We start from the raw sequence: 56,432 nt of genomic DNA, 5'->3' as shown, positions 1-56,432 counted from the left end.
CTTCCGCTCGGAGCACCTGCAGCAGTTCGACCGGCTGCCGGAGCAGATCTGGGAGGCCCACCGCCGGGTCGCGCAGGCGCTCGACGCCGCCGAGTAGGCGCCGGTCCCGTCCCCGGTCTCATCCGGAGGTGTGATGAGACCAGATCGCAACCCGAAGGTCTCGCCATCTGTTCGGAACGTCGGCGGATCGCCCGACCTGGGCAACCTCACGGTCGCGCCCGACCCGCTGCCGATCACCCAGGGTGAGGACACGTCGTACACGGCCAGCTGGACCGGCCTCGACGCCGGCTCCTACCTCGGCCTGGTCGGCTACGAGGGGTCGAGCGACCGCACCTACCTCGAGGTCGAGGTGGGGGCACCGCCCGCTCCGTAGCAACCCCCGCACCACCGGCACGGACGAACGGCACCCGGGTCCACCCGGGTGCCGTTCGTCGTCGGTGCGGCGTCCTGCTGCGGGTCAGCCCTCGAAGCAGGGCCCGTCGAAGGTGAACCCACCGGCCGTGGCGCCCTCGGTGAAGTCCTGCAGCACCGTCAGGCCGGCGTCGGCGGCCGGGTCGACCTTGCTGATCACGCTCTGGGTGAAGATGTCGTTCTCGCCCGTGCGGTCGCCGGCCTCCTCGGGGAGCATCCCCTCGTAGTCGACCGACTCGAGCTCGCCGACGGCCTCGATCAGGCCCTCGCGGGTCTTGTCGTAGTCACCGTCGATCCACGTCTCGAGCGCCGCCTTGAGCGGGTAGCTCCACGCCCAGCCGGAGGTGTAGCCGTCGTTGGGCTCGACGTCGCCGAGGGCCTCGCGCATGGCGGTGTGCCCCGGCGTGTCGGTGCCGTAGGAACCCCACGGGCCCACGTGGATGAACAGCTGCTCCAGCGCGTCGGCGGCGGGGTTGTCGGGGGAGAGCAGCGCCGGGTTCCAGGTGGGCGAGAGACCGACGAACTGACCGGTGTAGTCCTGGGCGGCGGCCTGCCCGACGATCACGGCCGTCTCGGTGGGGCCGGTCCCGAGGATGACCACGTCGGGCTGCTGCTGCACGATCGCGCTGATCGCACCGGACTGCTCCTCCGCGCCCGGCCCGGTCTCGACGAACTCGAAGTCCGCGCCCGCGGCCTCGGCGGCCGCCTCCGCGCCAGCGGCACCGTCCTCGCCGTAGTCGCCGGGGAACCCGACCGCCATCACGCTCGCGACCTCGCCCTCCCCGGCGAGGTAGTCCACGGCGTTCATCGCCTCGACGCAGTAGGACGAGCCGGACTCGAGGATGTTGTCCTCGAAGCCCCACAGCGACGTCCAGGACGCGGGGGCGCCGATCACCGACTGCTCCTTCATCCGGTCGAGGATGGCGAGCGTCGTGGGTGAACCCAGGGTCTGGGCGAGGGCGAGGACCTCGGGCTCGATCTCGCCGTACACCTCGGCATGGGTCTGCGGGCTGTAGAGGTTGTCGCGGACGTACTCGGTGACGTCGATGTCGAAGCCCCCGATGCCGCCGTCCTCGTTGACCCGCCGCCAGAACGCCTCCTGCGCCTCGGTGATCGGGACGCCGAGCGCGGCGAACGGTCCGGCGGTCAGGTCGGAGATGCTGCCGAGGTAGATGCAGCCGTTGTCCTGGTTGACGGCCTCGGGGCAGGGGTCGGACGTGACGCCGGGTGCGTTGATCTCGACGGCTTCGTCGCCGCCGCCGCTCGCGGTCCCGCCCTCGTCGTCGCGGCCGCAGGCGCTGACCGTGAGGACCAGCGCGGCGAGGACCGCGCCGGTCGCCCGTGCTCTGTGGTGGTGGGTCATGCTCTCTCCTTGGTGTGGTGCGAGGTGCTGCGGTGGGTGACGCGGCCGGCGGTCAGTAGCTGAACGGCCAGCTCTTCCAGTAGGTGCGGATCCGAACCCAGATGCCGAAGAGGCCTCGAGGCTCGAACAGCAGGAAGACGATGATGAGCAGCCCGTAGAGGATCTGCTCGACCTGGAAGACGTTGGGGCTCTCGCTGGCCCGGCTGCTGATGAAGCCGAAGTAGCCCGGCAGCTCGCGGGTCAGGATCGGCAGCATGCCGATGAACATCGCCCCGGCGATGGTGCCGCCGACCGTGCCGGCGCCGCCGATGAGCACCATCGCGATGAACTCCACCGACAGGGCCAGGTTGAACGTGGCCGGGTCGAAGTTGGCCAGGATCGTCACGAACAGGCCGCCCGCGCAGCCGGCGTAGAACGAGGACAGGGCAAAGGCCAGGGTCTTGGTGCGCGGGAGGTCGACCCCCATCATCTCCGCGGCCATGTCGCGGTCGCGGACGGCGGAGAACGCGCGGCCCACCCGCGACCGGCCGATGTTGCGAGCCGCCAGCGCGAAGACCAGCAGCAGGACCAGCATCACGAAGTAGCGCTTCTGGTCGACGGTCAGGAACGAGTCGGGGGACGACGCCGCGAGGTCCTGGCCGAAGAGGACGAGCTCGGCGCCGCTGCGGCCCAGGCCGGCGCCCCCGGTCATGCTGCTCCACTCCCGGAAGACGTGCTCGCCCAGGAAGACCAGGCCGAGGGTGACGATCGCGAGGTAGAGCCCACGCAGGCGGGTCGCGATCGGCGCCACGATCACGCCGAAGACGGCGGCCACGAGGCCCGCCGCGGGCAGCCAGATCCACATCTCCTCGATGCCGAAGCCCAGGGCGCGGCCGTCGGGGTCGCCGGAGATGACGGCCGCGGTGTAGGCCCCGATCCCGAAGAAGAAGGCGTGGCCCAGCGAGACCTGGCCGGCCAGTCCGGTGACCAGGTTGAGACCCAGGGCGCCGATGGCGAACACGAAGGCGATCGACATCGTGTAGAGGATGTCGTCGGGCTGCGAGAACGGCACGAGCGCGGCGACCACGACGACCGCGGCGACGCCGAGGCGCTTCGGCGTGGTGTTGAAGAGCGCCAGCTCCTGCTCGTAGGACTGGAAGAACGCCGGGCGCCCGCGGACCTTCTTGCTGCGGCGGATCGCCGGGGGGCCGGTCGTGGGCTTGGGGGCGGTGGTGCTCATACTCGCCTCACCTCCGGGGTGCCGAACAGGCCGTAGGGACGCACGAGCAGGACCAGCAGCATCAGGCCGTACGGCGCCACCGCCGACACGTTGTCGCCGAGCCACGGCGCGACGTCGCGGGAGTAGGCACCGACGAGCTGCTGGGTGAGGCCGACGGCCAGGCCCCCGATGACCGCGCCCGGGAGCGAGTCGAGCCCGCCGAGGATGATCGCGGGCAGGGCGATCAGCGCGATCAACCACGTGTTCTGGTCGACCCCGGCCGTGGTCGCGGCCAACGACCCGGCGACGGCGGCGAGGGCCCCGGCGATCGCCCACGAGGTCGCGAACACCGCGCCCACGCTGACCCCCTGGGTCATCGCGGCCTCCTGGTCGAACGCCGCCGCCCGCATGGCGAGGCCGAACGGCGTCCGCTGGAAGAACACCAGCAGGGCGGCCACCACCACCAGGACGGTCGCCATCATCACCGCGTGGCGGATCTGCACCGAGACCCCGGCCAGCTCGAAGGTCTCGATGCCCCACGGGAAGCCGACGCTGCGCGAGCCGCTGCCGATCTGGGAGTTCGCGACGACGCGCACCGCGACGTCGATGCCGAGGGTGATGATCGCGATGGTGAACACCGCCTTGCCGACCATCGGACGCACGGCGACCCGCTCGACCGCCAGGGCGAGGACCGCGGTGGCCAGCGCGGCCACGGTGACCGAGATCAGGAAGGACAACCCGGTGAACAGGACGAACCCGAGTGCCGGCACCAGGTAGGACGTGATGACGGCCCCGGTGACCATGAAGGCCGGCTGGGCGAAGCTGATCACGCGCGTGGCCTTGTAGATGATCACGAAGCCGAGCGCCAGCATGGCGTAGACCGACCCGATGCCGAGCCCGCGCACGACCGCCTCCAGGAACGTGGTCATGCGGCACCGTCCTTCCTGGGGGCGTACATCGACTCGACCAGGTCGTCGAACGCCGAGACGACCGCGGCCCGCTTGAGCTTCTGGGTGGCGGTCAGCTCGCCGTCCTCGTGGTCGAGCTCCTTGGGCAGGAGCCGGAACTCCTTGACCTGCTCGACCGAGGCGAAGCGGGTGTTGACGTCGTCGACGACGCCCCGGAGGAGCTCGAGCACCTCGGGCTTCTCGGTGAGGTCGCGCAGGGTGCTGTAGCCGAGCCGCTTGCGCTGCGCCCAGTCGCCGACCGTGTCGAGCTCGATGCCGATCAGCGCGGTGAGGTACTTGCGGCCGTCGCCGACGACGAGCGCCTCCTTGACGTACGGCGACGCCTTGAGCTCGTTCTCGATCTGCGACGGGGAGATGTTCTTGCCGCCGGCGGTGATGATGATGTCCTTCATCCGGTCGGTGATCTTGAGGTGCGTCCCGTCTACCCACTCGCCGACGTCGCCCGTGTGCAGCCAGCCGTCGGGCTCGAGCACCTCGGCGGTGGCGTCCGGCCGCCCCCAGTAGCCCGCGAAGACGGCCGGGTGGCGGGTCAGGATCTCGCCGGTCACGTCGTCGACGCGGACCTCGATGCCCTCGTGGGCCTCGCCGACCGTGCCGAGCCGGATCCGTCCGGGCTTGGCGGCCGTGGCCACCGCGGTGTTCTCGGTCATCCCGTAGGCCTCGTGCATCGGGACCCCGATCCCCATGAAGAACTTCAGCACCTCCGGCGCGATCGGGGCCGCGCCGGAGGTGGCGTGCCGGACCCGGCGCATGCCCAGCCGCTCGGTCAGCGCGCGGTAGCAGAACAGCCAGCCCACGGCGTACTGCAGCCGGGTGCCCGCGGTGTGCCGGCCGCCGTTGGCCGCCAGCGTCTGGGCGATCCGGCTCGCCCGGCCCAGCCAGAACCGGGCGACGTGGCGCTTGAACCAGCTCGCGCCCGAGAGCCGGGTCTCGACGCCGGCCAGCAGCTTCTCCCAGATCCGTGGGACGCCGAACAGGATGGTCGGCTGCACCTCGCGCAGGTTCTGCGGGACGGTGTCGATGGACTCGGCGAAGCTGACCTGGGTCGCGGCCGCGGCGTTGAACCAGGTGGTGAAGATGCGCTCCGCGACGTGGCTGAGCGGCAGGTAGGACAGCAGCAGGTCACCGGGTCCGGGGGGCGGGCTGGTGAACGCGCCCTCCTGGCACAGGACCTTGATGGCGAACTCGACGTTGGCGACGGTGAGCATCGCCCCCTTGGGCGGCCCGGTGGTGCCCGAGGTGTAGATCAGCGTCGCGAGGTCGTCCGGGCGGGCGTCGTCGGCCGCGCGGTCGACGGCGTCCGGGTGGGCGTCGCGGTGCCGGGCGCCCTCGGCGAGGAAGTCGTCCCACGCGACCAGGCGCGTGCGACCGTACGTCGGTGCGTAGCGTCCCCGGATGCCGCGCGGCTCGGCGTAGACGATCGTCGTCAGGTCGGGGCACTGCTCCAGCACCTCGAGAGCCTTGTCGACCTGCTCCTGGTCCTCGGCGAACAGGACGCGGGAGCCCGAGTCGGCGAGCAGGTAGCCCACCTCGGCGGCGGGGTTGGTCGGGTAGAGCCCGACCGACGCGGCCCGGACGGCGAGCGCGCCCATGTCGGCGACGAGCCACTCCGGGCGGTTCTCGGAGTGGATGGCCACGCGGTCGCCGGGGCGCACGCCGTCGGCGAGCAGGGCGTGCCCGAAGAGGGCGACCTGGTCCCAGTAGTGCGCCCAGCTCCACGGGCGCCACACGCCCAGGTGCTTGTCGCGCAGGGCGACGGCGTCGGGCCGGTGGCGCGCGTGGTCGCGGATCCGGGTGGCCGGGGTGCTCGTCGTCGTCGGCGCGGGAGCCTTCTCGTCCAGGACCGTCATCTCGTGACCTCCTCGCCCAGGTAGGCGCGCACGACCTCGGGGTGGGTCTGCACCTCGGCGGGGGTGCCGGTGGCGACCGGGGTGCCGAAGTCGACGACGAGGACCCGGTCGGCGAGGTCCATCACCAGGCCCATGTCGTGCTCGACCATGACGATCGGCACGTCGAGCTCGTCGCGGATGTCGAGCACGAAGCGGGCCATGTCCTCGGTCTCCTCCAGGTTCATGCCGGCCACCGGCTCGTCGAGCAGCAGCAGCTTGGGCTCCATGGCCAGGGCGCGGCCGAGCTCGACGCGCTTCTGGACGCCGTACGGCAGCAACCCGACGGGGAGCTGGCGCCAGGCCTCGAGCTCGAGGAAGTCGACGATCTCCTCGCAGGCGCGGCGGTGCTCGACCTCCTGGCGGCGGGCCGGTCCCCACCACGCGACGGCCGCGGCGGCGCCGTACCTGATGTGCTGGTGGCGCCCGAGCATCAGGTTGTCGATGACGGTCAGGTGCTCGAAGAGCGCGATGTTCTGGAAGGTGCGGGCCACCCCGCGCGCCGCGATCCGGGACGGCTTCGTGCCCAGGACGTCCTGGCCCAGGAAGCGCACGCTGCCCTTCTGCGGGCGGTAGACCCCGGAGATGACGTTGAACAGCGACGTCTTGCCGGCGCCGTTGGGGCCGATGATGGCGAACAGCTCGCCGGGGTCGACGTGGAGGCTGACGCCGTTGACGGCCTTGATGCCGGCAAAGGAGAGGTGGACGTCGTCCAGCTCGAGGACAGGGGATGCCGATCCGGCTGCAGCCATCATGCGGGGTCCCCGGGGCGTTGTTCGACGGAGGAGCGGAGCGGGGGAGACGAAGAACGTCCTGGGGTGTTCATGCCGACCACCTCTTCTTGCGCCGGTAGTGCTTGGTGTCCCGGAACGAGCGGCGCTCGCCGTCCTCGCCGGGGTGCAGGCCGAGGTAGAACTCGCGGACGTCGTCGTCCTTGAGGAGCGCCTCGGCCGGCTTGTCGAGCACGACCCGGCCGGTCTCGAGGACGTAGCCGTGGTGGGCGACCGAGAGCGCCATGGTGGCGTTCTGCTCGACCAGCAGGATGCCGGTGCCCGCGCCGTTGATCTCGATGATCACGTCGCGGATCGCCTCGACCATCAGGGGCGCCAGGCCCAGGCTGGGCTCGTCGAGGAGCAGGTAGCGGGGGTCGGACATCATCGCCCGGCCCATGGCCAGCATCTGCTGCTCGCCGCCGGAGAGGTAGCCGGCGGTCTTGGCCCGCCGGTCGGCGAGCACCGGGAAGAGGGAGTAGACGCGCTCGAGGTTGGTGGCGAGCGCGGCGCGGGCGGTGTGGCCGCCGACGCGGAGGTTCTCCTCCACGGTGAGCTCGACGAAGACCCGGCGGCCCTCCATCACCTGGCGGACGCCGCGCTTGACGATCTTCTCGGGTCCGACGCGGCGCAGGTCCTGGCCGTCGAGGCTGACCGAGCCCTTGGCCACCTCGCCCTCGTGGACGCCGAGCAGGCCGGTCAGCGCGCGCAGCAGGGTGGTCTTCCCGGCGCCGTTGGAGCCCAGCAGCGCGACGATGCGCGTGTCGGGGACCTCCAGGCTCACGCCTCGCAGGGCGAGCACGGTGTCGTCGTAGACGACCTCGAGGTTGCGGACGGCGAGCACGGGGACTCCGATCCCTGGGAAGGCGGTGTGACCTCCGTCTCAGCGTGGACCCGGGCGTCGCCGGTGTCTTTGGGGCCGCGTCACACAAACCGACCCCGTCGTTCGTCACGAGGTCACAACGGTCGCGCGCGGGGGGTGGTGTGACCGCGGTCACGCGGGCAGACTGCGCTGGCATGACGGCGACAGGTGCGACAGCCATGGTCGGGGACGGCGCCGCCGCGGGCGTCGACCGGCTGGTCGCCTGGGTGCGGGAGCGCTCCGCCGAGCTGGCCCACCAGTCCTCCGACAACATCTGGCGGGAGATCGAGGCCTACGCCGCCCACGACGACCTGGGTTTCCGCTCCGAGGTCGAGCTGCACTGCGCCCAGGTGCAGAAGGCGCTCACCGAGACCCTCGCCGACCGCCGCGACCCCACCCGCGCCGACTTCCCCTGGACCGCCCGCCACGCGATGCGGCGCGTCGACCTCGGGATCGCCCTCGCCGACTTCATGAAGGCCTTCCGGATCGGGCAGATCGCGCTGTGGGACGGCGTGCTCGAGGGCGTGGCCCACGACCCGTCGACCAAGGACGCGGCGCTGGTCATCGTCCGGCAGGTGATGCGCACCATCGAGGTCGGCAGCACGGCGGCGGCCGAGGCCTACCTCGAGGCCCAGCAGTTCCAGCTGGCCGACTCGGCCCGCCTGGCCCGCGACCTGCTCGAGGACCTCCTCGAGGGCAAGCCCCCGACCGTGCGACCGCGCCTGGAGATGCTCGCCGACGTGGGGGTCGGCGAGGGGTCCCCGGTGGCCGTGGTCGTCGGCTCGCTCGCCGTGCCGGCCGGCGGCAGCACCGACCGGGCCGCCCACGCGCTGCTGCGCTCCGCCCTCAACAACCCCGGGCGCGGGCTGGTCGTCGTCCGCCACGACGAGGTGGTCGCCGTCGTGCCCGTGGAGGACGGCGGCGAGGACCGGATGCTCACCCGGGTGCGGGCCGGCGTCTCCTCGCTCGCCGGGCACGGCGTCTTCCCGGTCGTCGGCGTCAGCTCGGTGCACCCCGGTTTCCTCGACATCCCCGAGGCCTACGAGGAGGCGCGGATGGCGCGCCGCTCGCTGCGTGGCCGGGCCGGCGTCCAGTCGCTGTCGCAGATGTCGACGCTCGACTACCTCGTCCAGACCCACGACCGGACCGCCCGTCGCCTGGTGCGGCCGCAGGTGCGGGCGTTCGTGCAGGAGGACCTCGCCGCCGGTGGCACGTTCGTGGAGACCCTGCGCCGCTACGTCGCCTGCGACCTCAACGCCAAGCTGGCCGCGATGGAGCTCCACGTGCACGCCAACACCGTCTACTACCGCCTCGAGCGCATCGCCGAGCGCACCGGCTGCGACGTGCGCCGCGTCGAGGAGCTGATCGACCTGCTGCTCGCGGTGAGCATCGTCTCGGGCAGCGACTAGGACGCGGCCCGGCGGTCAGCGGAGCAGGTGCCGCACGGCGGCGGCGCGCGCCTGCTCGGTGGTGCGGCCCCGGTGGTCGGGGTCGACGAACGCGGCGCCGATCCACAGCGTGAGCACGAGCAGGCAGCGGCCCTCCGCGTCGGCCGGCGGGCAGAACGCCGCGAAGAGAGGTCGGAGGTAGCCCATCCGGCGGTCGTCGACACGCCGGACCCGGGCCGCGACCCGGGCGTCGCGGCGGGCCCAGTCGCGGACCGCGAGCTCGACCTCGAACAGCGGGCCGCTGTCGGGGGCCAGGGCGAACAGGCGACGGAGCCGGGCCCGGGCGTCACCGCCGCCGCTCTCGACGGTCTCGATCGCCTGGTCGACGAGCCGTTCCTCCCAGGCGTCGAGCATCGCCTCGAGCAGGGCCTGTCGGTCGGCGAAGTGCCAGTAGAAGCCGCCCTTGGTGACCCCGAGGTCCTTGGCCAGCGCCTCGACCCGGACCGCCTCGGGGCCGCCGGCGGCGAGGAGCCCGAGCCCGCCCTCGACCCAGTGGTCGCGCGGGGTGCGTACAGGTGCGGCCACGCCGACATACGCTACCGTATAGATACGTCACCGTACGGATCGGATCGGAGAGAGCCATGACCCTTCCCCCAGGACAGTGGGTCGTCGACGGGTTCCCGCGCTTCGGCGCCGACCTCGACCGCCCGCCGCCGACCGTGCCCGAGGGCGCGGTCGTGGAGGTGGTCGGCCTCACGGGCGACCGCTGCGACCTCGCCCCCGACGACCTGGCCGCGCTCCCGCGGGTGGAGGTCGAGGCCGACTTCCACTGCGTCTCGGGCTGGACGGCGCTGGGGCTGCGCTGGGAGGGCGTGCGGCTGGCCGACGTCGTGGAGCAGGTCGTCGAGCCCCGGCTCGGGCGCACCCGGCCGGCGTACCTGGTCCTCGAGGGGCACGACGGCTACCGAGCGGTGGTGACCGTCGAGGACGCCCTGGCCGACGACGTGCTGCTCGCCGACCGGCTCGACGGCGCGCCGCTCACCCTCGAGCACGGTGCGCCGCTGCGCGTGCTCAGCCCGCAGCAGTACGGGTTCGTCAGCGTCAAGCACCTGCGCCGCATCGAGCTGCACGCCACCGAGCCACGCCTGCGCTACCACCCGGTGGCCTCGGTCGACCGCGGCCTGCGCCTCGTCAAGCCGCACCGACGGGCCCGGGTGTGGCACGAGGAGCGGCACCGCTACGTCCCGGCGTGGCTGGTGCGCCGGGTCTACCGGTGGGTGGTGCCGCGGCTCGCCCCACGGGTCCGACCGCGCCGGCCCGGCGGCGGACCCGCTGCGGGCACGCTTGGTGCGCCCCGCTAGACCAGAGGCATGAAGACACGACACATCGGCAACGAGACCGTCGGCCGGCACGAGGTCGGGGCGGTCGGGCTCGGCCTGATGACCTTCGACCAGACCGGCACGCAGCCCCGCGAGCAGCTCGTCGACACCGTGCGCACCGCCCTCGACGCCGGCGTCACCCTGCTCGACACCGCCGACGCCTACGGGCCGGGGGACGAGAAGGGCGCAGCCGCGCAGGGCGAGAACGAGCGGCTGATCGCCGGGATCCTCGACGAGCTCGGCGCGCGCGACCGGGTGCTGCTGGCCACCAAGGGCGGGCACGTGCGCACCGAGGGAGGCGGCTGGGGCACCGACAGCTCCGAAGCGCACCTCAAGGCGGCCGTCGACGCCAGCCTGGAGCGGCTCGGTGTCGAGCAGATCGCCCTGTGGCAACACCACCGGCCCGACCCGGCGGTGCCCTACGACGCCGTCGTCGGCACGCTCAAGGAGATCCACGACTCCGGCAAGGTCGCCATGGTCGGGCTCTCCAACGCCGACCCCGACCAGATCCGGCTGGCGCACTCGGTGCTCGGCGACGCGCTGGTCAGCGTGCAGAACCAGTACAGCCCGGCGTTCCGCAGCAGCGCCCCCGAGATCGACGTGTGCACCGAGCTCGGCCTGGCGTTCCTGCCGTGGAGCCCGCTCGGCGGCCTCGGCAGCGCCAAGGACCTGGCCGACGAGCACCCGGCGTTCGCGCGGGTCGCCGAGGCCCACGGCGTCAGCCCGCAGCAGGTCGCGCTGGCGTGGGAGCTCGCCCGGTCGCCCGTGGTGATCCCGATCCCGGGCGCCAAGCGCCCGCGGTCGATCCAGGACTCCGCCGCGGCCGCCGACCTCGAGCTGACCGCCGACGAGCTGGCCTCGCTCGACGCCTCCTGAGCCCGGCCGGTCCGGCTGCCGGCCTCAGGTGGGCAGCCGGTCGGCGCGGGCCTCGACCAGCGTGGCCGGGGCCGTGAGCCGCCACGCCTCGAAGGTCAGCTCGGCGAGCTCGTCGCGCTCCACGCCGTCGAGGTGCACCACCACCCAGCCGAACGCCTCGGCGGTGAACTGCACCTCGAAGACGTCCGGCCGCTCGGCGACCAGGTCCAGCTGCTCCGCGCGGGTCTGCTTGAGGCCGACCGTGCGGGTCGGCTCCCACAGGTAGCCGAACGTGCGCCCGCCGACCGCGAACCTCGTGTAGCGGTCGAGGGCGGTGCGGGTCACCTCGGGCAGCTGGTCGACCAGGTCGAGGAAGTCGGCGATCCGGGTCGGCACGTCTCATTCTCACCCGCCGTGGTCGACACTGGGACCATGGAGCTCACCGCACGACCCGTGGAGACCTGGCTGACCGACATGGACGGCGTCCTCGTCCACGAGGAGGTGCCCATCCCCGGGGCCACCGACTTCATCGAGGCGCTCAAGGCCTCCGGTCGCCGCTTCCTGGTGCTCACCAACAACTCGATCTACACCCCGCGCGACCTGCGGGCCCGGCTGCTCGGCAGCGGCATCGACGTGCCCGAGGAGGCGATCTGGACCTCGGCGCTGGCCACCGCCCAGTTCCTGGCCGACCAGCGCCCGCACGGGACGGCGTACGTCGTGGGCGAGGCGGGGCTGACCACGGCGCTGCACGACATCGGCTACGTGATGACCGACCGCGCGCCCGACTACGTGGTGCTGGGGGAGACCCGGACCTACTCCTTCGAGGCGATCACCAAGGCGATCCGGTTGATCGCCGGGGGCGCCCGCTTCCTCGCCACCAATCCCGACCCCAGCGGGCCCAGCCAGCACGGGCTGCTGCCCGCGACCGGGTCGGTGGCGGCGCTGATCAGCACCGCGACCGGGCGCACGCCGTACTTCATCGGCAAGCCCAACCCGCTGATGATGCGCAGCGCGCTCAACCGCATCGACGCCCACTCGGAGTCGACGGTGATGGTCGGCGACCGGATGGACACCGACATCATCAGCGGCCTCGAGGCCGGGCTGCGGACGGTCCTGGTCACCACCGGGTCGACGCGGCCCGAGCAGGTCGAGACGTTCCCCTACCGCCCGACGTCGGTGGTCGACTCCATCGCCGACCTGGTGCGGCACGTCCTGCCGGGGGAGTGACGTGGACGTCGCGCAGGTCCGGTCGTCGTTCCCCGCCCTCGCCGACGGCCTCGCCCGCTTCGACGGCCCGGGTGGCTCGCTGGTGCCGCTGGAGGTCGCTCGCGCGGTGGCCGCCGCGATGACCTCGGGCATGTGCCAGCGCGGCTCGGTGACCGCGCCGGAGCGGGCCACCGAGGCCACGACCGTCGGGGCGCGGGCCGCGATGGCGGGGTTCCTCGGTGCCGACGCCGGTGGTGTGGTGTTCGGCCGGTCGATGACGGCGCTCGCCTTCGACCTCGCCCGGGTGCTGGCCCGGTCGTGGGGTCCCGGCGACGAGGTGGTGGTGACCCGGCTCGACCACGACGCCAACGTGCGTCCCTGGGTATCGGCGGCGCGCGCCGCCGGCGCGACCGTGCGGTGGCTGGGCTTCGACCCCGTCACCACCGAGCTCGACGACGTCGCGACCGTGCTGTCGCCGCGCACCCGCCTCGTCGCCGTGACCGGTGCGTCCAACCTCTTCGGCACCCGCCCCGACGTGCGGGCGGTGGCCGACGCCGCGCACCAGGTCGGGGCGCTCGTGCACGTCGACGCCGTCCACCTCGCCGCGCACCTGCCGGTGTCGATCGCCGACCTCGGGGCCGACGTGGTGACCTGCTCGCCGTACAAGTTCTTCGGGCCGCACCTCGGGGTGCTCGCCGCCGCCCCGGCGCTGCTCGAGACGCTGCACCCCGACAAGCTGCTGCCCTCGACCGACGCCGTGCCCGAGCGGTTCGAGCTCGGCACCCTGCCCTACGAGCAGCTCGCCGGCGTCACCGCGGCGATCGACTTCATCGACGCGATCGGCGGCATGGCGGCGGTCGCCGAGCACGAGGACGCGCTGCTCGCGCGGCTGCTCGCCGGGTTGGGTCGGATCCCGCACGTGCGGGTGCACGGCTCGCCCGCGCGGCGTACGCCGACGGTGCTGCTGCACGTCGACGGCCGCCCCGGCGAGGAGGTGCGCGTCGCGCTCGCCGAGCGCGGCGTGGTCGCCCCTGCCGGCAGCTTCTACGCGCTCGAGGCCTCGCGGCACGCCGGCCTCGGCGACACCGGCGGCGTGCGGGTCGGGCTGTCGCCGTACACCGACGACGGCGACGTCGACCGGCTGCTCGAGGGGCTGGCCGGGCTCGGCTGAGCCGCTCAGTGGGGGCGGGTGCCATCCTGGGCCGGTGTACGCCGACAACAAGCCGTGCGAGGTGTGTGGCTCCGACGTGGAGCTGAAGGCGCGCCAGGGCACCGCACCGATCGCCCAGGCCGACCCCGACGGCACCGTCGACCAGCGGGTCTGCACCAACCCCGACTGCCCGAGCAACAGCGGCGAGGACGACGCGCCGCGGCCGTAGGGGGTGGGGGCCGGGGTTTTGCCCGTGAAGTTCAGACTTCCCCGGCTCACCGGTGAAATCTCGGCCCCCGGCGACCCTCACCCCACCAGCCGCGCCAGCGTCACCCCGAAGTCGCGGGCGGGGTCGGTGAACAGCTCGACCGTCTCGAACCCGGCGGCGTCGAGCTCGGCGCGGATGCCGTCGGGGCGGAACTTGCTGGAGATCTCGACCTGGATCTCCTCGCCGGCGGCCAGGTCGAGCTCGAGGTCGGCGCCGGGGAGGGTCACGTGCTGGGGGGACTCGACGCGCAGGCGCAGGTCCATGCGCTCGAGGTGGCCGTCCCACAGCGGCACGTAGGAGAACGCGCCGAGGTCGAAGTCGGCGCCGAGGTCGCGGTTGAGCACGGCGAGGCTGTTGCGGACGAACCGGTCGGTGACGCCGCCGGGGTCGTGGTAGGCCGCCACCAGCCGGTCGACGGGCTTGACCAGGTCGGTGCCGAGCAGCAGCGAGTCGCCGGGGTCGAGGGAGTCGGCGAGGGCGCCGAGGAAGGCGCCGCGCTCCTCGACGTAGAGGTTGCCGATGGTGCCGCCGAGGAAGGCCACCAGCCGCCGCTCACCGGGCTCGTTGGGCGGCAGGTGCCCCAGGTGCAGGGTGAAGTCGCCGACCACCGCCTCGACCGCGAGCCCGGGGTAGCGCTCGGCGAGCAGCGCCGCGGCCCCGCGCAGGGTGCCCTCGGACACGTCGAGCGGCACGAACCGGCGCAGCCGCCCGGCCGCGGCGAACGCGTCGAGCAGCGTGCGGGTCTTGTCGCTGGTGCCCGACCCGAGCTCGACGACGGTGGTGGCGCCGCTGGCCGCGACGATGTCGCCGGCGTGCGCCCGCAGGACGGCCCGTTCGGCCTCGGTCGGGTAGTACTCCGGCAGCCGGGTGATCTCGTCGAAGAGCCGTGACCCCTCGTCGTCGTAGAGCCACTTGGGCGGCAGCCGGAGCGGGTGCGACCCGAGCCCGCGCCGGACGTCGTCGACCAGCGAGCCTGCGGCGAGGTCGGGGTCGAGGACCACCGAGACCGTGAGGCCGCTCATCGGGCGGCCCGCGCGGCCCGCGGTGCGCCGCCGTCGGCCAGGCGGACGCCGGAGACGGCCCACCGGGCGTGGTGGGGGTAGAAGTTGCGGTAGGTCGTGCGGGCGTGGCCGGGCGGCGTGAGGGCGCAGCCACCGCGCAGCACCATCTGGTTGCTCATGAACTTGCCGTTGTACTCGCCGATCGCGCCCGCGGGCGGGTGGAAGCCGGGGTAGGGGTGGTAGGCCGACGCGGTCCACTCCCAGCAGTCGCCGAGCACCTGGCGCAGGCCGCCGGTGGCCGGACCGGCGGCCCGCGGGTGGTGGGACGGCTGGCCGGGGCGTCGAGGCGCTCGTCCCTCGGGCACCTCAGCCGCCGTCGTCGAGACCACGGCGTGCTCCCACTCGCCCTCGGTGGGCAGCCGCTTGCCGGCCCAGGTGGCGTAGGCCTCGGCCTCGTAGAAGCTGACGTGGCACACGGGGGCGCCGGGGTCGACCGGCCAGGTGCCGTGCAGGGTGTGCTCGAGCCAGGTGTCGTCGTGCCGGGTCCAGTAGAGCGGGGAGTCCCAGTGCTCTGCGTTGACCCGGCCCCACCCGTCGGAGAGCCACAGCTCGTGGCGCCGGTAGCCGCCGTCGGCGATGAAGTCGAGCCACTCGCCGTTGGTCACGAGCCGGTCGGCCAGCCGGTAGGGCTCGAGCCACTGGCGGTGGCGGGGGAGCTCGTTGTCGAAGCAGAAGCCGCCCTCGGTGACGGGGTCGTGGCCGACCTCGACCAGGCCGCCCTCGACGTCGACCCAGCCCAGCTCGTCGGGCTCGGACCGGGGCGCGGGGGTGCCGGCGTAGACCGGCTGGAGCGGGTTGCGCGAGAGCACGTGCTTGATGTCCATCAGCAGCAGCTCCTGGTGCTGCTGCTCGTGGTGGAAGCCCAGCTCGATCGTCGGACCCAGCTTGTCGACCGTGCCCTGGTCGAGGCGGGAGAGGAGGTCGCGGACCCGGTCGTCGACGTTGGCGCGGTAGTCACCGACCTCGTGGACACCGGGCCGGGTGACCAGACCGCGGTCGGGGCGCGAGAACCGCGGCCCGAGGGTCTCGTAGTAGCTGTTGAACAGAAACCAGTACTGGTCCTGAAAAGGCGAGAAGCCGACCTCGTGGTCGGCCAGCAGGAAGGTCTCGAAGAACCAGGTGACGTGCGCGCGGTGCCACTTCGTCGGCGAGACGTCGGGCATCGACTGGACGGTCTGGTCCTCGGGGGAGAGCGGGGCGGCGAGGCGCTCGGTGTGGGCGCGCACCTCGTCGTAGCGCTCGATCAGCGGGGTGGGGTCGTCGATGGTGGAGACCCACTCGGCAGGTGTCTGGACGGTCATGGTGACCACTGAACACGAGGCCACCGACAAGTTCGACCCCCTACGGGGAGGGCGTCACAGGAACGTCATGCCCTCGCCGCGGTACGTCGGCACCGACGCCACCACCGCGTCACCGGTCTCGCCGCCGACCAGGTGGAGCACGTCGACCCGCTCGCACAGCTCACCGGCCTTGGCGTGCCGGAACCACACCCGGTCGCCCACGGCGAGCCCGTCGGCGGCGGCGCCCCGCAGCGGCGTCTGCACCTCGCCCGCGCCCTCGGTGCCGAGCAGCCGCAGCCCCGCGGGGTACGTCGGCACCGGGAGCCGGTCGGGTCCGGCCGCGCCGGAGGCGACCCACCCGCCCCCGGCGACCGTGACCAGCCCGGGTCCCGGGCGGCGGGTGACCGCCAGCCCGAACAGCGCCGCCGGGGCCGGCGTGAACGCGTCGTAGCCGTCGAAGAGCGCGGGCGCCAGCAGGCCGGAGCCGGCGGCGACCTCGGTGACGGAGGTGTCGGCGACCGTGGTCTCGAGCGACCCGGTGCCCCCGCCGTTGACGAACTCGAGGTCGGCGACCTCGCGCACCGCGGCGACCACGGCGCCGCGCCGCTCGGCCAGCTCGGCGACCGAGACCCGCTTGAGCCGGCGTACGGCGGCCCCGCGCAGGGCGCCGAGCACCCCGCCCGCGGGACGGTCCTGCAGCCCGGCGACCTGGCCCTCGTAGGCCATCAGGCCGACCAGCGCGAACATCGGGTCGTCGGCCACGGCCCGCGCCAGCGCGACCGCCTCGTCGACCCCGTGCACCGGCGAGCGCCGCGGACCGAGGTGCACCCGTCCCGACAGCAGCCGCAGCGACGCGTCGAGGTCGAGGCAGACCCGCACCGGCACCTCCACCTCGGCCACGGTGGCGCGCACCAGGTCGAGCGACTCGACCGAGTCGACCATCACGGTCACCCGCTCGAGCAGCACCGGGTCGGCGGCCAGCTCGCGCAGTGCGGCGCGCTCGGCGGTGGGGTAGCCGACCACGACGTCCTCGTGCTCGTCGGCCAGCCAGAGCCCCTCGGCCAGGGTGAACGCCAGCACGCCGGCGTAGCCCTCGTGGTCGAGGACGCGGTCGAGCAGCGCCCGGCAGCGCACCGACTTGCTGGCCACCCGGATCGGGGTGCCGGCGGCCCGGCGGGCCAGGTCGTCGGCGTTGGCGTCGTACGCCGTGAGGTCGACGACGGCGACCGGTGCGTCGAGGTGCTGCGTCGCGTGCTCGACCCGGGCATGCTGGCTCTCCATGACGGCGAGTCAACGCAGCCCGGGCACCTGGCGCAACTGGGCGGGCAACCAGGGCGCCGACGGCATCGAGGTCGTGTCGCCCCGCGACGCCCAGGAGGTCGCGACGGTCCTCGCCGACGCCGCCGCCCGCGGACGCCGGGTGCGACCGATCGGCAGCAGCCACTCCTTCACCGCCATCGGTCAGCCGGTCGACGTGCAGCTGCGGCTCGACCGGCTCGACCGGGTGCGGCGCGCCGACGCCGCCACCGGCCTGGTCACCGTCGGGGCCGGCATCCGGTTGGCGGCGCTGAACCGGGCCCTCGACGCCCTCGGCCTGGCGATGACCAACCTCGGCGACATCGACGCGCAGACCCTCGCCGGGGCGATCTCGACCGGCACCCACGGCACCGGCGCGCGGTTCGGCGGCCTCGCCACCCAGGTCCGCGGCCTGGTGCTCGCGCTGCCCGACGGCTCGACGCTGAGCTGCTCGGCGTCGGAGAACGCCGACGTCCTCGCCGCGGCCCGGGTGGGCCTCGGCGCGCTCGGGGTCGTCACCGAGGTCACGCTGCAGTGCGAGCCGGCGTACGGCCTGCACGCCCGCGAGGGCGGCAGCACGCTCGACGCGGTGCTGGAGCGCTTCGAGGACGACTGCGAGACCACCGACCACGCCGAGTTCTACTGGTTCCCGCACACCCGCAAGGCGCTCACCAAGCACAACACCCGCGTCGGCCTCGACGACCTGCAGCCGCTCTCGTCGCGGCGGGCGTGGTGGGACGACGACTTCCTCAGCAACACCGTCTTCGGTGGCGTCGTCGGCGCCGGAAGACGGGTGCCCCGGCTCGTGCGGCCGCTCGCGGCGGTGTCGGCGTCCGCGCTCGGGGCCCGCGAGTTCAGCGACGTCTCCCACCGCGTGTTCACCTCCCCGCGCCGGGTGCGCTTCGAGGAGATGGAGTACGCCGTCCCCCGCGAGCACGGCCTCGACGTGCTGCGCGAGCTGGTCGCGGCCGTCGAGCGCAGCCGGTGGCGGATCGCGGTGCCGGTCGAGGTGCGGGTCGCGGCGGCCGACGACATCCCGCTCTCCACCGCCGAGGGCCGCGACACGACGTACGTCGCGGTGCACACGGCGCCGGGCAGCCCCGACCGCGCGGCGTACTTCGCGACGCTGGAGGCGATCGCCGGCGACGTCGGCGGCCGCCCGCACTGGGGCAAGCTGCACGGGCTGGACGCCGCCACCCTGAGCGAGCGCTACCCCCGGTTCGCCGAGCTCACGGCGCTGCGCGACCGGCTCGACCCGCAGCGGGTGCTCGGCAACGACCACCTCGCCCACGTGCTCGGGGCGTGACCCGGGCGGGACCCGCTCGTTGGAGCAGTGACCCGATCTCGTGGAGGACCGATGACCCGCCCCGCCCGTCTGCTCGCCGCCGTCACCTCAGCCGTCCTGGCCGGCGCGCTCCTGCTCGCGCCGACCACCGGTGAGGCCGCACCCGCCCAGCGCAAGACGTCCTGGACACCGGCCGCCCGGGCGACGATCACGCCGGGCGTCCAGATGTACACCGCCGGGGCGCAGTGCACGGCCAACTTCGTCTTCACCGACGCCGTCGGCGGGGTCTACGTCGGGTACGCCGCCCACTGCGCCGGCAAGGGCGCGGCCACCGACACCGACGGCTGCGGGACCCCGTCGCTGCCGCTGGGCACCAAGGTCGACTTCGTGCGGGGCGGCAGCCTGGTCAGCAACGGCACCCGCCTCGGCGGCGGCCGGCTGGCCTACTCCTCCTGGCTCACCCAGAAGAAGCTGGGCACCCGCGACCCGCAGACCTGCGCCTACAACGACTTCGCGCTGGTCAAGGTCAACCGCAAGGACGTGCGCAAGGTGAACCCGTCGGTGCCGTTCTTCGGCGGCCCCACCGGGATCGACCGCAACGGCGTCCGCGCCGCCGAGCGGGTCTACAGCTACGGCAACTCCAGCCTGCGCGGCGGGCTCACGGTGCTCTCGCCCAAGTACGGCGTCGGTCTCGGCGACAGCGCCGCCGACCAGGGATGGTCGCACCCGCTCTACACGCTCACCCCGGGCGTGCCCGGCGACTCGGGCTCGGGCTTCATGACCGCGGGGGGCAAGGCCGTCGGCACGCTCTCGACGCTGGGGCTCGCCCCGCTGCCGGCGTCGAACAACATCGGCGACCTCGCCAAGGAGCTGGCGTTCGCCCAGCGCCACTCCGGCATCAAGGGGCTGCGCCTGACCCGCGGCACGGTCCGGTTCCGCTCGGTCCTCTGATCGACCGCCCTCTCACCACCGGGCACATCTCGTCATCTTCGGGAGTCCGGCACGAAAGGGCATCCCAACGTTCCCTGAACGGGGCCTGAACGCTCGGCGGGGGACTCCACTTCGGGTGAATCGTGAGGTGGCGGGTGGTCTAATGGAGCCCGGCAGTGGGCACGACGTCCAAGGTCACGCGCGACAGGACGTCCGCAGCACACAACCCGGGAGCTCATCCAGATGGCACGCAGCACGACCCGCCTCCAGCGAGTCGCGACCGTCGTACCCCTCGCGATGGTCTCGGTCGCCTGGACGGCCCACCTGGCCGGCGCCGGCCCCGTGGTGCCCGCCGGCACCGCCGTCGAGCAACCGACCGACGAGCCCCGGACGCTGCCCGACGGCACCCGCCTGCCGGGCGCGCCGATCGATTACCCCGCCAGCCTGTCCGACCCCACCGAGGTCACCGCGACCGACGGCCGGTTCGCCCGGGTGGCCGCCACCGGCTCCACGAGCGACATCCCGCCCGCGGCGCTCGCTGCCTACCAGCGCGCCGAGACCGTCATCAACGCCGCCGACGCCACCTGCCGGGTGAGCTGGCAGCTGCTCGCCGCCATCGGCAAGGTCGAGTCCGACCACGGCCGCTTCGCCGGCGCCACCCTCGACGCCGACGGCGTCGCCAGCCCCTCGATCATCGGCCCCGTCCTCGACGGCCGCAACGGCACCGCGCTCATCCGCGACACCGACGCCGGTGAGTACGACGCCGACCAGCACCACGACCGTGCCGTCGGCCCGATGCAGTTCATCCCCTCCACCTGGGCGGTCGTCGGCGTCGACGCCGACAACGACGGTCTGCGCAACCCGCACGACATCGACGACGCCGCGCTCGCCGCCGCGGTCTACCTCTGCTCCGGCACCGAGGACCTCTCCGGCACGACCGGCCAGCGGCTCGCGGTCCACCGCTACAACCACAGCGACGCCTACGTCGACCTCGTGCTGTCGCTCATGAACGGCTACCTCGAGGGCGACTTCACCTCCGGCCCGTCCCCGGTCCTCAACGCCCGCACCGGCCAGCTCGGCCCCCTGGTGCCGATCGCGGGCGACCGCGGCGCGTCCGCCCGCGTCAGCGACATCGAGACGGCCGCGGCCCCCCTCCACGGGTTCGGCGACGCCGACGGCGGCGGCCGCGGTGAGGACGTCCCCGAGGCGGGCGCAGACCCCGCCGGTCCGGGTACCCCCGGCCCCGGCTCCGGCCCGACCACGCCCGGTGACGCGCCCACCGCCGACCCGGTCCCCACGACCGGCGGGCCCGTGCAGGCACCCGTCGACCAGCCGACCGAGCCCACCGAGCCCGCTGAGCCCACCGAGCCCGCTGAGCCCACCGAGCCCGCCGAGCCGACCGAGCCGCCGCCGCCCGTCGAGACGGTCGAGCCGACGTCGCTGACGCCCGAGGAGGCCGCGGCCTACTGCGCCGACGACCTGGCCCTGGTCGACGACCCGGCCCGGACCGACGACGACTACGACGCCTGCCTCGTCGAGTACACGCTGCCCGGACAGGGCCCGGCCGCGCCCGAGCCCACCGCCGCCGCGCCGGTGGGCGCCGAGGCCCGGCGCGACTGACGCCGCCCCGGGGCCGCCGCGTCGAGCGACCTGCTAGGAATGGCCCATGGCCACTACTGCCCTCGGCGGCACCCCCTGTCACACCGTCGGTGAGCTCCCCGCGGTCGGCTCGACCGCCCCGGCGTTCACCCTGACCGGCTCCGACTTCGGCGAGGTCACCCTCGCCGGCGGCACCCGCACCATCCTCAACATCTTCCCCAGCGTCGACACCGGCGTCTGTGGCGCGAGCGTGCGGAAGTTCAACGAGCTCGCCGCGTCCCTCGACGACACGACGGTCGTCTGCGTCTCGGTCGACCTCCCGTTCGCGCTGGCCCGCTTCTGCGGCGCCGAGGGCATCGACGGCGTCACCGCCGCCACGGCGTACAAGTCCACCTTCGGCACCGACTACGGCGTCACGCTCACCGACGGCAAGTTCGAGGCGCTGCTCGCGCGCTCGGTCGTCGTCGTCGACCGCGACGGCACCGTGATCTACCAGCAGCTGTCCCCCGAGATCGGCCAGGAGCCCGACTACGACGCCGCGGTCGCCGCGCTCGGCTGACCCGGGCACGCCTTAGCCGCGGGCCGCGATCGCCAGCAGGTCGCGCACCGGACCGGTGGGCGGACGGCGCCCGCCGAGCCAGACGGCGGTGAACGCCCGACCCAGGTCGAGCCCCGTCGTCGGCACCTCGACGAGCAGCCCGGCCGCCACGTCGCGCTCGGCGGCGCGGCCGCTGACGAACGCCGGCGGCCCGCCCGCCGCCACCGAGGCGAGCACCGCGGCCGTGGTGGTGAGCTCGGAGTCGGGCGCGACGGACGTCGCGCCGGCCGCGGCGAGCGCCTGCTCCCAGACCAGGCGGGTGCCGGAGCCGCGCTCGCGGGTGGTGAGGGCGCGCGCGGCGACCGCGCCCGGGCCCAGCGGCGTACGACGGCGCGCCCACGGGTCGTCGGGGGCCGCCACCAGGACCAGCTGGTCGGCGCCGACGACCGCGGAGCCCAGGCCGGCGAGGTCGCCCGGGCCCTCGACGAACCCGACGTCGGCCTCGCCGGCGCGCACGGCCGCCAGCACGGCGTCGGAGTTGGTGGCCGTCATGGTGGCGGCGACCGAGCCCTCGCGGCGCAGCCGCACCAGCCAGCGGGGGAGCAGGTGCTCGGCGACGGTCATCGAGGCGTGCACGTGCAGCTCGCGCGAGCGGTCCTCGCGCAGCGTCCGGATCGCCGCCTCGACCTCGTCGGCGCGCTCGAGCAGGTCGGCGGTCCACTCCACGAGCAGCCGCCCGGTCGGCGTGAGCGTCGACCCCGACGTCGCCCGCTGCACCAGGGCCAGCCCGGTGCGCGCCTCGAGCGCCCGCAGCCGCTCGGAGGCCGACTGCTGCGAGATGCCGGCCTCGCGCCCGGCGGCGCCGATGCTGCCGAGCCGGGACACGTCGGCGAGGAGTCGCAGCGACGGAAGGTCGGGCAGCACAGTCACAGGGTAGCCCTGTGAGCCCACAGCGACGCGGTGGCTACCGCGCGGCGCCGCCGGAGGCGACCGTGGAGGCATGCCGACCGGTCCCGTCCCGCAGTGGTTCACCTCCGTGATGGGCACCGGGATCCTCGCGGTCCTGCTCGCACCCCACGCGCCGGGCGTCGCCCTCGTCACCTGGCTGCTCGCGGCGGTGCTGCTGGGCGTCCTGGTGACCGCGTCCCTGGCCCACCCGCGTTCCTGGCTCGACCACCCGGTCCAGCGGCACTTCCTCGGGGCGCCGGCGATGGCACTGATGGCCGTCGGCGCCGGGGCCCTCGCCACCCAGGGGACGGCCCTGCCGGTGCTGCTGCTCGCCGGCCTGCTCTGGGCGGCCGGCACCGCCCTCGGCGTCGTCACCGCCGTCGTCGTCCCCCGGGCCTCGCGCGGCACCCCGCTCGCCGACGTCGGCCCGTGGTGGCTGGTGCCGGTCGTCCCCCCGACGGTGAGCGCCACCACCGGCGCCCTGCTCGTGCCGCACGTGCCGGCCGGCCCGGCGCGGACGGCGTTCGTCGTGCTGTGCTGGGCGCTGCTCCTGCTCAGCGTGGTCGGCACCACCCGGGTGCTCGCGCTGCTCGCGACCCGGCTGCGGCGCCACGGCCCCGGACCGGCCGCCGCCGCCCCGGCGTGGCTGATCGTGCTCGGGCCGCTCGGCCAGTCGGTGACGGCGCTGCACCACCTCGGCCCCGTGTCGGGCACCGCGTCGCTCACGTCGTACGCCGGTCCGCCGGTGCTGCTCGCCGCGCTGGCCTGGCTGGTGGTGGCGGCGGCCCACGTGGCGCGGTCGCGGCCGGCGTACACGCCGGGGTGGTGGTCGTTCACCTTCCCGGTCGCCACGGTCGCCTCCGGTGCGGGGGCGCTGGGCTGGTCAGTCGCGGCCGCGGTCCTCACCGTCGTCGTCGTGCTCGGCTGGGTGGCCGCCGCCGCCGGGACCGTGCGCCACCTGCGGCCCGGCGTCGGCGAGCACGGCGGTCGGCGTCTCCTCGGCGCGACCCCGTAGCCGCACGCTCCCGTGGCGGCGCCAGTGGCGCCCCTCGTCGTCGCCGGCGGCGTCGACGGCGGCCTGCGCCACCAGCACGCACCCCGGTGCGTCCTTGGCCAGGTCGGTGAGCCGGGAGGCGGAGTTCACGGCGTCGCCGATCACGGTGTACTCGAAGCGGCTGCGGTGGCCGACGTTGCCGGCCACGACCTCGCCCGTCGAGACCCCGATGCCGGCGCCGATCTCGGGCACCTCGACCGCCAGCCGCCGCGCCATCGCCCGGGCGGCCGCGAGGGCACGCTCGGCGTGGTCGGGCAGCTCGACCGGGGCGCCGAAGACCGCCAGGACGGCGTCGCCGATGAACTTGTTGACCAGGCCGCGGTGCCGGTCGACCTCGTCGACGACGACGCCGAAGAAGCGGTTGAGCACCTCGACGACGTCGGCCGCGGAGTGCTCGGTGGCGTACGTCGTCGAGCCGACGAGGTCGACGAAGAGGACCGACGCCACGCGGGTCTCACCGCCGAGCTCCACCGCGCCGGCGGCGGCCGCGGCGGCCACCTCCTGCCCGACGTGGCGGCCGAACAGGTCGCGCAGGTGCTCGCGCTCGCGCAGCCCGTGGACCATCTGGTTGAAGCCCGACTGCAGCAGCCCGAGCTCGGTGCCGTCGTAGACGGGGACCTCGCGGTCGAGGTCGCCGCGCTCGACGTCGAGGAGGGCGTCGTGCACCGAGAGCACGGGCGCGACCACCGACCTCGCGTTGAGCACCGTGATGAGCGACCCGAAGACCAGCACGACGCCACCGACCACCAGGACGACGACCGCCAGCTTGGTGAGCGAGGCGTCGACGCCGGCGAGCATCAGGACCGCCGAGAGCATGAGGCCCAGCACCGGCACCCCGGTCCCGACGCACCAGAAGATGATCATCCGGTCGCCGACCCCGACCCCACGGGGCCGGGCGCTCATCGGCTCGGCCGCCAGCGCGCGGGCCGAGAGCGGCCGCATCACGAACTGGGTGAACAGGTAGGCGACCCCGCACACGACGACGCCGGCGATCGCGACGGTCGCGAAGGTCGTCACCGCCCGGGCCGGCTGCAGCGCCACCGCGAGCACCGTGAACAGCGTCGCGGCCCCGCCCCACAGCAACCCCTGCACCTGGGTCAGCCGCAGCGGCACCTGCAGGGTGCGGCGGCGGTCCGCGGCGTCCGGCGCGCGCTCGGTGAGCGCCCAGCGCATCGCGCGCAGGGTGGTGGTCGTGCCCAGCACCGCGCCCAGGACGACGGCCACGGCGACGTACACCGGCACGGCGATGTAGAGGGACAGCAGCGTCCCGTCGGTGGGCGCCTGGGCCGGGACGACCACGCTCGAGACGACCACGACCACCACGGCACCCACGAGGTTGGTGGTGAGCAGCAGCGCGGTGAGCAGCAGCTGCACCCGGATGCGCAGCGCACGGACCGACTGGTCGGCGGGACCGAGCCAGCGCGACCCGAACGGGTTGCGCCGGGGGTCGTCCACGGCGCAACGGTAGTGCGCGGCGACGTCCGTCGACGGGCGGGCGCCCCTGTGACCAATCCGTCCGTAGGTTCACATCGAACCCGGGGGACGCCCCATACTGGTGAGCGCTGTGACGGTTGCCTCGATCCGGGAACGGGGCATGGGGACCGAAGGAGGGCGCGCGTCGTGAGCGGATCGACCCTTGCCCCGACCCGCGGTGGCAAGCGCGACCCGGACGACGAGCAGCCCCAGGCCGGGGCCGCCGACCAGGGGTCGTCGGGCCGGCCGTCGCTGGTCAAGAGCGCCCGCAACGCCGGCAGCGCCCAGTCCCGCGCCGAGTACCGCCCCGACATCGACGGCATCCGCGGCGCGGCCGCGATCATGGTGATGGGCTTCCACGCCGAGGTGCCCGGCTTCGGGGGCGGCTACATCGGCCTCGACCTCTTCTTCGTGGTCTCCGGCTACGTCATCACCGGTCTGCTGATGTACGAGTTCACCAAGACCGGGGGCATCAAGTGGGGCGCGTTCTACGCCCGCCGCGCCCGGCGCCTGATCCCCGCCAAGGCGACGATGATCATCGGCGTCCTGATCCTCAGCTACTTCATCCTCCCCCCGACCGCGGTCGGGGGCGACGGGCCCCTGCAGGAGACCGCCCGGTCGGCGGCCGCCGCCGCCGGGTTCGTCTCCAACTTCTTCTTCCTCGACGCCACCCAGTCCGGCGACGTCGACTACTTCGCCCACCAGCCCGGCACCGGCGTGCTGCTCCACACCTGGTCGCTCTCGGTCGAGGAGCAGTTCTACCTCGCGCTGCCGCTGGCCATCCTGGTGGCCTGGGTGCTGGCCAAGGTGCTGCGCGTGCAGGTCGTGCGGGTGCTGCTCGTGGTGACCGTGCTGCTCGCCGTGGCCTCGGCCGCGCTCGCGATCGCGTGGTCCGGCAGCAACCCCGACGCGGCCTACTACCTGCCGATCACGCGGGCCTTCGAGTTCCTCATCGGCGTCGCGCTCGCCCTCGTCGTACGCCGTGTCCGGCCGGCCGAGGACGTGCGCGAGGTGATGGGCCTGGCCGGCGTGGTCATCATCGGCTTCCTCCTCTGGCAGCCGATGCCGACCGAGGGCTACCCCAGCTACTGGGCGCTGCTGCCGTGCACGGCCGCGGTGCTGCTGGTGTGGGCGGGGGTAGGCGCCCCGACCGTCGCCACCCGGCTGCTGTCGATCAGGTTCCTCGTCGGGCTCGGCCTGGTCTCCTACGGCTGGTACCTGTGGCACTGGCCGTTCCTGGTGCTCGGCGAGTCGCTCAACCTCGCGCCGCCGCCGCTGGAGGCGCGGGTCGTGCTCGTGCTGGGGGCGCTGTTCGTCGCCTGGCTCAGCTACCGCTACATCGAGGGGTTGTTCTACAAGCGGTCCGGCACCGTCACCAAGAGCCGCACCTGGGGCTCGCGTCGGGTGATGATCAGCGGCATCCTGGCCATGTCCTGCGTGGCCGGGCTCTCCGGCGGGGCGCTCGCGCTCGCCGAGGAGGCCGAGACCTCGCCGCACTGGCAGTCGGTGGCCGAGCAGCTGTCCGACGTGCCCGACCTGCCCGAGGAGTGCCTGGGCGAGGCGACGTACATCCCCGACAAGCCGGGCCAGTGCGACCTGGTGCCGTTCGAGTTCGGCCGGCCCACGGTGATGCTGTGGGGTGACTCCCACGCCTGGATGTACATCCCCGCGCTCGAGGCGGCGGCCAAGAAGCGCGACGTCAACCTGGTCGCGTTCGTGATGGGCGCCTGCCCGATGTTCCTGCCCACCGAGACCGCCGCCGGCGCGTGCGCCCGCTCCAACCGCGCGGCCCTCAACTTCGCCGAGCGCCACGTCGACGACCGCGCGCCGCTGAAGATCATCGGCAGCTTCAGCTTCGAGACCTACCGGGGCACGCCCACCGTCGGCCTGGCCCAGGAGCGCGACCTCGACAACGCCAACGAGGAGTACATCGACCGGATGGCGGGCTACGTCGAGACCGGCACCCCGGCGCTGTTCCAGCGCCTCGGCGAGATCGAGGCCGACGTCGACATCGTCGGTCCGACGCCGATCATCCCGCGCAACGCCCCGCTCTGCGAGGCGATCACGCGCCCCTACTCCTGCGACGTCCCGCGCTCGCGGGCGATCAAGGACGAGGGCCAGAACCGCAGCTGGGTCAAGGGCCTGATGGCGCTCCTCGACGGCGCCACCGATCCCGACACCGACGAGCCGGTCGTCGTCACCACCACCGACGCCGACGTCAAGGGCGTCCAGCGCGCCGACGACGACGGCCCCACGCCGCCGCGGCTGATCGACGTCGCCGACGCGCTCTGCAACGCCACCACCTGCTTCGCCGAGGCGGACGGCATCACCTACTACTTCGACGACAACCACCTCAGCGCCAAGATGTCCCGGACCCTGAAGAAGTACTTCGTCCCGAGCATCAAGGAAGTCGCGGTACCGCCGACGTGACCGATCGTCCCCTGCGCGCCGTGCTGCTCCTCGTGGTGGCCCTGGCGGCGGTCTCCGGCGTGGCCTACGTCGCCCAGCAGTCGCTGTACGCGAGGCCGCCCGTCACCGACCTGACGCCCACCGGCTCCTCCGGGTCGGTCCCGGTGTCGCCGGCACCGGTCGACCGCCCGCCGCCGGTCGCACCCGCCGGCGCCTCCGGCGTGCCCCGGGTCGACCCCGACTGGCTGCGCCGCACCGCGAGCGCCGCCGGCCTGTCCGAGACCGCGCTGGGCGCCTACGCCCGTGCCGAGCTGACGACCGACGACGGCTGCGGCCTCGGCTGGACCACGCTCGCCGGCATCGGCTGGATCGAGTCGCAGCACGGCACCCTCGGCGGCCGCGAGCTCCTCGCCGACGGGCACTCGTCCTCCCGCATCCTCGGTCCCGCGCTCGACGGCGAGGGGCCGTTCGCCGCGATCCCCGCCACGGCGGGGTCGACCGCCTACCACGGCGACCCCGACTGGGACCACGCCGTGGGGCCGATGCAGTTCATCCCCAGCACGTGGGAGACCTGGGCCGCCGACGGCGACGGGGACGGCGTGAGCGACCCCAACGACCTCGACGACGCCGCCCTCGCCGCGGCCGGCTACCTCTGCGCCGGCGGTCGTGACCTGTCCACCGGGGAGGGCTGGACCGACGGCGTGCTCTCCTACAACCACGCCCGGGTCTACGTCGCCGACGTGCACGCCGCCGCCACGGCGTACGCCGACCGGACCCGGTGACCGTCGGGCGTCGGTGCCGAATGCCGGGCTCGGCTGCGCGACGGCGTCCGCGGTGTGATCATGGCTACACCATGAGAACTCGCTCCCTCACCGCCGCGTCCCTCGCCGCGCTCGTCACCGCCGTGGTCACGGCGCTGCTCGCGGCCCTCCTCGTGACGGCGTCACCGTCCGCCGCCCGCGCGGACGACCCCTCGCCGTCGGCCCGGGCCGGCAACCCCAGCCAGGACTTCCCCCGGATGCCGCGCCGCTGCGCGACGCCCAAGGAGAAGATCCCGTCGAAGCCGGTCGTGTGCGCGCTCAACCAGTACGACGGCAACCGGCCCTCGATCGTGATCTGGGGCGACTCGCACTCGTGGATGTTCATCCCGGCCCTCAAGGAGGCCGTGCGCGGCCGTGGCGTCAACCTGGTCGCCGTGATGATGGGCTCCTGCCCGCCGATGGACAACCAGGTGCGCCCCACCGCCTCGGCCCCCGCGTGCTTCCGCTCCAACGCCCTCGGCATCGAGGTCACCCGCCGGCTCGAGCGCGGCGACCAGCCCTACCGGATCGTCCTCGCCGGCAGCTGGCAGCGCTACGTGCACGCCAACAAGGTCGGCGACCGCTCCTCCTACGTCGGCCAGATGGCCAAGGCGATGCGCCGGGGGACGCCGCGACTGGCCCGCACCCTCCGCTCGATCGGCGCGAGGGCCGACGTCATCGGCCAGGTCGCGACGGTGCCCGCGCGGCACCGTAGCTGCCCTCAGGGCAACGACCCCTACGCCTGCAGCCTGCCGCGCAAGCGGTCGCTGCCGGAGGCCGCCGCGACGAAGCGCTGGGTGCGCGACGCGCTGCGCCCCGTGCTCGGCCCGCGCGCCCTGATCGACGTCAACCGGGTGTTCTGCACCTCCAGCGTGTGCCGCGGCAAGGTCGGGTCGGTGCGCACGTGGTTCGACGACCTGCACCTGTCGGCCACCCGGTCGGCCTCGCTGGCGTCGTACTTCGAGGCCACGGTCGACGCGGTCGCGCCGCCCGAGCCCTCGGTGCCGCCCTGCTCGATCCCGATCCTCTGCTGAGGTGGGCGCGGCGCGCGGCGGCGGGTTCAGCGCCGCCGAGATCACCGAGGCCTACGCCGCCCTGCACGTCCGCGTGCAGGAGCACGCGCGCACCGGTGACTGGGACGACTTCTGCCTGGGCTTCACCGAGGACGCCGAGTACGTCGAGCACGCGTTCGGGACCTTCCGTGGCCGCGACGCGATCCGCGAGTGGTCGGTGGCCACGATGACGTCGTTCCCCGGCTCGGTGATGACCGGCTTCCCGCTGGCCTGGCAGACCGTCGACGAGTCGACGTCGCGGCTGATCTGCGAGGTGCGCAACCTGATGCCCGACCCCGGTGACGGGTCGGTCCACGAGCAGTCCAACCTGACGATCATGACCTACGCCGGCGACGGCCTGTTCTCCCGCGAGGAGGACGTCTACAACCCGCTGCGCTTCATGCGGATGACGCTGCGGTGGGCCCGGGTCGCCGAGGAGCACGGCCGGTTGGGCGACGAGGGCCGGGCCTACGTCGCCCGGTTCGGCGGCTGACCGGCGTCGTCCGGCGTTCACCGGCCGGTCGCCTGGAGCGGTGACCCTGGACCGGTGACGAGGATCCGGGGCTGGGCGCTGACCGCGCTCGGCTGGGTCCTCCTGGTCGTCGGCGTCGTCCTGTTCCCGCTGCCCGGGCCGGGCCTGCTGCTCATGGCCGCCGGGATGGCGGTGCTCGCCGGGCAGCACGAGTGGGCCGAGCGACGGGTGGAGGCGCTGCGCGACCGGGCGCTCGAGAGCGCCCGTCGCGGGGTGGCCACCCACGCCCGGGCGTGGACCTCGATGGCCGTCTGCACGGCGCTGGCGGCGTCCGGCCTGCTCTGGGTCTGGGACCCGCCGCAGCCGGGGTGGTGGGTGCTGCCGGCGTGGACCTGGCTGCCGGGCGGGCTGTGGAGCGGCGTCGGCCAGCTGGTGTCGGGACTGCTCACCCTCGGCCTGGTCGTGTGGACCTACCGGTCCCGGTTGACCTCGTCTGGGATCATTCGTCCATGAAGTCGGCGGCGCGGCGGGTAGTGCTCGAGATCCTGGGCTGGGGCCTGCTCCTGGCCGGCATCGCGATGATCGCGCTGCCGGGCCCGGGGCTGCTCGGCATCTTCGGCGGGCTGGCGATCCTGTCCCAGCAGTACGAGTGGGCCGAGCGTCGCCTCGCCCCGGTCAAGTACCGCGCCTTCAAGGGTGCGGCCGAGAGCGTCGAGACGTTCCTGCGCATCGCCATCTCCTGCCTCGGCGTGCTCGGCCTCGTCGCCGTCAGCGCGCTGTTCCTGATCGAACCCGCCCAGCCGGGCTGGTGGCCGCTGCCCGACTGGACCTGGCTGCCGGGCGGGTTCTGGACGGGGGTGAGCCTGGTGCTCTCCGCCTTCATCGCGGCCGGCCTGCTCGTCTACTCCTACCGCCGCTTCCACGGCAAGCCCGAGGCCGTCGCGGCCCTCGAGGCCGACATCGAGGAAGCCGACGAGGACGCCAAGCTCCGCTGACCGGGGGTCGGCCGGGGGAGCGGTGAGGTAGGGACCGAACCCGGCGAGGGAACAGTCCCGAGGTCACCGCCGCCCAGGCGCGGCCCCGGGCCGGTGCCGCAGCACCTGGGAGAGCCGCTTCGAGCGTCGTACGTCGGCGGGGTCCACGGGACCATGCTCGCCCGGACGCCGGGTCCTCGGCGACCGCCCCACTCACAGCACCACCGCCGCCAGCCCCAGCCACGCCGCCAGCGCCTCGACCTCGGCGCCCACGTCGTCGCGGCACGCGGGCGACCACGGCTCGTCCTCGTGCACGGCGTCGACCCGCAGCTCACCGGCGTCGCGGTCGGCGACGGCGTCGAGCTTGCCGACGACGCGGTCGCCCCAGAGCACCGGCATCGCCCAGTAGCCCCAGCGGCGACGGGCGGCCGGCTTGTACATCTCCAGGTAGTACTCGGCCTCGAACAGCTCGGCCAGCCGCTTGCGGTCGGCGACCAGCCGGTCGAGCGGGGAGAGGATCGCCGCGCGTCCCTCGAAGGGGCCGGTGGCGTCGTCCAGCCAGGCGGGGTCGACCCGCCAGGTGCCCCGCACGCCCTCGACCACGGCGGCCTCACCGGCCGCGCCGACGCCGTTGGGCTCGGCGGGCACCTTGGCCGACCGGCCGCGGGCGATGCCGAGCGAGCGCAGCCGGCGCTCGTCGAGCAGCCGGTCGGCCTCCTCCGGCGACGGGACCGGGTCGTCGGGGTAGATGCGCTCGGCGAGGTCCCACAGCACCTCGCGGCCTCCCGAGCCGCCGCGGCCGGCGCGGGCGACCTCGCCGCGCTCGACCATCTGGGCCAGCAGCATCTTGACGTTCTTGTCGTTGTTCCAGCCGCTCGAGGGCCACGGCACCTCGCAGGTGTCGGGGATCTCCGAGACCGGCAGCGGCCCGTCCCCGCGCAGCAGCTCGAGCACGTCGCGGCGACAGGCGTCGTTGGCGGCGACCCAGCCGACCAGGTCCTCCTGCCACGGCCGCCACGGCTCCGGGCCCGGCCACTGCGCCATGTGGGCGCGGTGCAGGGCGAGGTCCGCCGCGGGCCGCGCGAGCTGGTGGTGGTCGATGAGCACCTGCTGGTCGAGCAGGTCGCGCAGCTCGCCCGCGTCGTACGACGCCCCGATCCGGCTCCACAGCACCAGGTCGGCGCTCGGGGCCACGTGGCGGGTCGGGTCGAGCTGCACGAACGTCAGGTGGCGCACCACCTCGAGCACGTCGGTCGGGCGCCCGGCGGTCAGCAGCTGCGCGCGGACGGCGACCCGGCGGGCCTCCGCGCGGGTGAGCGGGTGCGGGGCCACGAGCAGCGATCATGGCACCGGGCGGCGCCGTCCGCGACCGGGCGGAGCGTCGTCGCCACCGACGTGGTGGACTACGACGGGTGAGGCTGAGAGCGAGGGACCGCGCGCTCGACCAGGTGGCGCGCCTGCTGCCGGAGGGCGAGACCGCCCTGGTGGCGGAGGTCTGCCAGGTCAAGAAGGGGCGCAGCGCCGGCCGGGCCGCCGGCGCCGCCGCGGGTGGCCTCGTGCGCGACGTCGCGATCACCTCGATCACGACCGCTGCCGGGTTCGGGATGTCGGGCGGCGGCATCGCGGCGGTCTGGCTGGTCGTGACCGATCGGCGCCTGCTGGTCCTCGACAAGACCGTGCGCATCACCGACAAGAAGAAGGTCGAGCTGTCGGCCCCGGTCGCGGCCGTCGACGTGACCGCGCACCAGGGCCGGCTCCTGCGGTCGGTCCGGGTGACCGACCGCGCGACGGGTGACCTCGTGGCGGCGTTCAACTTCGGCTGGCGTCCCGCCGCCCAGCGCCGGGTCGTCGACGCGGCCTCGGGTGCCGGCGGTCGGGCCCGCCGGTGATGTCGGACCCTGCGCCTAGGGTCGTCCTCCGATGACCCTGCACCTGCACCGCGCACCGCGCACCGACCAGCTCGCCGACGCGCTCGGCGAGCTGCTCGCCGTACCCCTCGACGACCCGTTCGCCGAGGAGGTCGTCGTGGTGCCGGCCAAGGGCGTGGAGCGCTGGCTCACGCAGCGGCTGGCGCACCGCCTGGGCACCGGTCCGCGGGGCGGCGACGGCGTGTGCGCCGGCGTCCGGTTCCTCACGCCGGGGTCGCTGGTCTCGTTGCTGCTCGACCGCGAGCGCGACGACGTGTGGGCCCCCGACCGGCTGGTGTGGCCGCTGCTCGAGACCATCGACGCCTCCCTCGACGAGCCGTGGTGCGCCACGCTCGCGCGCCACCTGGGCCACGGGCTCGACGGTGCCGAGGCCGACCTGCGGCGTGACCGTCGCTACTCCGTGGCCCGTCGGCTCGCGGGGCTGATGGCCGACTACGCCAAGCAGCGGCCCCGGCTGGTGCGCGACTGGGCCCAGGGGCTCGACACCGACGGCGCGGGCCACGAACTCGCGCCCGACCTGCGGTGGCAGGCCGAGCTGTGGCGTCGGCTGCTCGGGCGGACCGGTCTGGAGTCGCCCGACGCCCGGCACGAGCGGGCGGTCGGCCTGCTCGAGGCCGGCGGTGACGGCCTCGACCTGCCCGACCGGCTCTCGCTCTTCGGTCACACCCGCCTGCCCGTGACCGAGGTCGCGCTGCTGCAGGCGCTGGCCACCTCGCGCGACGTGCACCTCTGGCTGCCGCAGCCCTCGGCCGCGCTGTGGGATGCACTGTCCGGGCTGGGCGGCGTGGTCGCCCGCGACGACGACGTCTCCGTCGACGCGGTCGGCCACCCCCTGCTGGCCTCCCTGGGCCGCGACACGCGCGAGCTGCGCCGCACGCTCGACGTCCCGCTCGTCGACGACACCGTCGCCGACGCGCCCGCGACGCCGTCCACCCTGCTCGGCCAGCTGCAGCACGACCTCCGCGCCAACCACGCGCCCACGCCCGCCGAGCGCGCGGCGCGGTCCGTCGCCCCGGCCGACCGCAGCCTCCAGGTGCACGCCTGCCACGGCACGGCCCGTCAGGTCGACGTGCTGCGCGAGGTGCTGGTCGGGCTCCTCGACGACGACCCGACGCTGCAGCCGCGCGACATCCTGGTGATGTGCCCCGACATCGAGGCCTTCGCGCCGTTGATCTCGGCCGGGTTCGGGCTCGCCGACGTCGTCGCCGACGCCGGGGGTGAGGGCGGCCACCCCGCCCACACCCTGCGGGTGCGCCTGGCCGACCGGGCGCTCACCAGCACCAACCCGCTGCTCGCCGTCGCGGCCACGCTGGTCGAGCTCGGCGGTGGCCGGGTCACCGCCGCCGACCTGCTCGACCTCGCCTCCACCTCCGCGGTGCGCCTGCGGTTCGGCTTCAGCGACGACGACCTCGAGCGCGTCACCGGCTGGGTCCGCGAGGCCGGCGTGCGCTGGGGGCTCGACGTCCGGCAGCGCGAGCGGTTCGAGATGGGCCGGTTCGAGCACAACACCTGGCGTGCCGGGCTCGACCGGGTCCTGCTCGGGGTGGCCATGAGCGGCGACGACCACCGCCACCTCGGTCGCGGGCTCCCGCTCGACGACGTCGGCAGCTCCGACGTCGACCTCGCCGGCCGGCTGGCCGAGATGGTCGACCGGGTCGCCCGGTGCCTGGCGTCGCTCGACGACGCCGTCGACGTCGCCGCCTGGATGACCGCGCTCGACCTCGGTGTCCGGGGCCTGACCGACGTGGCCCCCGACGACGCGTGGCAGGTGCCCCAGCTCGAGCGCGAGCTCGCCCGGGCGGCGGGTGACGGCACCCCCGCCGTCCCGCTGCGGCTCGCCGACGTCCGCGCCCTCCTCGCCTCGCGCCTCGGCGGCCGTCCCACGCGCTCCAACTTCCGCACCGGCACCCTCACCGTCTGCACGATGGTGCCGATGCGGTCCGTGCCCCACCGCGTCGTGTGCCTGGTGGGCCTCGACGACGGCGTCTTCCCGCGGTCGATCACGCCCGACGGCGACGACGTGCTGGCCCGGCGTCCGCTCACCGGCGAGCGCGACGTCCGCAGCGAGGACCGCCAGCTGCTCCTCGACGCCCTCCTCGCCGCCACCGAGACGGTCGTGATCACCTACACCGGCGCCAACGAGCAGTCCGGCGCCGAGCGCCCCCCGGCCGTGCCGCTCGGCGAGATCCTCGACGCCGCCGACCGCACCCAGGCCGAGCTGGTCCGGGAGCACGTGCTGGTCCGCCACCCCCTCCAGCCCTACGACGTCCGCAACTTCCGGGCCCGTGACCTGGTCGACGAGGCGCGGGCCTTCAGCTTCGACGCCGCCGCCCTCGCCGGGGCCCGGGCCTCGGTCGCCGAGCGGCGTCCGGCCGGGCCGCTCCTCGACGAGCCGCTCCCGCCCCGCCCGGCCGGCGACGTCTCGCTGGCCGACCTGCGGTCGTTCGTGACCCACCCCGTCCGGGCGTTCCTGCGCCAGCGCCTCGACGTCGCGGTGCCGTTCTCGCCCGACGAGCTCGCCGACGCCATCCCCATCGAGCTCGACGCCCTGGAGTCGTGGGCGATCGGCGACCACCTGCTGCGCGAGGTCCTGGCCGGCCACGACGCCGCAGCCGTGATGACGGCCGAGCAGCTGCGCGGCACCCTGCCGCCCGGCGGCCTCGGCGCCGGCGCACTGGCCACGGTGACCGCGGAGTGCCAGGAGCTGTTCGCCCGCACCGCCGACCTGCGGGCTGGCGACCCGCGCTCGGTCGACGTCGACGTCGACCTGGGCGGCGGACGCCGGCTCACCGGCACGGTCACCGGCCTCTACGGCGCCAAGCTGGTGAGCCTCGGCTACTCCCGCCTCAAGCCCCGGCAGCGGCTCACCTCGTGGGTCGACCTGCTCGCGCTGAGTGCCTCGCGGCCCGACCAGAGCTACACCGCCCACGCCGTGGGTCGCGAGCGCGCCGGGCCGCGGCGCGCCCTCGCCGGCCCGCTCGACCACCGCGCGGTCGACTGGCTGCGCACCCTCGTCGACCTGCGCGACGAGGGCCTGCGCCGCCCGCTGCCGATGCCGGTGGCCACCGCAGCAGCCTGGGCCGAGGGCCACCTCCGCGCCCAGCTCGGCGACGACGTCTCGCCCGTCGCGCTGGCGCGGCGCGCCTGGGAGACCGACCCCCACAACGCCTACGGCATCGAGGGCGAGGACGCCGACTCCTACCACCGCCGGGCCTTCGGCGTCGCCGCGCCGCTCGAGCTGCTGGTCGACGCCGGCCTGCCCGACCTCGCCTGGCAGGTCTGGGAGCCGCTGCTCACCGGTGCGGAGAAGGTCGGTCCGCTGTGACCACCCCACGACGTTCTTCGCCTCCCCCGCTTCGCTCCTCCGTCGAACAACGCCGCGGGGACCCCGGTCGTGGCGGTCCGGGCGGTCTGGAGACGAGACGCCGATGAGCCTGGTGCACGAGACCCTCACCCCGTTCGACATCACTGCGCCCCTTCCCACGGCCGGCACCACCCTGCTCGAGGCCAGCGCCGGCACCGGCAAGACCTGGACGATCGGCGCCCTCGTCACGCGCTACGTCGCCCAGGGCGTCGCGCGGCTCGACGACATGCTCGTGGTCACCTTCGGGCGCGCGGCCAGCCAGGAGCTGCGCGAGCGGGTGCGGGCCCAGCTGGTCGAGGCCGAGCGGCACCTCGGCGGCGACCCCGGCACGCCCGACGACGACTCCGCCCTGCTCGCGCTGCTCGTCGACTGCGACGACGCCGAGCGCCGGCTCCGCCACGCGCGCGTCGTCGAGGCGCTGGCCGGCTTCGACGCGGCGACCATCGCGACCACCCACCAGTTCTGCTCGATGGTGCTGGGCTCGCTCGGGGTCGCGGGCGACACCGACGCCCGGGCCCGGCTGGTCGAGGACCTCGACGACCTGGTGCGCGAGGTCGTCGACGACCTCTACCTGCGCGCCTTCGCGTTCACCGACGACAAGCCGGCGTTCGAGCACGCCGAGGCGCTCGCCATCGCCCGCGCGGCGGTCGGCGACCCGCAGGCCCGCCTCGAGCCGTCCGACGTCGACCGCGGCTCGGGACCCGGTCGCCGGGTGGCGTTCGCCGAGAAGGTCCGCGCCGAGGTCGAGCTGCGCAAGCGCCGGCTCGGGATCCTCTCCTACGACGACCTGCTCACCCAGCTCGCCGACGCGCTGGAGGCCGCCGACTCACCGGCCCGCACCCGGATGCGCGCCCGCTGGTCGATCGTGCTGGTCGACGAGTTCCAGGACACCGACCCCGTGCAGTGGAAGGTGCTCGACCGTGCGTTCAGCGGCGTCGCCACGATGGTGCTGATCGGCGACCCCAAGCAGGCCATCTACGCCTTCCGTGGCGGCGACGTCGTCACCTACCTCGAGGCCGCCGCCACCGCCGGCACCCGGCAGACCCTCGCCGTCAACCGGCGCAGCGACGCCGCCCTCCTCGGCGCCTTCCAGGAGCTGCTCACCGACGCCGAGCTCGGCGACGAGCGCATCGTCGTCCGCCCCGTCGCGGCCCACCACGGCACCGACGGCAGCAGCCGGCTGGTCGGCGCGCCGTCGTCGGCGCCGTTGCGGCTGCGGGTGGTGCGCCGCGAGACGTTCGGCAAGGGCCCGCGCACGTCCCTCACCGTCGGCGACGTGCGGCCCCACGTCGCCCGCGACCTGGCCCTCGACGTACGCCGCCTGCTGGCCGCCGGGGCGACCTTCTGCGGTGAGCCGCTGCAGCCGAAGGACGTCGCCGTCATCTCCTACCGGCACGCCGACCTGGCCGCCGCCCAGCGCGCCCTGCACGACGTCGGCGTGCCCGCGGTCATCGCCGGCGGCGGCAGCGTCTTCGCCACCCCGGCCGCCGCCGAGTGGCTCACCCTCCTCGAGGCCCTCGAGCAGCCCCACCGCAGCCCCCGCGTGCGGGCGGCCGCACTGACCTGCTTCGTCGGTCTCACCGCCGCCGGCCTCGACGCCGGGGGCGACCGCACCACCGACGAGGTGGCCGAGACCCTGCGCCGTTGGGTCGACGTCGTCTCCCGGCGCGGCGTCGCCGCGGTGCTCGAGGCCGCCTCGGCCGCCGGCCTGCCGGCCCGGGTGCTCGCCGAGACCGGTGGCGAGCGCCGGCTCACCGACCTGCGCCACATCGGCGAGGCGCTGCACGAGGTGGCCCAGACCGATGGTCTCGGGCTGGCCGCGCTGCTGGCCTGGCTGCGCGGCCAGATCATCGAGGGACGTGCCGGCCGTGGGGCCGAGCGCACCCGCCGCCTCGACTCCGACGCCGCCGCCGTGCAGCTGGTGACGATCCACGCCAGCAAGGGCCTGCAGTACCCCGTCGTCTACCTGCCGGCCCTCGCCGACCGGTTCGTGCCCAAGCCCACCCGGCCCCTGTTCCACGACGCCGAGCAGCGCCGCTGCCTCGACGTCGGCGGGGGCGGTCCCTCTTGGGGCGACCACGTGCAGCGCTGGACCGACGAGGAGGCCGGCGAGTGGCTGCGGCTGCTCTACGTCGCCGTCACCCGGGCGCAGTCGCAGGTGGTGTGCTGGTGGGCGCCCACCAAGAACGCCGTCGCCTCGCCGCTCCACCGGCTGCTGATGCGACCCGAGGGCGAGACGGCCGTGCCGGCCCTGCCTCCCGTGCCGCCCGACGACGCCGTCGTGGGGTTGTTCGGCCGGTGGCGCGACCGCGGCGGACCCGCGCCCGAGCCCTCGACCTGGGCCGACCCCGGGCCCGACCCCGACCTCGGCGACCCTGGTCCGCTGTCGGCGCGCCGCTTCGGCCGCGAGGTCGACACCACCTGGCGCCGCACCTCCTACTCCGCCCTGAGCCACGTCGAGTCGGTCGCCGCGCCCGCCGCGGGCAGCGAGCCCGAGACCACGGCCAAGGACGACGAGGAGGTCGTCGGCACCGCCGCGAGCGATGCACCACCCGCCGATGCGGTGCCCTCGCCGATGGCCCGGTTGCCCGTGGGCGCGACGTTCGGGTCCCTGGTCCACGCGGTGCTCGAGCACGCCGACCCCGACGCCCCCGACCTGCGCGCCGAGCTGCTGGCCCACGTCGAGGAGCAGCTGGTGCGCTGGCCGGTCGACCTCGATCCCGACGAGCTCGTCGACAGCCTCGTGGCGGTCCTCGCCACCCCGCTCGGTCCGGCAGTCAACGGCCGGACGCTCGGCGAGGTCCCGCTGCGCGACCGGCTGCGCGAGCTCGACTTCGAGCTCCCGCTCGCCGGCGGCGACCTGGCCGGCGACGGCACCCCCACCCCCCGTCTCGGCGACCTCGCGCCGCTGCTGCGCCGCCACCTGCCCGAGGGCGACCCGGTGCGCGGCTACGCCGACGCACTGGAGGTCCCCGCGCTCGGCGACCAGGGCCTGCGCGGCTACCTGACCGGGTCGGTCGACGTGGTGCTGCGGGTGCGCGACGAGGTCGGCGAGCCGTCCTACCTGATCGTCGACTACAAGACCAACTGGCTGGGCTCGCGCGACCTGCCGCTCACCTCCCACGCCTACCGCCCCGAGGCCCTCGACGCCGCGATGGCCCACTCTGACTACCCGCTGCAGGCGCTGTTGTACGCCGTGGTGCTGCACCGCTTCCTGCGCTGGCGCCAGCCCGGCTACGACCCCGAGCGCCACCTGGGTGGCGTGCTCTACCTCTACCTGCGCGGGCTCTGCGGGCCCGAGGCCCCGCTGGTCGACGGCCGGCCGTGCGGCGTCTTCGTGTGGCGGCCGCCGGTCGCACTGCTCGAGGCGGTCTCCGACCTGCTCGACGGGGGTGACCGGTGACCGCCGCCACGCCGCTGCTGCCCGAGCCCTGGCCCGACCACGACCACCGCCTCGCGGGCGGCGCCACCGGGCTGCTGCGCGAGCTCAACGTCGCCGGGGTGCTCGAGGCCACCGACGTGCACGTCGCCACCCGGGTCGGCGCCCTCGGGCAGGAGTCCGACGAGCGGGTGCTCCTCGCCGTCGCCCTCGCCGTGCGGGCGGTCCGGGCGGGCTCGGTGTGCGTCGACCTGACGACGATCGCGGCGATCGGTGGCGACGAGTCCGACCTGCCCTGGCCCGACCCGGTGGACTGGACCCGGGCGGTGACCGCCTCGCCGCTGGTCGGGGCCGGCGTCGTCCGCGTCGAGGGGTCGCTGGTCTACCTCGACCGCTACCACCGGCTCGAGACGCAGGTCTGCGACGACCTCGTCACCCGGGTCTCCGCTCCCGCGCCCGACGTCGACGAGGCGGCCCTGGACGCGGCGCTGGTGCGGGTGCGCGGCGAGCACTTCAGCGCCGAGCAGGAGGCCGCCGCCGTCCGGGCGGTGCGGCAGCGCACCACCGTGCTCACCGGCGGGCCCGGCACCGGCAAGACCACCACCGTGGCGCGGGTGCTGGTGCTGCTCGCCGCCCAGGCCGCCGCCCGGGGCGAGCGGTTCTCGGTGGTCCTGGCGGCCCCCACCGGCAAGGCCGCGACCCGCCTCCAGGAGGCGGTGACCGGCGAGCTCGACGGCCTCGACGAGGCCGACCGCGACCGCGTCGGCACGCTCGAGTCGCTCACCCTGCACCGGCTGCTCGGGTGGCGTCCCGACAACAGCACGCGGTTCCGGCACGACCGGTCCAACCGGCTCAAGCACGGCGTCGTGGTCGTCGACGAGTGCTCGATGGTCGAGCTGACGATGATGGCGCGGCTCCTCGAGGCCGTGCGCCCCGAGGCGCGCCTGCTGCTCGTCGGCGACCCCCAGCAGCTCACCTCGGTCGGCGCCGGCGCGGTGCTCGGCGACGTGGTCCGCGGCTTCGAGGGGCACCCCGACTCACCCGTCGCGTCCCTGGAGCACAACCACCGCTCCGAGGAGCACATCCAGGAGCTCGCCACGGCGCTGCGCGGCGGCGACCCCGACGAGGTGCTCGCCGTGCTCCGCCGCGACAGCGACGAGATCGAGTTCGTCGAGACCACCGACCCGTCGACGGCGCTGCGCGACGACGTGCTCACCACGGCCCTCGCCGTCCGCGACGCCGCCCTCGCCGGCGACGCCGAGGCCGCCGTCGGGGCGCTCGACGAGCACCGCCTGCTCTGCGCCCACCGCGAGGGCCCCTACGGCGTACGCCGCTGGAACCGTCAGGTCGAGCAGTGGATCACCGAGCACACCGGTCAGCCCGTGCACGGCGAGTGGTACGTCGGCCGGCCGATCCTGGTCACCACCAACGACTACGCGCTCGAGGTCTACAACGGCGAGACCGGGGCCGCCGTGGCGATGCCCGACGGTCGGCTGCGGGCCTACATCTCGGGCTCCGAGCGGCTGCGCGACTACGCCCCCGGCCGCCTCGACGCCGTCGAGACGATGCACGCCCTGACGATCCACAAGAGCCAGGGCAGCCAGGCGGTGCGGGTCACCGTGCTGCTGCCCGACGGGCGGTCGCGGCTGCTCACCCGCGAGCTCTTCTACACCGCGGTCACCCGGGCGCGGGAGCACGTGCGCGTCGTCGGCACCGAGGACGCCGTCCGCGCGGCCGTGCAGCAGCAGGCGCAGCGCGCCACCGGCCTGGCCGACCGGATCCGCCACGCCGACCGCCACGCCGACGCGCGCAACGGCCCCGAAACCAGGGGCGACTAAGGTCGGGTCGGTGCCCTACCTGCTGCGTGTCGAGCTGCCCGACGTCCCCGGTTCGCTGGGTCGCCTGGCGTCCGCGATCGGTGAGGCCGGCGGCGACATCGAGGCCATCGAGATCGTCGAGAAGCGCCACGACGGCACCGCCCTCGACGACGTCATGCTCGACACCGAGCCGGGGATCATGCCCGACTCGATCGTCTCGGCCTGCAACGCGATCGACGGCGTGCAGGTGGTCTGGATCAGCCGGTTCGGCTCGAGCAACCTGATCCTCGACCTCGAGGCGGTCGAGGAGCTGACGTCCGAGCCGTCCCGCGCGCTCGACCGCCTGGTCGAGGTCATGCCGGGCACCTTCCGTGTCGACTGGGCCGCCCGGATCCATCGGGTCAAGGGCGTGCTCCACGCCACCGGTGCGACGCCGTCCGACCTGGCCTTCGTGGAGATCGAGCGGGCCGTCCGGCTCGAGATCGACGACGGCACCGACGGCGAGACCCTGCACGCCGGGGCCCGCATCGACGGCAACGAGGTCGTCGTCGTGGCCCGTCGCGGGGGGCCCGAGTTCCTCGACTCCGAGGTCGCCCGTCTCGGCCACCTGACCAGCCTGGCCGCCTCGATCTACCGCGACTGACGCAGCCGGCGGCGCGGCCTCAGAGGCGCTCGAGCAGGAACACCGGGATCTCGCGCTCGGTGTGCTGCTGGTACTCCGCGTAGGGGGAGTAGACCGCCACGGCCCGCTCCCACCACTCGGCCCGCTCGTCGCCCTCGGCGACCCGGGCGCGGTAGCGGTGCGGGGTGTCGCCGTCCTGCAGCTCGACCTCGGGGTGGGCCAGGAAGTTGTGGTACCAGACCGGGTGCTCGGGGGCGCCGCCCTTGCTGGCGACGGCGGCGTACACGCCGTCCTTCTCGACCCGCATCACCGGGTTCTTGCGCAGCTTGCCCGACCGCACGCCCTTCGACGTGATCACCACGATGGGCCACTCGGGGTGGTCGGGCAGGGTGTTGGCCTCGCGGCCGCCGGAGGCCTCGTAGGCCGCCACCTGGTCGCGGACCCACGCGTCGGGGCTGGGCTCGTACTCGCCTTCGAGACTCATGCCCCCCAGAACACCAGGTCGTGGCGGCCGATTCCACCCCCGTTAGCGTGCACCCATGAGCGCCATCGAGGGAGTGTCCGAGACCTTCGACCCCGACGCCTGGGACGCCGTCCCCGGTTTCGACGACCTCACCGACCTGACCTACCACCGCGCGCGGGCGCACGGCACGGTGCGGATCGCGTTCGACCGTCCCGACGTGCTCAACGCCTTCCGCCCCCACACGGTCGACGAGCTGCTGCGGGTGCTGGAGCACGCCCGCACGTCCTCCGACGTCGGCTGCGTGCTGCTCACCGGCAACGGCCCGAGCGGGAAGCACGGCAAGTGGGCGTTCTGCACCGGGGGAGACCAGCGCATCCGCGGCCGCACCGGCTACCAGTACGCCGAGGGCGAGACCGCAGAGACGGTCGACAAGGCCAAGCTCGGGCGGCTGCACATCCTGGAGTGCCAGCGGCTGATCCGGTTCATGCCCAAGATCGTCATCTGCGTCGTCCCCGGTTGGACCGCCGGTGGCGGCCACTCGCTGCACGTGGTCTGCGACCTGACGATCGCCAGCCGTGAGGAGGCGCGGTTCAAGCAGACCGACGCCGACGTCGGGTCGTTCGACGGCGGCTTCGGGTCGGCGTACCTCGCCCGCCAGGTGGGCCAGAAGTTCGCCCGCGAGATCTTCTTCCTCGGCCAGGAGTACTCCGCCGACGACGGCGTCCGGATGGGCGCCGTCAACCGCGCCGTCCCGCACGCCGAGCTCGAGGCCACCGCGCTCGAGTGGGGCCGCCTGGTCAACGGCAAGTCCCCGACCGCCCAGCGGATGCTGAAGTACTCCTTCAACCTCATCGACGACGGCCTGGTCGGCCAGCAGCTCTTCGCCGGCGAGACCACGCGCCTGGCCTACATGACCGACGAGGCCGCCGAGGGCCGCGACCAGTTCCTCGAGAAGCGCGACCCGGACTGGTCGGACTACCCCTGGTACTACTGAGTCGCCTTGGTTCGCGCACGACCGAGGGCAACGGTCTCAGAGGATGCCCTGCGCGGCGGCGGCACGCATGGTCGGCACGGTCGGGACGAAGCCGAGGTGCCTGGACAGCGCCCCGTCCATCCGGCCGGACCACGGGTTGTCGAGCGGGGAGGCTGACGTCTCGAGCTCGTGTCCTGCGAGCTGGGCCATCTCGTACACCGTGACCGGCGCGTCGTCGGGCACGTTGACCACGAGTCCGTCGGTCGTACCGGCGATCGCGAGGCGCACCATGACGGCGACGTCGCGGTGGTGCACGACGGAGAAGGTGTGGGCTGGGTGCAACCCGAAGCGCGGGGCGAGCCCGGCGATGGAGGCGAGGTGTCCGTCGCCGTCGCCGTAGACGAAGGGCAGGCGCAACGTCGTCCAGGTCAGGCCGCTGTCGCGCAGGAGGTTCTCGGCGGCCAGCTTGCTGGCGGGGTAGGCCGCCGTCGCATCGCCGCCGGCGAGGAACCGGATGCGGGTTGAGGTCCGACTCCTCGCGGGACATGCTGTCGGCTTCGGATCCCTGGTCCGCACCAGCGGCTCGGTGGACAGCGTCGGACGAGCCGTGAGGGCAGGCCGTCCGATCAGGTACGCCGGTGCGCCCGGCCGCCGAAGTGCAGGTAGGTGGGTCGAGCGCCGACCTCGGTGGGGTTGAAGAACGCGGCCATCAGGTCGGCGTCGGCGATGGGGAGCTTGAGCATGAACGAGTCGTCGCGCGCGACCGGCACCAGTGGCAGGTCGACCATGGGGGGCCAGCCCTGGTCCTGGGCGACTCCGTGCGAGGGCGTCACCGTGGCCAGCAGGCGGCCCTCGTCGTCCGCGCGGATCTCGAAGGTCAGGCCCTCGCGCTGGTAGGTGCCGGTGTAGCGGTCGGGCTCGGCCGCGCGGTGGTCCTCCAGCGAGGCGGGGTCGGGCCGTGGGCCCACGCCGAGCTTGCGGCCGAAGAGCCAGTCGGCGAGCTCGCGGTACAGGGTGATCGCGCTCTCTACGTTGGTCTGCAGGCAGAACCCGAAGCCGACCTCGGGAGCGACCCGCATGAAGGCGTTCTGGCCGATCGAGTTGCCGTCGTGGCCGACGACGGCGACCTCGCCCCAGTGGTCGAGGATCCAGCCGAGGCCCCAGCCCTGACCGAGCACGGAGTCGTCGACGAGCTCGACCTGCTGCACGAGCATGCTCGCGGCCAGGGCGGCGTCCAGCAGCCGGGTGCCGTCGGGGGCGATGCCGCCGGCGAGGTGCAGCTGAGTGAACCTGAGCACGTCGCCGGCCGAGGCCACGACGGCACTGCCCATCGGCGCGAAGGCGCGATAGAGGCCCCAGGTCGGGCTGACGACGAGCTGGCTGGGGTCCTCGTGGTCGGGTACGTGACCCACCGAGGTCGGGTGGACGATCGCCTCGTCGGCGAACGAGACGGTGTGCTCGAGTCCGAGCGGGGCGAAGATCCGGTCGCGGAGCGCGTCCTCGAACGTCTTCTCCATGAGCACCTCGACGATCCGGCCGAGGATCGAGAACCCGCTGTTGCTGTAGCTCCAGATCACGCCGGGGTCGGCGATCTGGGGCAGGTCGGCGCACCCGGCGACGTACTTCGCCAGCGCGTCGTCGCCGCGGCCGGTGTCGGTGAAGTGGTCGCCGTCGAAGCCGCTGGTGTGGGTGAGCAGGTCGCGCGGGGTCACGGTGTCGCGCGCCCGGTGGTCGGCGACCTCGAACTCCGGGAGGTAGGCGCGGATGGGGGTGTCCAGGTCGAGCCTGCCCTCGTCCACGAGCATCATCACGAGCGTCGCGGTGTAGAGCTTGCCGATCGAGCCGGGCAGGAAGAGCGCGTCCGGTGTCGTCGCCAGACCCGTGCGGAGGCTGAGGACGCCGGCGGCGACCTCGGTGACGGTGCCTGCGTCGAGAACCGCGAGCTGTGCGCCCGGGACGTGGTGCTTCTCGATGAGCTCGGCGAGCTTCTGCTCGAGTTCTGGCTGGGTGAACATCGGTGGCTCCCTCGGGGTAGACCTACAGTGTAGGTCGCACCATACCTACACTGTAGGTAAGAGTGTCAAGGGACGTTATGCTCGCGGCGTGGCGGCGCTGACCCGAGAGCGGATCCTGGCCTGCGCGGTGGCCATGGCCGACCGTGACGGGCTGGACGCGGTGACCCTGCGCCGGATCGCGGGAGAGCTGGGCGTGCACGTCACCTCGCTCTACAACCACGTGCCCACCCGCGACGCCATCACCGACGGCATCGTCGACTGGCTGTTGGACCAGGCCCACCTGCCGACCACTCCGGTCGGGTGGGAGGAATGGGTCCGCACGTTCTTCACGGGGATGGGTGCCGTGGCCACCCGACACCCCGGCGCGTTCGCCGCTCTGTCGCGTCGCCCGGTCCAGGGCGCGCACGCCGCCGCGTCCTTCGAGGTCGCCCTCGCTGCGTTCAGCAAGTCCGGACTCTCGCCCGCGGACTCCTACCACGCGGTCAAGGCCACCGCCCTCACCGCCCTGATGGTCGGCCTGGAGCGCAGCATGGCAGCCAAGGGAGACCTCCTGGAGACGGTCATCGACGAGCTGCCGGAGGAGAGCTTCCCGCAGTTCCACGCGCTCGAGGGCCACGACGCCACCGCCGCCTGGTCGTTCACCCTGGAGGCGCTGGTCGCCGGCCTGCGGGCGCAGGTCTCCGAGCGCGCCACCGATCGGCCCAGGCCTTGAGCTGAGGGCGCCCCGCCTCGGCCGCCCACGAGTGGGGGTCAGCGCCGCCGAGCTCTCTCGGTCCGCAGGAACAGGAGAGCGGCCACGATGGCGCCGATGATGATGAGGGCGAGTGCGATCTTCATCCCGCTCTCGTTCCCCTCCGCAGCCGCCTCACGCGTCCGGGTCCGGGGCAGTGACCGCAGCCGGGGAATCACGGGGCTGCCTCCGGTCGTTGTGGATGGGTGATGACGACACGGCCGGACGAACGGCCCATGCCCGCACCATCGACCAGCACCCCCGGCCGAGCGTTGGTCGTCGGGGCGACCGGCATCGTGGGACAGGCCGTGGCGCGGCGCCTGGCGGAGGGCGGGTGGCAGACCTACGGACTGTCGCGCAGCGGTACGACGTCGCGCCCCGACGTCGAGCCGGTCCGCGCCGACCTCGGTGACCCCGCGGGCCTTGCCGCGGCCCTGACCGACCTGGCGCCCGACTTCGTCGCCATCACCGCGTGGACGCGCATGGAGACCGAGGCAGAGAACATCAGGGTCAACGGCGGCGCCGTGCGAGACCTGCTGGCCGCCCTGGCGCCGGCCGGCGCCGTACGGCACGTCGCACTCATGACCGGCCTCAAGCACTACCTCGGCCCCTTCGAGGCCTATGGGAAGGGCGAGGTGCCCGACACCCCCTTCCGCGAGGAGGAGGAACGGCTCCCGTACCCCAACTTCTACTACGCGCAGGAGGACGAGCTCTTCGCCGCGGCCGCGCGCGACGGATTCACCTGGAGCGTGCACCGCTCCCACACGGTCTTCGGGTACGCGACGGGCAACGCCATGAACATGGTGGCCACCCTCTGCGCCTATGCCTCGCTCTGCAAGGACCGTGGCCTGCCGTTCGTGTTCCCCGGCTCCGAGACTCAGTGGAACGCCCTGACCGACGTGACCGACGCGGACCTGCTCGCCGAGCAGATGACCTGGGCCGCGACGACGCCCGCCGGCCAGGACCAGGCCTTCAACACCGTCAACGGTGACGTCTTCCGCTGGCGCTGGCTCTGGCCCCAGATCGCCGGCTGGTTCGACCTGGCCTGGGAGGGCTACGCCGACGTGCCGCGGCCCCTGGAGGCGGCGATGACCGACATGCAGCCGGCCTGGCGCGATCTCGCCGCCCGCCACGACCTGGTCGAGCCCGACCTCGCCCGCGTCGCGTCGTGGTGGCACACCGACGCCGACCTCGGTCGCGACATCGAGGTCGTGACCGACATGAACAAGAGCCGCGCGGCCGGGTTCTCCGCGACCCGCGACACCCGCGCGACCTTCTTCGACTACGCCGCGCAGTACCGCGCCGCCCGCGTCATCCCCTGACACCGCTGGACCCACGCAACGCCCACGGCTGACCCGATTGCCGGGAGCTGCGCGGTCCGGCCGGGAACCGGGTCGCGTCCTCCGGCATCCGGTGCGAGGCTCGAGGAGCATGCCGGGTTCAAGGCGGGCGCTGGATGCTGAGAAGTCCTCGCGGACACGGTTCGCCGTGGCGTCAGGCATGGCGCTGCATCGGCCCACGTACAGGCCCGGCATGCGCTCGTCGCCGCTGGGGAACCCAGCCGGCGCTCCCGCCGTCTATCGTCACGTGATGCGAACGCGGGCAGCGACCCTGGCCACGGCTGTCCTGCTCCTCGGCGGATCCGCGACCGTGACTGGCGGCTGTGCCGCCAGCGACGACGCGGAAGACCCTGGACCGGCAGGGGACTGCACCATCCAGCTCTCCTACGACGGTCACCGCTACGCGGTTCATTCCGACCTCGGCGGCCCGCCGGTCCGCCGGGCGCTGGGCACTGCCGATGAGGTGAGCTGCGGGTCGGACTCGACGGTCTACGGCTCGGCGACGGTCTACGCCATCCGAGGGGTGTCCCCCGACATCGCCATCGCGGTCGTCGGCGGCAAGGGGGAGGGCCGGTGGGTCGACACCTACCTGCGCGAGGACCAGCCCCGCGATCGTGCGCCCGAGGGATGGCCCGTGTCTCTCGCGCCCGACGCCTTCCCGTAGCCGTCCGTCGCGGCTGCGCGGTCAGCGGTTCAGGCGGTCCGCTCGCCGAGGCGGGGGAACGGCTCGAGCGAGAAGATGACCTCGACCGGTACGTCGAAGAACGCCGCGATCGTGAGCGCGAGGTGGAGGCTCGGGCTGAACTCGCCCCGCTCGAGGTAGCCGATGGTCTGGTAGTGCACGCCGACGCCGTCGGCGAGGTCGCGGCGGGAGACACCTCTCTCGGCACGCAGCATCGCGATGCGTTGGTGGACGAGCTCGCTGCGGGGTGCCATTCAGCTCCACCCCTGCATCGCCTTGGCCTTGCGGCTCTCGACGGCGGACCCGGACTCCTTGCGTGCCATGGCTCGCAGGACCCGCGGCGCGACGAGCAGACCGAGAGCGGCGTACGCGCCGAGCACACCGAAGGTCGTCAGCGTGTGGAACTGCCCGCCCAGCTCGGCCGCCGCAGCGGCCTCGGGGAGCAGGGCGTCGCGCATGCCGGCGCCGAGCCAGTAGACCGGGAAGGCCTGGGCGACCGGGTGGAGCCAGTCGGGCATGCCGGTGATCGGGTAGAAGATGCCCGAGATCGCGATCAGCACGATCATCGGCAGGAAGGTCAGCCCGAACCCGGCGCCGGCCGACTTCACCGAGGCCCCGACGACCGCTCCCCAGGGCATGGTGGCGAGCATCCCGAGCAGGAAGATCGCGAGCAGCATGAGCCACCCGGTGAGCGGTACGTCGGTGAGTCCGGGCAGCAGGAACAGGCCGGCGACGAGGAAGATCACCAGGCCGAGCGCGGTGTTGAGCACTGCGAGGGTGACGCGTGCGACCAGGTAGGCGAGCATCCCGTGCGGGGTCGACTTGGCTCGCAGGAGCGTGCCGTCCTCGCGCTCGACGGCGAGCATCTGCGCGGTGCCCATCCACCCGCCCATGACGACGTTCATGCCGATCAGGCCGGGAAGCGTCGCGACCGCGAGCGAGTAGCCGGTGCCTGCGAGGTCGGCGTTGCGCTGGAGCACGAGGACCCCGACGAAGATGCCGTTCATCACGACGATCCAGATTTGGTCGGCCCGGTTCGTCAGGCTGTGCATCATCTCGATGCCACCCCGGCGTACGCCGAGGCGCGCCGCGTGCAGGACGGTGCTCGAGGGGCGCAGGCCCGTGGTGCCGCTCATCGCACGACCTCCAGGGCCCGCGCGTCGGCCGCGGGATCGGACTCGAAACGCTGCACCAGGGTCATGTAGCTGTCCTCCAGGGTGCTGCGGCGGACCTCGAGGTCGCCGATGGCGTCGCCGTGCTGATCGAAGAGCTCGCGCACGAAGCGGGTGGCGTCGGCGGCCGCGTGGACGAAGTGCTCCCCGCCCTGGCTCCACCGCACCTCCGTGCGTCCCTCCACCTCGCGCGCCAGCTCGGCGGCGCTCCCGTTGGCGACGATCCGTCCACCGGCGAGGATGAGGATGCGGTCGGCGAGCTTCTCGGCCTCGTCGAGGTCGTGCGTCGTGAGCAGGATCGTGGTGCCCTCGAGGTCGGCGAGACGGTGCACCACGTCGTGGAAGTCGCGCCGCGCCTGCGGGTCGAAGCCCGTGGTGGGCTCGTCGAGGAAGAGCAGGTCCGGCCGACCCACGATGCCGATCGCGACGTCGAGCCGTCGCCGTTGGCCGCCCGACAGCGACCCGGCCTTCTGGTGGGCGTGCTCGGTCAGGCCGACGGTCGCGAGCAGCTCGTCCACGTCCATGGGGCGCGGCCGGGCGGGCGTGGAGAAGGGCGCGTAGAAGGCACCGAGGTGCGTGAGCAGCTGGCGCACCCGCCATCGTCCGTGGTCGCGCCACGACTGCTGGACGATGCCGAGTCGTGCGCGCCACGTCTCGTCCGCCACTGCCGGGTCGAGGCCGAGCACCTCGACCTCGCCGTCGGAGCGGTGGCGGAAACCTTCGAGGATCTCGATCGTCGTGCTCTTGCCCGCGCCGTTGGGACCGAGGAGAGCGAGGACCTCGCCGAGACGGGCGTCGAACGTCACGCCGTCGAGCACGACCCGGTCGCCGTAGCTCATGCGCAGGTCCTGGACGGCGATGACCGGGCTCGACTCGGTTCGATGGGACACCATGGACGGAACGTAGCATTCATACTACGTGTCGTCATCCCGCAACGGCGCTCGCCCGCCCTGGGGGTTGAGCTGCGCCTCCCCGCCGCTCAGTGGCTCGGGAGCCGCCCCGAGAGCCGCTCGAGCCGGTCGGCGCTGTCGTCGTCGAGCCCGACCACCTCGACCGTCTTGCCCTTGCGGGCGTACTTGGTCGTGATGGCGTCGAGGGAGGCCACGGTGGAGGCGTCCCAGACGTGGGAGTCGGTGAGGTCGATGACGACGCGGTCGGGGTCGTCGGCGTAGTCGAACTGCGTGTAGAGGTCGTTGCTCGAGGCGAAGAACAGCTCGCCGGTGACCCGGTAGACGGCGGTCTGGCCGGCGTCGTCCTCGACGACCTCGCGGTGGGTCTCGGTGAGGTGGGCGACCCGGCGTGCGAACAGGGTCATGGCGACCAGGACGCCGACGCCGACACCGATCGCGAGGTTGTGGGTGGCGACGGTGACGGCGACGGTCGCGACCATCACCGTGGTCTCGGAGCGCGGCATCCGGCGCAGGGTGGCGGGGCGGACGGAGTGCCAGTCGAAGGTGCCGACGGAGACCATGATCATCACCGCCACCAGCGCCGCCATCGGGATCAGCGCGACGACGTCGCCGAACCCGACGCACAGGACGAGCAGGAAGACGCCGGCGAGGAAGGTCGAGAGTCGGGTGCGGGCCCGCGAGACCTTCACGTTGATCATCGTCTGCCCGATCATCGCGCAGCCGCCCATGCCGCCGAAGAAGCCGGTGACGAGGTTGGCGCCGCCCTGGCCCCAGGCCTCGCGGGTCTTGTCGGAGTGGGTGTCGGTGATGTCGTCGACGAGCTTGGCGGTCAGCAGCGACTCCAGGAGGCCGACCAGCGCCATCGCCACGGCGTACGGCGCGATGATCCGCAGCGTGTCGAGGTCGAGCGGCACGTCGGGGAGGAACAGGGAGGGGAGGCTGTCGGGAAGCTCACCCTCGTCGCCGACGTCGGGGACGTCGACCGCGGCCACCAGCACGAACGCCGTCAGCGCGACGATCGCGACGAGGGGTGCGGGGACGACCTGGTTGAGGCGCGGGAAGCCGACGATGACGGCGATGCCGACCGCGATCATCGGGTAGACCGCCCAGGGGACGTCGACCAGGTGGTCGACCTGCGCCTGGAAGATCAAGATGGCCAGGGCGTTGACGAAGCCGACCATCACCGAGCGGGGGATGAACCGCATCAGCCGGGCCACCCCGACCAGCGCGAGGACCACCTGGATCAGCCCACCGAGCAGCACGGTGGCGATGAGGTAGTCGTAGCCGTGGTCGCGCATCACCGGCGCGATGACCAGCGCGATCGCGCCGGTGGCGGCCGAGATCATCGCCGGTCGTCCGCCCAGGAACGCGATCGAGACCGCCATCGTGAACGAGGCGAACAGCCCGATCCGCGGGTCGACGCCGGCGATGATCGAGAACGAGATCGCCTCCGGGATCAGCGCCAGCGCGACGACCAGGCCCGCGAGGACCTCGGTGCGCAGCAGGGCGGGGGAGCGGAGGGTGTCGCGCACGGTGGGCGCGAGCGTGGGCGTGCTCATGACGGTTCCGATCGGGACGGCGTACGGGGTCCCGCGCGGCTGCGGCCGTCGTGGGAGGGTGGCCCGCGCCGGCGTGGCCAGCCGGGCGATGCCTGTCCGCAACCCTACCCTCACGTGAGGGTAGGGTTGGCATCCGCGACGAGAGGACCGGACGCCGTGAGCAGTGACCAGACCCGTGCCGCCACCATGCACATCGGCGAGGTGGCGACGCGTACCGAGCTGTCGTTGCGTTCGTTGCGCCACTGGGACGAGGTGGGGCTCGTGCGTCCCTCGGGACGCAGCGAGGGCGGTTTCCGGCTGTACACCGAGGACGACGTCGAGAAGATCCTGGCCATCCGGCGGATGAAGCCGCTGGGCTTCTCGCTGGAGGAGATGAAGGCCGTGATGCGCGACATCGAGGTGCTCGGGAGCGTCGCCGGCGACCACGACGCGGCGCGCGGGCGACTCGCATCGGTTCGCGAGGACGCCGTGGGGCGACGTCGCCGCCTCGCCACCCAGCTCGCCATGGCCGACGAGTTCATCGAGATCGTCGAGCAGCACCTGGGGTGAGGTCCGGCGAGGCCGGGCGAGGTCGGGGCGGCCGCACGCGTTGGTCACGCCGAGCCTGGTTCACTTGAGGAATGACCGCGCCCCCCGCCGGGCCCCCGCACGGACGCCGCCGCCGGCTCGTCAGGGTCCTGCCCTGGGTCGTGGTGGGCGTCGTGATGGTCGTGCTGGCGGCGGTCGCGGTGGTGCGGCTGTTCCTGTCCCCCGAGGACCCCGAGGAGGCGGCCACGGTGCGCGACGTCGCCGAGCTGGCGGCCGAGGCGACCGAGAGCCTCGACGTGGCCGCGGGGGTGGGGCTGCTCTGCGACCCGCCGATGGACCTCTACCGGATGACCGTCGAGTCGACGATCCTCCGCTGGCAGGACCAGGCCGACACCCAGGCGGTCGAGGTCGACGCGGCGCTCAGCGACGTCGCCGAGGGGGAGGAGGGGTCGTTCGTGATCGCCATCAGCAGCCCCGAGGACGCGCTGAGCGAGGAGGGGCAGGACTTCCGGGTCTTCGTCGAGAGCCGCGAGGGCCGCTCGTGCATCACGGGGGTCGGCGGCGTCGACGCCGAGCGCCCGACGACGCGGTTCTCCCGCGGCGGCTACGAACGGGTGACCTCCCCGCCGCCGGCGCCCCGGACCGGACGGCCGTGACCCGGTGGGAGGACGTCGCCCGCGCGAGCGCCGGCGACGACTACGCCCGGGCCTACGCCGAGCGCTTCCGGCGGATGGCCGCCGAGGGGTCCGACGTGCACGGCGAGGCGGCGTTCGTCACCGGGCTGGCCCCGCCGCCGGCGCGGGTGCTCGACGCCGGCTGCGGCACCGGTCGGGTCGGCGTCCGGCTGGCCGAGCTCGGCTACGACGTCGTGGGGTGCGACGTCGACGCGACCATGGTCGCCGTCGCCCGTGCCGAGTCGCCCGGCATCGACTGGCGGGTCGCCGACCTGGTCGACCTCGACCTCGGGCAGGTCTTCGACGTCGTGGTGGTGGCCGGCAACGTGCCGCCGCTGCTGGAGCCGGGCACCCTCGACGCCGCCTGCGCCCGGCTGGCCGCGCACACCGCTCCCGGCGGGCTGGTCGTGTGCGGGTTCGGCACCGACGCGGCCCACCTGCCCCGGGGCTGCCCGGTGCTCGAGGTCGACACGTTCCTCGCGGCTGCGGGGCGGGCCGGGTTGACCGAGCGGAGCCGCCACGGCAGCTGGACCGGCGATCCCTGGACCGCGGATGACGGGTACCTGGTGACGGTCCTCACGACGGGTCTGGTTGGCTGACGGCGTGCGCGTCGTCGTCCTCACCGGTGCCGGGATCTCCGCCGAGAGCGGGGTGCCGACGTTCCGCGACGCCGACGGGCTCTGGGAGGGCCACCGGGTCGAGGACGTCGCCACGCCCGAGGCCTACGACGACCAGCCGGTCCTGGTGCAGGAGTTCTACGACGCCCGCCGCGCGTCCCTCGACTCCGTCGAGCCCAACCCCGCCCACGTCGCGCTCGCGCGCCTGGAGGCCGCCCTGGGCGACGAGCTCTTCCTGGTGACCCAGAACATCGACGACCTGCACGAGCGCGGCGGCTCCACCCGGGTGCACCACATGCACGGCGAGCTGCGCTCGGCGCTGTGCCGCTCGTGCGGCGGCCGCACCGCCTGGACCGGCCCGCTCGTCGACTTCCCGCCGTGCCCCGGCTGCGGCCTGACCGAGCTGCGCCCCGACGTGGTCTGGTTCGGCGAGATCCCCTACGGCATGGACGAGATCCTGGTCGCGTTGCAGCGTGCCGACGTCTTCGTCTCGATCGGCACCTCCGGCGCCGTCTACCCCGCGGCCGGCTTCGTCCAGTACGCCGCCCGCCACGGCGCCCGCACGCTCGAGCTCAACCTGGTGCCGAGCGAGGGGACGTCGTTCTTCGACGAGTCGCGTCACGGTCCGGCCGGCGTCCTCGTGCCGGCCTGGGTCGGCGAGCTGCTCGGCTCCTGAGCCGGCTCGGCCCGCTCAGCCCGCTCGGCGCGTCAGCCGCTCGCGGATGACCGCCTCGAGGTGGGGGAGGTCGTCGGTCAGGCCGACGGTCGGCGCGAACCGGCGCACGACGTCGACGAACATCTCGCCGCTCTCGATGACCCGCGGGTCCATGTGCCCCATCACCTCGAGGGTGACGACGCCGTAGAGCTGGGTCCAGCCCTGCATGTAGACCCAGACGAGGCCGCGGTCGGCCTCGGCGATCTTGTCGACGTCGGCCGGGATCAGCGGCTCGAGCAGCGCCGCGCGCACCGGCTCGGCGAGGTCGTCGAGCGCCGGGACCGGGAAGCGGCGCTGCACCCACACGTCGTACATCAGGTCGGTCATCAGGTGGCCGGAGGGGGCCGAGGTGATCAGCTCGCGACGCACGCACGCCGAGTCGGCGATCGGGTTGGCGAAGACCAGGGCGAACTCGCGGGGGTGGCCCAGCGCCCACATCCGGAACTCGGTGACCGCGGCGACCAGCCGGCCCGGTGCGTCGTCGGGGTCGAGCCGGTCGGCCGCGGCGGCGACGACGGCGGTGGCCGCCTTGTCGATCTCGTAGGCGACGAGGTCGACGAGCTCCTGGTAGCTCGCGACGTAGCGGTAGAGCGCCGGGGCCGTCATCCCCATCCGGGTCGCGACGGCCCGCAGCGACAGCTCGGCGCCGTCGGCCAGGAGGGCCCGCGAGGCGGCCACGATCTCGACGTACGTCGCCTCGCGCTGGCGCTCGCGGCGGGTGGACGGCGGCTCGTGGACCTGGGTCACAGGGCTCCTTCGTGGGAGAACGTGCTTGACGGTTGGAGTTTACACCGTTTACGGTGGCGGTCTCTAGGTCCTAACGCAACACCGGTGGTTCGAACGGTCGGCCGAGCATGTCATTGAGGGTCTCGGCTGGGGTTCGCCAGTCCAGGGTCTGGCGGGGTCTGCCGTTGAGTTGGCGGGCGACGGTGGCGAGGTGGTCGGGGTCGAACTGGCGCAGGCTGATTCCTTTGGGGAAGTACTGACGCAGCAGGCCGTTGGTGTTCTCGTTCGAGCCGCGTTGCCACGGTGAGTGGGGGTCGGCGAAGTAGACGGCCATGTCGGTGGCCAGGGTGATCTGGCGGTGCATGGCCATCTCTTTGCCGTTGTCCCAGGTCAGGGATCGCTTCAGCTCGGTGGGCAGGGTGTTGATGGTCGGCACGATCGCGTCGTAGAACGCCTGGGCGGTCCGGCGTCCGGGCAGGTGGATCAGCAGCACGTAGCGGCTGGCGCGCTCGACCAGGGTCCCGATGGCCGAGCCGTTGTCGCGACCCACGATGAGGTCGCCCTCCCAGTGGCCCGGGACGGCTCGGTCGATGGCCTCGGCGGGGCGTTGGCTGATGGGGATCGTCTCGACCAGCTTCCCGCGCCGTTCGTCGTGGCTGGACCTGGCCCGGGGCGTGCGGCGCTGGCGTTGGGTGCGCAGGTGGACGGTCAGCTCGCGTTTGAGGCCGCCGCGGGCCTGGACGAACAGCGACTGGTAGATCGTCTCGGCACAAACCCTCATCGCGGGGTCTTCGGGGTGGTCCATCTTGATCCTTGCCGCGACCTCTTGTGGTGACCACAACGCCTGCAGCCCGGCGATGACGTAGTCACGTAACGGCCCCGGCGTGGCTAGCTTTGAGGTCGTGCGGTGCGTGGTCGACGCCCGGGCCTCAGCCTTGCGCTGTGCCGTGGAGGGACGATAGTCCCCGCCGGCGTTGGCGTTGCGGCGCCGCTCACGCCACACCGTGGACCGGTCACAGCCCACGGCCACCGCGATCTCGGCGTCCCCGCGGCCAGCAGCCGACATCAATCCGATCGTCTCGCGCTGCTCCGCGCTCAGACGGTGATAGCGGCGCCCGGGCTGCCCGGCCCGTGAAGGTGGAGGAATCACCCCGCCACCATCAGCCAGCCACTTACGCCCAGCCCACACCGACACACCCACCTCCAACGCCGCGGCATCGGGATGAACACCCGCCCTGAGCAACCCCCAGAACGCCTCGCGGACCACGCCCCCAACAGCCACACCATGCGGCACCCTCAACACCCCCAGATCAAGGTGTTGCACTGGGACCTAGAGACCGCC

The 56,432-nt window shown here is 73.6% G+C and carries 54 protein-coding genes and 1 pseudogene (1 of these 55 running past the window's edge); 32 read left to right on the top strand and 23 right to left on the bottom strand.

The genetic code is table 11. The features are described 5' to 3' along the window. Positions 1–97, top strand: partial view of a phosphoenolpyruvate carboxykinase (GTP) gene (locus AC4MBH_RS24050; RefSeq protein ID WP_491797947.1) — the end only. Its footprint begins 1,748 nt before the window's first position; the window shows 97 of its 1,845 coding nt (coding positions 1,749–1,845); its start codon lies beyond the left edge, outside the window; the stop codon is at positions 95–97. Positions 98–133: 36 nt separating this feature from the next. Next, a complete protein-coding gene (locus tag AC4MBH_RS24045) occupies positions 134–373 on the top strand; it encodes a hypothetical protein (protein WP_491797946.1) in 240 nt (79 codons plus the stop codon). 84 nt (positions 374–457) lie between these two features. Here the strand turns inward: AC4MBH_RS24045 and AC4MBH_RS24040 are convergent, their stop codons facing one another. The 6 genes from AC4MBH_RS24040 to AC4MBH_RS24015 all read right to left on the bottom strand — a co-directional run bounded on the left by AC4MBH_RS24040 (position 458) and on the right by AC4MBH_RS24015 (position 7,440). Further along, positions 458–1,774, bottom strand: a complete 1,317-nt coding sequence (locus tag AC4MBH_RS24040; protein WP_491797945.1) for an ABC transporter substrate-binding protein — start codon at positions 1,772–1,774, stop codon at positions 458–460. 52 nt (positions 1,775–1,826) lie between these two features. Continuing rightward, positions 1,827–2,993 (bottom strand): branched-chain amino acid ABC transporter permease, encoded by a 1,167-nt coding sequence (locus AC4MBH_RS24035; RefSeq protein WP_491797944.1) that lies wholly within the window; start codon positions 2,991–2,993, stop codon positions 1,827–1,829. Next, entirely contained in the window at positions 2,990–3,901 is a 912-nt protein-coding gene (locus AC4MBH_RS24030; RefSeq protein WP_491797943.1) for a branched-chain amino acid ABC transporter permease, read from the bottom strand. Before AC4MBH_RS24030 ends, AC4MBH_RS24035 begins: the two co-directional genes overlap by 4 nt. Further along, the gene (locus AC4MBH_RS24025) at positions 3,898–5,790 is read right to left on the bottom strand and encodes an AMP-dependent synthetase/ligase (protein ID WP_491797942.1); all 1,893 of its coding nucleotides are present in this window, start codon (positions 5,788–5,790) and stop codon (positions 3,898–3,900) included. The genes AC4MBH_RS24030 and AC4MBH_RS24025 overlap by 4 nt, the downstream gene beginning before the upstream one ends. Further along, positions 5,787–6,578, bottom strand: a complete 792-nt coding sequence (locus AC4MBH_RS24020) for an ABC transporter ATP-binding protein (RefSeq protein WP_491797941.1) — start codon at positions 6,576–6,578, stop codon at positions 5,787–5,789. Before AC4MBH_RS24020 ends, AC4MBH_RS24025 begins: the two co-directional genes overlap by 4 nt. A gap of 70 nt (positions 6,579–6,648) precedes the next feature. Beyond that, complete coding sequence (locus AC4MBH_RS24015) at positions 6,649–7,440, bottom strand: ABC transporter ATP-binding protein (RefSeq protein WP_491797940.1); 792 nt, start codon at positions 7,438–7,440, stop codon at positions 6,649–6,651. 173 nt (positions 7,441–7,613) lie between these two features. Here AC4MBH_RS24015 and AC4MBH_RS24010 point away from each other — a divergent pair, with 173 nt between their 5' ends. Continuing rightward, positions 7,614–8,867, top strand: coding sequence for a PucR family transcriptional regulator (locus AC4MBH_RS24010; RefSeq protein ID WP_491797939.1), 1,254 nt, complete (start codon positions 7,614–7,616; stop codon positions 8,865–8,867). A 15-nt stretch (positions 8,868–8,882) separates the two neighbouring features. Here AC4MBH_RS24010 and AC4MBH_RS24005 read toward each other — a convergent pair whose 3' ends face one another. Next, positions 8,883–9,431, bottom strand: a complete 549-nt coding sequence (locus AC4MBH_RS24005; RefSeq protein ID WP_491797938.1) for a TetR/AcrR family transcriptional regulator — start codon at positions 9,429–9,431, stop codon at positions 8,883–8,885. 56 nt (positions 9,432–9,487) lie between these two features. On the opposite strand from AC4MBH_RS24005, the gene AC4MBH_RS24000 reads away from it, so the two are divergent. Both AC4MBH_RS24000 and AC4MBH_RS23995 read left to right on the top strand, forming a co-directional pair. Continuing rightward, positions 9,488–10,207, top strand: a complete 720-nt coding sequence (locus AC4MBH_RS24000; RefSeq protein ID WP_491797937.1) for a molybdopterin-dependent oxidoreductase — start codon at positions 9,488–9,490, stop codon at positions 10,205–10,207. Positions 10,208–10,216: 9 nt separating this feature from the next. Next, positions 10,217–11,101 (top strand): aldo/keto reductase, encoded by an 885-nt coding sequence (locus AC4MBH_RS23995; RefSeq protein WP_491797936.1) that lies wholly within the window; start codon positions 10,217–10,219, stop codon positions 11,099–11,101. Between the two features lie 24 nt (positions 11,102–11,125). Here AC4MBH_RS23995 and AC4MBH_RS23990 read toward each other — a convergent pair whose 3' ends face one another. Next, positions 11,126–11,476 (bottom strand): MmcQ/YjbR family DNA-binding protein, encoded by a 351-nt coding sequence (locus AC4MBH_RS23990; RefSeq protein WP_491797935.1) that lies wholly within the window; start codon positions 11,474–11,476, stop codon positions 11,126–11,128. A gap of 36 nt (positions 11,477–11,512) precedes the next feature. On the opposite strand from AC4MBH_RS23990, the gene AC4MBH_RS23985 reads away from it, so the two are divergent. Genes AC4MBH_RS23985 through AC4MBH_RS23975 form a run of 3 tightly spaced genes read left to right on the top strand, consistent with a single transcriptional unit; the run spans position 11,513 to position 13,665 of the window. Continuing rightward, positions 11,513–12,307 (top strand): HAD-IIA family hydrolase, encoded by a 795-nt coding sequence (locus AC4MBH_RS23985; protein ID WP_491797934.1) that lies wholly within the window; start codon positions 11,513–11,515, stop codon positions 12,305–12,307. 1 nt (position 12,308) lies between these two features. Then, on the top strand, positions 12,309–13,457 hold the full coding sequence (locus tag AC4MBH_RS23980; RefSeq protein WP_491797933.1) for a cysteine desulfurase-like protein: 1,149 nt from the start codon (positions 12,309–12,311) through the stop codon (positions 13,455–13,457). A gap of 34 nt (positions 13,458–13,491) precedes the next feature. Continuing rightward, positions 13,492–13,665 (top strand): hypothetical protein, encoded by a 174-nt coding sequence (locus AC4MBH_RS23975; RefSeq protein WP_491797932.1) that lies wholly within the window; start codon positions 13,492–13,494, stop codon positions 13,663–13,665. A 77-nt stretch (positions 13,666–13,742) separates the two neighbouring features. Here the strand turns inward: AC4MBH_RS23975 and egtD are convergent, their stop codons facing one another. The 3 genes from egtD to AC4MBH_RS23960 are packed head-to-tail and all read right to left on the bottom strand — an operon-like array spanning position 13,743 to position 17,326. Further along, the gene (gene egtD / locus AC4MBH_RS23970) at positions 13,743–14,726 is read right to left on the bottom strand and encodes an L-histidine N(alpha)-methyltransferase (protein ID WP_491797931.1); all 984 of its coding nucleotides are present in this window, start codon (positions 14,724–14,726) and stop codon (positions 13,743–13,745) included. Further along, a complete protein-coding gene (egtB, locus tag AC4MBH_RS23965; protein WP_491797930.1) occupies positions 14,723–16,066 on the bottom strand; it encodes an ergothioneine biosynthesis protein EgtB in 1,344 nt (447 codons plus the stop codon). The genes egtD and egtB overlap by 4 nt, the downstream gene beginning before the upstream one ends. Before the next feature lie 54 nt (positions 16,067–16,120). Then, a complete protein-coding gene (locus AC4MBH_RS23960; protein WP_491797929.1) occupies positions 16,121–17,326 on the bottom strand; it encodes an amino acid deaminase/aldolase in 1,206 nt (401 codons plus the stop codon). Between AC4MBH_RS23960 and AC4MBH_RS23955 the strand changes: the two genes are divergently transcribed. The 4 genes from AC4MBH_RS23955 to tpx all read left to right on the top strand — a co-directional run bounded on the left by AC4MBH_RS23955 (position 17,325) and on the right by tpx (position 21,714). Next, positions 17,325–18,647 (top strand): D-arabinono-1,4-lactone oxidase, encoded by a 1,323-nt coding sequence (locus tag AC4MBH_RS23955; protein ID WP_491797928.1) that lies wholly within the window; start codon positions 17,325–17,327, stop codon positions 18,645–18,647. The two genes, AC4MBH_RS23960 and AC4MBH_RS23955, sit on opposite strands and share 2 nt — an antisense overlap. Positions 18,648–18,698: 51 nt before the next feature. Next, positions 18,699–19,577, top strand: a complete 879-nt coding sequence (locus AC4MBH_RS23950; protein ID WP_491797927.1) for a hypothetical protein — start codon at positions 18,699–18,701, stop codon at positions 19,575–19,577. 222 nt (positions 19,578–19,799) lie between these two features. Continuing rightward, complete coding sequence (locus tag AC4MBH_RS23945; protein ID WP_491797926.1) at positions 19,800–21,176, top strand: lytic transglycosylase domain-containing protein; 1,377 nt, start codon at positions 19,800–19,802, stop codon at positions 21,174–21,176. 46 nt (positions 21,177–21,222) lie between these two features. Beyond that, on the top strand, positions 21,223–21,714 hold the full coding sequence (tpx, locus tag AC4MBH_RS23940) for a thiol peroxidase (RefSeq protein ID WP_491797925.1): 492 nt from the start codon (positions 21,223–21,225) through the stop codon (positions 21,712–21,714). A gap of 12 nt (positions 21,715–21,726) precedes the next feature. On the opposite strand, the gene AC4MBH_RS23935 is transcribed toward tpx, so the two are convergent. Next, positions 21,727–22,617, bottom strand: a complete 891-nt coding sequence (locus tag AC4MBH_RS23935) for a LysR family transcriptional regulator (RefSeq protein ID WP_491797924.1) — start codon at positions 22,615–22,617, stop codon at positions 21,727–21,729. Positions 22,618–22,693: 76 nt separating this feature from the next. Between AC4MBH_RS23935 and AC4MBH_RS23930 the strand changes: the two are divergent. Continuing rightward, positions 22,694–23,533, top strand: a pseudogene (locus AC4MBH_RS23930) (SLAC1 family transporter); the annotation flags it as partial. Here the strand turns inward: AC4MBH_RS23930 and AC4MBH_RS23925 are convergent. Next, positions 23,525–25,150, bottom strand: a complete 1,626-nt coding sequence (locus AC4MBH_RS23925; RefSeq protein WP_491797923.1) for an adenylate/guanylate cyclase domain-containing protein — start codon at positions 25,148–25,150, stop codon at positions 23,525–23,527. The pseudogene AC4MBH_RS23930 and the gene AC4MBH_RS23925 sit on opposite strands and share 9 nt — an antisense overlap. Before the next feature lie 165 nt (positions 25,151–25,315). Between AC4MBH_RS23925 and AC4MBH_RS23920 the strand changes: the two genes are divergently transcribed. The 6 genes from AC4MBH_RS23920 (at position 25,316) to AC4MBH_RS23895 (ending at position 30,896) form a co-directional block, all read left to right on the top strand. Then, positions 25,316–27,598: an acyltransferase family protein gene (locus tag AC4MBH_RS23920; protein WP_491797922.1), complete on the top strand. Its 2,283-nt coding sequence runs from the start codon at positions 25,316–25,318 to the stop codon at positions 27,596–27,598. Further along, positions 27,595–28,359 carry a lytic murein transglycosylase gene (locus AC4MBH_RS23915; RefSeq protein ID WP_491797921.1) on the top strand — a complete coding sequence of 255 codons (765 nt, stop codon included), beginning with the start codon at positions 27,595–27,597 and terminating at the stop codon, positions 28,357–28,359. The genes AC4MBH_RS23920 and AC4MBH_RS23915 overlap by 4 nt, the downstream gene beginning before the upstream one ends. 71 nt (positions 28,360–28,430) lie before the next feature. Next, complete coding sequence (locus tag AC4MBH_RS23910; RefSeq protein WP_491797920.1) at positions 28,431–29,411, top strand: SGNH hydrolase domain-containing protein; 981 nt, start codon at positions 28,431–28,433, stop codon at positions 29,409–29,411. 1 nt (position 29,412) lies between these two features. Next, a complete protein-coding gene (locus tag AC4MBH_RS23905) occupies positions 29,413–29,922 on the top strand; it encodes a nuclear transport factor 2 family protein (protein ID WP_491797919.1) in 510 nt (169 codons plus the stop codon). A 54-nt stretch (positions 29,923–29,976) separates the two neighbouring features. Continuing rightward, complete coding sequence (locus tag AC4MBH_RS23900) at positions 29,977–30,414, top strand: PGPGW domain-containing protein (protein ID WP_491797918.1); 438 nt, start codon at positions 29,977–29,979, stop codon at positions 30,412–30,414. Beyond that, positions 30,411–30,896, top strand: coding sequence for a PGPGW domain-containing protein (locus tag AC4MBH_RS23895; RefSeq protein WP_491797917.1), 486 nt, complete (start codon positions 30,411–30,413; stop codon positions 30,894–30,896). Before AC4MBH_RS23900 ends, AC4MBH_RS23895 begins: the two co-directional genes overlap by 4 nt. A 192-nt stretch (positions 30,897–31,088) precedes the next feature. Here AC4MBH_RS23895 and AC4MBH_RS23890 read toward each other — a convergent pair whose 3' ends face one another. Continuing rightward, on the bottom strand, positions 31,089–32,207 hold the full coding sequence (locus AC4MBH_RS23890; protein ID WP_491797916.1) for a DNA glycosylase AlkZ-like family protein: 1,119 nt from the start codon (positions 32,205–32,207) through the stop codon (positions 31,089–31,091). Between the two features lie 80 nt (positions 32,208–32,287). Here AC4MBH_RS23890 and AC4MBH_RS23885 point away from each other — a divergent pair, with 80 nt between their 5' ends. From AC4MBH_RS23885 to AC4MBH_RS23865, 5 genes are all read left to right on the top strand, one after another. Next, complete coding sequence (locus tag AC4MBH_RS23885) at positions 32,288–32,764, top strand: hypothetical protein (protein WP_491797915.1); 477 nt, start codon at positions 32,288–32,290, stop codon at positions 32,762–32,764. Between the two features lie 31 nt (positions 32,765–32,795). Beyond that, the gene (gene recC, locus AC4MBH_RS23880; RefSeq protein WP_491797914.1) at positions 32,796–36,128 is read left to right on the top strand and encodes an exodeoxyribonuclease V subunit gamma; all 3,333 of its coding nucleotides are present in this window, start codon (positions 32,796–32,798) and stop codon (positions 36,126–36,128) included. Positions 36,129–36,231: 103 nt separating this feature from the next. Further along, the gene (locus AC4MBH_RS23875; RefSeq protein ID WP_491797913.1) at positions 36,232–39,570 is read left to right on the top strand and encodes a UvrD-helicase domain-containing protein; all 3,339 of its coding nucleotides are present in this window, start codon (positions 36,232–36,234) and stop codon (positions 39,568–39,570) included. Then, positions 39,567–41,384 (top strand): exodeoxyribonuclease V subunit alpha, encoded by a 1,818-nt coding sequence (gene recD / locus AC4MBH_RS23870; protein ID WP_491797912.1) that lies wholly within the window; start codon positions 39,567–39,569, stop codon positions 41,382–41,384. Before AC4MBH_RS23875 ends, recD begins: the two co-directional genes overlap by 4 nt. Before the next feature lie 10 nt (positions 41,385–41,394). Next, positions 41,395–42,006, top strand: coding sequence for an ACT domain-containing protein (locus AC4MBH_RS23865; RefSeq protein WP_491797911.1), 612 nt, complete (start codon positions 41,395–41,397; stop codon positions 42,004–42,006). Between the two features lie 19 nt (positions 42,007–42,025). Here AC4MBH_RS23865 and AC4MBH_RS23860 read toward each other — a convergent pair whose 3' ends face one another. Continuing rightward, positions 42,026–42,469, bottom strand: a complete 444-nt coding sequence (locus AC4MBH_RS23860; protein WP_491797910.1) for a nitroreductase family deazaflavin-dependent oxidoreductase — start codon at positions 42,467–42,469, stop codon at positions 42,026–42,028. A 55-nt stretch (positions 42,470–42,524) separates the two neighbouring features. On the opposite strand from AC4MBH_RS23860, the gene AC4MBH_RS23855 reads away from it, so the two are divergent. Beyond that, the gene (locus AC4MBH_RS23855) at positions 42,525–43,442 is read left to right on the top strand and encodes a 1,4-dihydroxy-2-naphthoyl-CoA synthase (RefSeq protein ID WP_491797909.1); all 918 of its coding nucleotides are present in this window, start codon (positions 42,525–42,527) and stop codon (positions 43,440–43,442) included. Positions 43,443–43,478: 36 nt separating this feature from the next. Here the strand turns inward: AC4MBH_RS23855 and AC4MBH_RS23850 are convergent, their stop codons facing one another. After that, a complete protein-coding gene (locus tag AC4MBH_RS23850) occupies positions 43,479–43,997 on the bottom strand; it encodes an NAD-dependent epimerase/dehydratase family protein (RefSeq protein WP_491797908.1) in 519 nt (172 codons plus the stop codon). 50 nt (positions 43,998–44,047) lie between these two features. After that, positions 44,048–45,436, bottom strand: coding sequence for a serine hydrolase domain-containing protein (locus tag AC4MBH_RS23845; protein WP_491797907.1), 1,389 nt, complete (start codon positions 45,434–45,436; stop codon positions 44,048–44,050). A gap of 88 nt (positions 45,437–45,524) precedes the next feature. On the opposite strand from AC4MBH_RS23845, the gene AC4MBH_RS23840 reads away from it, so the two are divergent. The 3 genes from AC4MBH_RS23840 to AC4MBH_RS23830 all read left to right on the top strand — a co-directional run bounded on the left by AC4MBH_RS23840 (position 45,525) and on the right by AC4MBH_RS23830 (position 48,170). Continuing rightward, positions 45,525–46,148, top strand: a complete 624-nt coding sequence (locus AC4MBH_RS23840) for a TetR family transcriptional regulator (RefSeq protein ID WP_491797906.1) — start codon at positions 45,525–45,527, stop codon at positions 46,146–46,148. Positions 46,149–46,402: 254 nt separating this feature from the next. After that, positions 46,403–47,488, top strand: coding sequence for an SDR family oxidoreductase (locus tag AC4MBH_RS23835; protein WP_491797905.1), 1,086 nt, complete (start codon positions 46,403–46,405; stop codon positions 47,486–47,488). A gap of 268 nt (positions 47,489–47,756) precedes the next feature. Next, positions 47,757–48,170 (top strand): DUF6281 family protein, encoded by a 414-nt coding sequence (locus AC4MBH_RS23830; protein ID WP_491797904.1) that lies wholly within the window; start codon positions 47,757–47,759, stop codon positions 48,168–48,170. Between the two features lie 29 nt (positions 48,171–48,199). Here AC4MBH_RS23830 and AC4MBH_RS23825 read toward each other — a convergent pair whose 3' ends face one another. The 4 genes from AC4MBH_RS23825 to AC4MBH_RS23810 form a co-directional block, all read right to left on the bottom strand. Further along, on the bottom strand, positions 48,200–48,442 hold the full coding sequence (locus AC4MBH_RS23825; RefSeq protein WP_491797903.1) for a helix-turn-helix transcriptional regulator: 243 nt from the start codon (positions 48,440–48,442) through the stop codon (positions 48,200–48,202). After that, the gene (locus AC4MBH_RS23820; RefSeq protein WP_491797902.1) at positions 48,443–49,324 is read right to left on the bottom strand and encodes an ABC transporter permease; all 882 of its coding nucleotides are present in this window, start codon (positions 49,322–49,324) and stop codon (positions 48,443–48,445) included. Next, positions 49,321–50,253 carry an ABC transporter ATP-binding protein gene (locus AC4MBH_RS23815; protein WP_491797901.1) on the bottom strand — a complete coding sequence of 311 codons (933 nt, stop codon included), beginning with the start codon at positions 50,251–50,253 and terminating at the stop codon, positions 49,321–49,323. Before AC4MBH_RS23815 ends, AC4MBH_RS23820 begins: the two co-directional genes overlap by 4 nt. Before the next feature lie 86 nt (positions 50,254–50,339). Further along, the gene (locus AC4MBH_RS23810) at positions 50,340–51,830 is read right to left on the bottom strand and encodes a SulP family inorganic anion transporter (protein ID WP_491797900.1); all 1,491 of its coding nucleotides are present in this window, start codon (positions 51,828–51,830) and stop codon (positions 50,340–50,342) included. Positions 51,831–51,986: 156 nt separating this feature from the next. On the opposite strand from AC4MBH_RS23810, the gene AC4MBH_RS23805 reads away from it, so the two are divergent. From AC4MBH_RS23805 to AC4MBH_RS23790, 4 genes are all read left to right on the top strand, one after another. After that, positions 51,987–52,379: a MerR family transcriptional regulator gene (locus AC4MBH_RS23805; protein WP_491797899.1), complete on the top strand. Its 393-nt coding sequence runs from the start codon at positions 51,987–51,989 to the stop codon at positions 52,377–52,379. Between the two features lie 71 nt (positions 52,380–52,450). After that, positions 52,451–53,014 (top strand): hypothetical protein, encoded by a 564-nt coding sequence (locus AC4MBH_RS23800; protein ID WP_491797898.1) that lies wholly within the window; start codon positions 52,451–52,453, stop codon positions 53,012–53,014. Next, positions 53,011–53,631 (top strand): class I SAM-dependent methyltransferase, encoded by a 621-nt coding sequence (locus AC4MBH_RS23795; RefSeq protein ID WP_491797897.1) that lies wholly within the window; start codon positions 53,011–53,013, stop codon positions 53,629–53,631. Before AC4MBH_RS23800 ends, AC4MBH_RS23795 begins: the two co-directional genes overlap by 4 nt. Positions 53,632–53,635: 4 nt before the next feature. Then, positions 53,636–54,325 (top strand): NAD-dependent deacylase, encoded by a 690-nt coding sequence (locus tag AC4MBH_RS23790; protein ID WP_491797896.1) that lies wholly within the window; start codon positions 53,636–53,638, stop codon positions 54,323–54,325. A gap of 15 nt (positions 54,326–54,340) precedes the next feature. Here AC4MBH_RS23790 and AC4MBH_RS23785 read toward each other — a convergent pair whose 3' ends face one another. Next, on the bottom strand, positions 54,341–55,111 hold the full coding sequence (locus AC4MBH_RS23785) for a TetR/AcrR family transcriptional regulator (protein ID WP_491797895.1): 771 nt from the start codon (positions 55,109–55,111) through the stop codon (positions 54,341–54,343). A gap of 70 nt (positions 55,112–55,181) precedes the next feature. After that, on the bottom strand, positions 55,182–56,384 hold the full coding sequence (locus tag AC4MBH_RS23780) for an IS30 family transposase (RefSeq protein ID WP_491793048.1): 1,203 nt from the start codon (positions 56,382–56,384) through the stop codon (positions 55,182–55,184). Positions 56,385–56,432: the final 48 nt, after the last annotated feature.

This window comes from Nocardioides sp. WJ219, from assembly GCF_058559815.1.
The sequence above is the reverse complement of the archived record's forward strand: the minus strand, read 5'-3'. Positions and strand labels throughout refer to the sequence as shown.

Coding starts and splice junctions, on each gene's coding strand:
- AC4MBH_RS24045 (WP_491797946.1), top strand. CDS start 134: ATGAGACCAGATCGCAACCCGAAGGTCTCGCCATCTGTTCGGAACGTC.
- AC4MBH_RS24040 (WP_491797945.1), bottom strand. CDS start 1,774: ATGACCCACCACCACAGAGCACGGGCGACCGGCGCGGTCCTCGCCGCG.
- AC4MBH_RS24035 (WP_491797944.1), bottom strand. CDS start 2,993: ATGAGCACCACCGCCCCCAAGCCCACGACCGGCCCCCCGGCGATCCGC.
- AC4MBH_RS24030 (WP_491797943.1), bottom strand. CDS start 3,901: ATGACCACGTTCCTGGAGGCGGTCGTGCGCGGGCTCGGCATCGGGTCG.
- AC4MBH_RS24025 (WP_491797942.1), bottom strand. CDS start 5,790: ATGACGGTCCTGGACGAGAAGGCTCCCGCGCCGACGACGACGAGCACC.
- AC4MBH_RS24020 (WP_491797941.1), bottom strand. CDS start 6,578: ATGGCTGCAGCCGGATCGGCATCCCCTGTCCTCGAGCTGGACGACGTC.
- AC4MBH_RS24010 (WP_491797939.1), top strand. CDS start 7,614: ATGACGGCGACAGGTGCGACAGCCATGGTCGGGGACGGCGCCGCCGCG.
- AC4MBH_RS24000 (WP_491797937.1), top strand. CDS start 9,488: ATGACCCTTCCCCCAGGACAGTGGGTCGTCGACGGGTTCCCGCGCTTC.
- AC4MBH_RS23995 (WP_491797936.1), top strand. CDS start 10,217: ATGAAGACACGACACATCGGCAACGAGACCGTCGGCCGGCACGAGGTC.
- AC4MBH_RS23985 (WP_491797934.1), top strand. CDS start 11,513: ATGGAGCTCACCGCACGACCCGTGGAGACCTGGCTGACCGACATGGAC.
- egtD (WP_491797931.1), bottom strand. CDS start 14,726: ATGAGCGGCCTCACGGTCTCGGTGGTCCTCGACCCCGACCTCGCCGCA.
- egtB (WP_491797930.1), bottom strand. CDS start 16,066: ATGACCGTCCAGACACCTGCCGAGTGGGTCTCCACCATCGACGACCCC.
- AC4MBH_RS23955 (WP_491797928.1), top strand. CDS start 17,325: ATGACGGCGAGTCAACGCAGCCCGGGCACCTGGCGCAACTGGGCGGGC.
- AC4MBH_RS23960 (WP_491797929.1), bottom strand. CDS start 17,326: ATGGAGAGCCAGCATGCCCGGGTCGAGCACGCGACGCAGCACCTCGAC.
- AC4MBH_RS23950 (WP_491797927.1), top strand. CDS start 18,699: ATGACCCGCCCCGCCCGTCTGCTCGCCGCCGTCACCTCAGCCGTCCTG.
- AC4MBH_RS23945 (WP_491797926.1), top strand. CDS start 19,800: ATGGCACGCAGCACGACCCGCCTCCAGCGAGTCGCGACCGTCGTACCC.
- tpx (WP_491797925.1), top strand. CDS start 21,223: ATGGCCACTACTGCCCTCGGCGGCACCCCCTGTCACACCGTCGGTGAG.
- AC4MBH_RS23910 (WP_491797920.1), top strand. CDS start 28,431: ATGAGAACTCGCTCCCTCACCGCCGCGTCCCTCGCCGCGCTCGTCACC.
- AC4MBH_RS23895 (WP_491797917.1), top strand. CDS start 30,411: ATGAAGTCGGCGGCGCGGCGGGTAGTGCTCGAGATCCTGGGCTGGGGC.
- recC (WP_491797914.1), top strand. CDS start 32,796: ATGACCCTGCACCTGCACCGCGCACCGCGCACCGACCAGCTCGCCGAC.
- AC4MBH_RS23875 (WP_491797913.1), top strand. CDS start 36,232: ATGAGCCTGGTGCACGAGACCCTCACCCCGTTCGACATCACTGCGCCC.
- AC4MBH_RS23860 (WP_491797910.1), bottom strand. CDS start 42,469: ATGAGTCTCGAAGGCGAGTACGAGCCCAGCCCCGACGCGTGGGTCCGC.
- AC4MBH_RS23855 (WP_491797909.1), top strand. CDS start 42,525: ATGAGCGCCATCGAGGGAGTGTCCGAGACCTTCGACCCCGACGCCTGG.
- AC4MBH_RS23845 (WP_491797907.1), bottom strand. CDS start 45,436: ATGTTCACCCAGCCAGAACTCGAGCAGAAGCTCGCCGAGCTCATCGAG.
- AC4MBH_RS23835 (WP_491797905.1), top strand. CDS start 46,403: ATGCCCGCACCATCGACCAGCACCCCCGGCCGAGCGTTGGTCGTCGGG.
- AC4MBH_RS23830 (WP_491797904.1), top strand. CDS start 47,757: ATGCGAACGCGGGCAGCGACCCTGGCCACGGCTGTCCTGCTCCTCGGC.
- AC4MBH_RS23825 (WP_491797903.1), bottom strand. CDS start 48,442: ATGGCACCCCGCAGCGAGCTCGTCCACCAACGCATCGCGATGCTGCGT.
- AC4MBH_RS23820 (WP_491797902.1), bottom strand. CDS start 49,324: ATGAGCGGCACCACGGGCCTGCGCCCCTCGAGCACCGTCCTGCACGCG.
- AC4MBH_RS23815 (WP_491797901.1), bottom strand. CDS start 50,253: ATGGTGTCCCATCGAACCGAGTCGAGCCCGGTCATCGCCGTCCAGGAC.
- AC4MBH_RS23810 (WP_491797900.1), bottom strand. CDS start 51,830: ATGAGCACGCCCACGCTCGCGCCCACCGTGCGCGACACCCTCCGCTCC.
- AC4MBH_RS23800 (WP_491797898.1), top strand. CDS start 52,451: ATGACCGCGCCCCCCGCCGGGCCCCCGCACGGACGCCGCCGCCGGCTC.